The organism is Streptomyces sedi, assembly GCF_006335015.1.
Taxonomy (GTDB): Bacteria; Actinomycetota; Actinomycetes; order Streptomycetales; family Streptomycetaceae; genus Streptomyces; species Streptomyces sedi.
On record NZ_VDGT01000002.1, the window covers coordinates 454,859 to 507,347 of the forward strand.

17 protein-coding genes, 2 pseudogenes and 1 riboswitch (1 of these 20 only partly in view) are annotated in these 52,489 nt (G+C 74.5%); of the genes and pseudogenes, 9 read left to right on the forward strand and 10 right to left on the reverse strand.

Going from position 1 to position 52,489, the window contains the following annotated elements:
- The 6 genes and pseudogenes from FH715_RS04720 to FH715_RS04740 form a co-directional block, all read left to right on the forward strand.
- Positions 1-1,024 carry the final stretch of a type I polyketide synthase gene (locus FH715_RS04720; RefSeq protein WP_139640947.1) on the forward strand. The gene continues 28,307 nt to the left of window position 1, outside the view, so 1,024 of the gene's 29,331 nt are visible here — the last part of the coding sequence; its start codon lies beyond the left edge, outside the window; its stop codon occupies positions 1,022-1,024.
- A 60-nt stretch (positions 1,025-1,084) separates the two neighbouring features.
- Positions 1,085-8,899, forward strand: a complete 7,815-nt coding sequence (locus FH715_RS04725) for a type I polyketide synthase (protein ID WP_139640949.1) — start codon at positions 1,085-1,087, stop codon at positions 8,897-8,899.
- A gap of 76 nt (positions 8,900-8,975) precedes the next feature.
- Positions 8,976-28,796 carry an SDR family NAD(P)-dependent oxidoreductase gene (locus FH715_RS04730; RefSeq protein WP_425472671.1) on the forward strand — a complete coding sequence of 6,607 codons (19,821 nt, stop codon included), beginning with the start codon at positions 8,976-8,978 and terminating at the stop codon, positions 28,794-28,796.
- Positions 28,797-28,920: 124 nt separating this feature from the next.
- A pseudogene (locus tag FH715_RS04735) lies at positions 28,921-39,534 on the forward strand (type I polyketide synthase); the annotation flags it as partial.
- A 201-nt stretch (positions 39,535-39,735) separates the two neighbouring features.
- Positions 39,736-40,416 (forward strand): annotated as a pseudogene (locus tag FH715_RS29500) (alpha/beta fold hydrolase); the annotation flags it as partial.
- A 69-nt stretch (positions 40,417-40,485) separates the two neighbouring features.
- Positions 40,486-41,259, forward strand: a complete 774-nt coding sequence (locus FH715_RS04740; protein ID WP_139640955.1) for a thioesterase II family protein — start codon at positions 40,486-40,488, stop codon at positions 41,257-41,259.
- 82 nt (positions 41,260-41,341) lie between these two features.
- On the opposite strand, the gene FH715_RS04745 is transcribed toward FH715_RS04740, so the two are convergent.
- The 4 genes from FH715_RS04745 to gcvT form a co-directional block, all read right to left on the reverse strand.
- Positions 41,342-41,839, reverse strand: a complete 498-nt coding sequence (locus FH715_RS04745) for a DUF2690 domain-containing protein (RefSeq protein ID WP_139640957.1) — start codon at positions 41,837-41,839, stop codon at positions 41,342-41,344.
- A 131-nt stretch (positions 41,840-41,970) separates the two neighbouring features.
- Complete coding sequence (locus tag FH715_RS04750) at positions 41,971-43,353, reverse strand: L-serine ammonia-lyase (RefSeq protein WP_139640960.1); 1,383 nt, start codon at positions 43,351-43,353, stop codon at positions 41,971-41,973.
- Between the two features lie 7 nt (positions 43,354-43,360).
- Positions 43,361-43,744: a glycine cleavage system protein GcvH gene (gene gcvH, locus FH715_RS04755; protein ID WP_139640962.1), complete on the reverse strand. Its 384-nt coding sequence runs from the start codon at positions 43,742-43,744 to the stop codon at positions 43,361-43,363.
- 121 nt (positions 43,745-43,865) lie between these two features.
- A complete protein-coding gene (gene gcvT, locus FH715_RS04760; protein ID WP_139640964.1) occupies positions 43,866-44,984 on the reverse strand; it encodes a glycine cleavage system aminomethyltransferase GcvT in 1,119 nt (372 codons plus the stop codon).
- A 160-nt stretch (positions 44,985-45,144) separates the two neighbouring features.
- Positions 45,145-45,237: riboswitch (glycine riboswitch) on the reverse strand.
- A gap of 190 nt (positions 45,238-45,427) precedes the next feature.
- On the opposite strand from gcvT, the gene FH715_RS04765 reads away from it, so the two are divergent.
- From FH715_RS04765 to FH715_RS04775, 3 genes are all read left to right on the forward strand, one after another.
- On the forward strand, positions 45,428-46,195 hold the full coding sequence (locus tag FH715_RS04765) for an enhanced serine sensitivity protein SseB (protein ID WP_139640966.1): 768 nt from the start codon (positions 45,428-45,430) through the stop codon (positions 46,193-46,195).
- A 107-nt stretch (positions 46,196-46,302) separates the two neighbouring features.
- The gene (locus FH715_RS04770; protein WP_139640969.1) at positions 46,303-47,073 is read left to right on the forward strand and encodes an enhanced serine sensitivity protein SseB C-terminal domain-containing protein; all 771 of its coding nucleotides are present in this window, start codon (positions 46,303-46,305) and stop codon (positions 47,071-47,073) included.
- 156 nt (positions 47,074-47,229) lie between these two features.
- Positions 47,230-47,703, forward strand: a complete 474-nt coding sequence (locus tag FH715_RS04775) for a Dps family protein (RefSeq protein WP_139640970.1) — start codon at positions 47,230-47,232, stop codon at positions 47,701-47,703.
- Between the two features lie 171 nt (positions 47,704-47,874).
- On the opposite strand, the gene FH715_RS04780 is transcribed toward FH715_RS04775, so the two are convergent.
- From FH715_RS04780 to FH715_RS04805, 6 genes are all read right to left on the reverse strand, one after another.
- Positions 47,875-48,057 (reverse strand): exonuclease/endonuclease/phosphatase family protein, encoded by a 183-nt coding sequence (locus tag FH715_RS04780; RefSeq protein WP_139640973.1) that lies wholly within the window; start codon positions 48,055-48,057, stop codon positions 47,875-47,877.
- Positions 48,058-48,121: 64 nt separating this feature from the next.
- Positions 48,122-48,925 carry a recombinase family protein gene (locus FH715_RS04785; protein WP_342782160.1) on the reverse strand — a complete coding sequence of 268 codons (804 nt, stop codon included), beginning with the start codon at positions 48,923-48,925 and terminating at the stop codon, positions 48,122-48,124.
- A gap of 182 nt (positions 48,926-49,107) precedes the next feature.
- Entirely contained in the window at positions 49,108-50,301 is a 1,194-nt protein-coding gene (locus tag FH715_RS04790) for an alcohol dehydrogenase catalytic domain-containing protein (protein ID WP_139640975.1), read from the reverse strand.
- Positions 50,302-50,380: 79 nt separating this feature from the next.
- Positions 50,381-50,938 carry a type 1 glutamine amidotransferase domain-containing protein gene (locus FH715_RS04795; protein WP_139640976.1) on the reverse strand — a complete coding sequence of 186 codons (558 nt, stop codon included), beginning with the start codon at positions 50,936-50,938 and terminating at the stop codon, positions 50,381-50,383.
- Positions 50,939-51,093: 155 nt separating this feature from the next.
- Positions 51,094-51,507, reverse strand: coding sequence for a GlcG/HbpS family heme-binding protein (locus FH715_RS04800; protein ID WP_139640978.1), 414 nt, complete (start codon positions 51,505-51,507; stop codon positions 51,094-51,096).
- Positions 51,508-51,712: 205 nt separating this feature from the next.
- Positions 51,713-52,018, reverse strand: a complete 306-nt coding sequence (locus FH715_RS04805; protein WP_139640980.1) for a putative quinol monooxygenase — start codon at positions 52,016-52,018, stop codon at positions 51,713-51,715.
- Between the last annotated feature and the right edge of the window lie 471 nt (positions 52,019-52,489).

A 52,489-nucleotide genomic window follows, 5' to 3' on the forward strand; every position in this document is an offset into this window, starting at 1 on the left:
CCTGACGCCTGAGCAGGTCGACGCGGTGTTCCGCCCCAAGGCCGAAGCGGCGCGGCACCTGCACGAGCTGACCGCCGCGTCGGGGCTGACGGCGTTCGTGCTGTTCTCGGCGGCGGCCGGCACCTTCGGCGGCCCGGGGCAGGGCAACTACGCGGCTGCCAACGCGTATCTCGACGCGCTGGCCCAGCACCGCCGCGCCGCCGGGCTGCCCGCCACCTCGCTGGCCTGGGGCCTGTGGGCGGAGGCCAGCGGCCTCACCGAGCATCTCGCCGACGCCGACCTGCGGCGGCTGGCGCGCGGCGGGGTGCTGCCGCTGGCGTCCGAGGACGGCATGGCGCTCTTCGACGCGGCGCGCGCCACCGGCGCCGCGACGGCCGTGCCGGCCGCGCTGGACCTGGCGGCGCTGCGCGCCCACCCGGACCGGGTGCCGCCGCTGCTGCGCGGCCTGGTGCCGGCGCCGGCCCGCCGCTCCGCGCGGTCCGGCGGGGACGCCGGGGCGGTGCCGCTGGCCCAGCGGCTCGCCGACCTGACGGAGGCCGAGCAGCACCGGGCGCTGGTCCGGCTGGTCCGCGGCCACACGGCGGCGGTGCTGGGCTTCGCCGGGCCGGAGGCCGTCGACCCCGACCGGGCGTTCAAGGAGCTGGGGTTCGACTCGCTGACCGCCGTCGAGCTGCGCAACCGGCTGGACGCGGAGGCCGGTTCGCGGCTGCCGGCGACGCTGGTCTTCGACCACCCCAGCCCGGCGGCGCTCGCCGCGCACCTGCGGGCCACCGTGCTGGCCGACCCGGTCACGCCGGCCGCCGAGGTGCTGGGCGAGCTGAACCGGCTGACCGTCTCCATCGCCAAGCTCGACCCGGACGACGCGCTGGCCGGCGACATCCGGCTGCGCCTGCGGTCGCTGCTGACCGCCTGGGACGGCGGGGCGCCCGACGGCAGGACGCCGGACGGCGCGGCGGACGACCTGAGCGGCGCCGCCACGCTCGACGACGTCTTCCAGATCATCGACGGCGAACTCGACTCCTGACCCGCGGCGCGGACGCCGACCCGGACGACCACGTACTCCACCAAGAGGGGTAGCACGCACATGTCGCACGACGACAAGGTCCTCGACTACCTGAAGCGCCTGACCGCCGACCTGCGGCAGACCAGGCAACGGCTGCGCGACGTCGAGGAGCGGGCCAGCGAGCCGATCGCCGTCGTCGGCATGGCCTGCCGCTTCCCCGGCGGCGTCGCCTCGCCCGAGGACCTGTGGCGACTGGTCGCCTCGGGAACGGACGCCGTGGCGGAGTTCCCCACCGACCGCGGGTGGGACGTCGATTCGCTCTACGACCCGGACCCGGCGCACCCCGGCACCACCTACAGCCGGCACGGCGCGTTCCTCACCGACGTGGGCGGCTTCGACGCCGACCTCTTCGGGATCTCGCCGCGCGAGGCCCTGGCGATGGACCCGCAGCAGCGGCTGCTGCTGGAAGCCTCCTGGGAGGTGTTCGAACGCGCCGGCATCGCCCCGGACAGCCTGCGCGGCAGCAGGGCGGGGGTCTTCGTCGGCACCAACGGGCAGGACTACGCGCCGCTGCTGACGGCGTCCCGGGAGAACGTCGACGGCTATGTCGGCACGGGCAGCGCCGCCAGCGTCATCTCGGGGCGGATCTCCTACACCTTCGGCCTTGAGGGCCCGGCGGTCACCGTCGACACGGCCTGCTCCTCCTCGCTGGTGGCGCTCCACCAGGCGGTCGCCGCGCTGCGTTCCGGCGAGTGCGAGCTGGCGCTGGCCGGCGGGGTGACGGTCATGTCGACGCCCGGCGTCTTCGTCGAGTTCAGCAGGCAGCGCGGGCTCGCCGTCGACGGCCGCTGCAAGGCGTTCGCCGACGGCGCGGACGGCACCGGCTGGGGCGAGGGCGTCGGGCTGCTGCTGGTGGAGCGGCTCTCCGACGCCCAACGCAACGGGCACCCGATCCTCGCGGTGGTGCGCGGCTCGGCCGTCAACCAGGACGGCGCGTCCAACGGCCTGACCGCCCCCAACGGCCCCTCCCAACAGCGGGTGATCCGGCAGGCGTTGGAGAGCGCGGGCCTGACCACGTCCGAGGTGGACGCGGTCGAGGCGCACGGCACCGGCACCACGTTGGGCGACCCGATCGAGGCGCAGGCGCTGCTCGCCACCTACGGCCAGGGCCGCACCGGTGAGCCGCTGTGGCTGGGTTCGGTCAAGTCCAACATCGGGCACACCCAGGCGGCGGCCGGCGTGGTCGGCGTCATCAAGATGGTGCAGGCCATGCGCCACGGGCAGCTGCCGCCGACGCTGCACGTCGACGCGCCGTCGACACACGTCGACTGGTCGTCGGGCGCCGTGGAGCTGCTGGCCGAGGCCCGCCCCTGGCCGGTGACCGAACGGCCGCGCAGGGCCGGGATCTCCTCGTTCGGGGTGAGCGGCACCAACGCGCACCTCATCGTCGAACAGGCCCCCGACGCGCCCCCGTCGGTCGCGGAGAACGCCCCGTTCCCGGCCGGCGCCGTGCTGCCCTGGCCGCTGTCCGCCCACGACCCGGCGGCGCTGCGCGCCCAGGCCGCGCTGCTGCGCCCCGCGCTCGCCGCACCCGACCCGGTGGACGCGGCGCGGGCGCTCACCACCGGCAGGGCGGCCCTGGCCCGCCGCGCGGTGATACTCGCCGACAGCCAGGACGCCCGGCTGGCCGCCCTCGACGCGCTGGCCGAGGGCCGGCCGACGCCGGACGCCGTGACCGGAACGGCCGACACCGGCTCGCTCGCGTTCCTCTTCTCCGGGCAGGGCGCCCAACGGCTCGGCATGGGCCGTGAACTCGCCGCCCGTTTCCCGGTGTTCGCCGAGGCGCTGAACGAGACGCTGTCCCACTTCGATCCGGCCGTGCGGGCCGCGCTCGACGGCGCGGACGAGGCGGCGCTGAACGAGACGGGCCTCACCCAGCCGGTGCTCTTCGCCGTCGAGGTCGCCCTCCACCGGCTGCTGACGGCGCTCGGACTGCGCCCCGAGGTGCTCGCCGGCCACTCCGTGGGCGAGCTGGCCGCCGCCCATGTCGCCGGCCTCTGGTCGCTGCCCGACGCGGCGAAGGTGGTCGCCGCCCGCGCCACCCTGATGCAGGCGCTGCCGCCCGGCGGCGCGATGGCCGCGATCCGGGCGAGCGAGGCGGAGATCACGCCCACCCTGACCGGGAACGTCGGCATCGCCGCCGTCAACGGCCCCACCTCCGTGGTGGTCTCGGGCGCCGAGGGCGACGTGGAGGCGGTCGCCGAACACTGGCGCGGCCAGGACCGCAAGGTCACCCGGCTGCGGGTCAGCCACGCCTTCCACTCCCCGCTGATGGACCCGATGCTGGACGACTACCGCCGGGTCCTGGAGGGCGTCGGCTACGACATCCCGACCCCGCCCCTCGTCTCCACCCTCACCGGCCGCCTCGCCACCGCCGAGGAGCTGGCCGACCCCGAGTACTGGGTGCGGCAGGCCCGCCAGCCGGTGCGGTTCGCCGACGCCGTGACCGCGTTGACCGCCGAGGGCGTCACCACCTTCGTCGAGGTCGGGCCCGGCGGCACGCTCGCCGCGCTCGGCCAGGAGACCGCGCCCGACGCCGCGTTCGTCCCCACGCTCCGCGGCGACAGAGGCGAGGAGACGGCGCTGCTGACCGCGTTGGCCAGGGCCCACGTGCGGGGCGTGCCCGTCGACTGGACGGCGCTGCTGGGCCCCGGCCGCGGGCGCGTCGAGCTGCCCACCTACGCCTTCCAGCGGGAACGGTTCTGGCCCGAAGGCCCGGCCCTCGTCGGCGGCGCCACACCGGTCGGCGCGGCACCCGACAGCGCGCGGCCGTCCCGCCGGGACGCCGCCGCCGACTCCCTCGCCGCCGCCGGCTCCGCGCTGGCCCGCTCGCTGGCCGGCCTGACCGCGACCGACCGCGCGCGGGCGCTGCGGGAACTGGTCCGCACCCACGCCGCCCTCGTCCTCGGCCACGGCACCGCCAGTTCCGTCGCCGCCGAACGGCCCTTCAAGGAACTCGGGTTCGACTCGCTGACCGCCGTCGAGCTGCGCAACCAGCTCACCGAGGCCACCGAGCTGACCCTGCCGGCCACCCTCGTCTTCGACTACCCGACGCCGGCCGCGCTCGCCGCGTTCCTCGACGCCGAGCTGACCGGCGCGCCCGACACCGGCCGGAACGCGGCGGGCCGGGTCGCCGCCGTCGACGAGCCGATCGCCATCGTCGGCATGAGCTGCCGCTACCCCGGCGGCGTCAACTCGCCCGAGGACCTGTGGCGGCTGGTGCGCGACGAGGTCGACGCCGTCACCGAGTTCCCCACCAACCGAGGCTGGGACACGGCCTCGCTCTACCACCCGGACCCCGACCACCAGGGCACCACCTACACCCGCTCAGGCGGCTTCCTCCACGAGGCCGACCGCTTCGACCCGGAGTTCTTCGGGATCTCCCCGCGCGAGGCCCTCACCATGGACCCGCAGCAGCGGCTGCTGCTGGAGACCTCCTGGGAGGCGTTCGAACGCGCCGGCATCGACCCGGAGGCGGCCCGCGGGCGCGACGTCGGCGTCTTCACCGGCACCAACATGCAGGACTACGGCACCCTGCTGGCCGCCAGCGGCGAAAGCGTCGAGGGCTACATCGGCACCGGCAACGCCGCCAGCGTCGTCTCCGGCCGCGTCTCCTACACCTTCGGCCTTGAGGGCCCGGCCGTCACCGTCGACACCGCCTGCTCGTCCTCGCTGGTCGCCCTGCACTGGGCCGCGCAGGCGCTCCGCCAGGGCGAGTGCTCGCTGGCGCTGGTCGGGGGCGTCGCGGTCATGTCGACGCCGGACTCCTTCATCGACTTCAGCAGGCAGCGCGGACTCGCCGCCGACGGCCGCTGCAAGTCGTTCTCCGACAGCGCTGACGGCACCGGCTGGGGCGAGGGCGTCGGCGTGCTGGTGCTCCAGCGGCTGGCCGACGCACGCCGCGAGGGCCACCGGGTGCTGGCCGTGGTGCGCGGCTCCGCCGTCAACCAGGACGGCGCGTCCAACGGCCTCACCGCGCCCAACGGCCCCTCCCAACAGCGCGTCATCCGCCAGGCGTTGGCCAACGCCGGACTGACCGGGGCCGACGTGGACGCCGTCGAGGCGCACGGCACGGGCACCACGCTGGGCGACCCCATCGAGGCGCAGGCGCTGCTCGCCACCTACGGCCGCGACCGGGACAACGAAACCCCCCTGTGGCTCGGCTCGTTGAAGTCCAACCTCGGCCACACCCAGGCCGCCGCGGGCGTCGCCGGCGTCATCAAGATGGTGATGGCGATGCGCCACGGCGTGCTGCCCCGCACCCTCCACGTCACCGAACCGACCCCCCAGGTCGACTGGTCGGCCGGCGCCGTCGAGCTGCTGACCGAGGCCCGCCCCTGGCCGGAGGCCGACCGGCCGCGCCGGTTCGGCGTCTCCTCCTTCGGCTTCAGCGGCACCAACGCGCACGCCGTCATCGAACAGGCGCCGGACACCGAGGAACCCCCGCACGCCGCCCCCGAACCGCCCGTGCTCGCGCTGCCGCTCGCCGCCCGCGGCGCCGACGTGCTGCCCGCCCAGGCCGCCCGACTCCACGCCCACCTGGGCGACCACCCCGAGCTGCCCCCGCTCGACGTCGCCCACACCCTGGCCGTCGGCCGCCCCGCCCTCGACCACCGCGCGGTCGTCCTCGGCCCGGACCGCGCCACCCTGCTCGACGGGCTCGCCGCCCTCGCCGAGGGCCGCCCCGCCGGCGCGCTCGTCACCACCGGCACCGCCAACGGGCAGCGCCTCGCGTTCCTCTTCTCCGGGCAGGGCAGCCAGCGCCTCGGCATGGGCCGCGAACTCGCCGCCCGTTTCCCGGTGTTCACCGAGTCGCTGAACGAGACGCTGGCCCTCTTCGACCCGGCCGTGCGGGCCGCGCTCGACGGCGCGGACGAGGCGGCGCTGAACGAGACGGGCCTCACCCAGCCGGCGCTCTTCGCCGTCCAGGTCGCCCTCCACCGGCTCTTCGAGTCCTGGGGCGTGCACCCCGACGTGCTGGCCGGCCACTCCATCGGCGAACTGGCCGCCGCCCACGTCGCCGGCCTCTGGTCGCTGCCCGACGCCGCGAAGGTGGTCGCCGCCCGCGCCGCCCTGATGCAGGCACTGCCACCCGGCGGCGCCATGGCCGCCCTCCGCGCCACCGAGGCCGAGACCCTCCCGACGCTCACCGACAACGTCGGCATCGCCGCCGTCAACGGCCCCACCTCCCTGGTCATCTCGGGGCCCGCACCCGACGTGGCCAAACTCGCCGACCACTGGCGGGCCGAAGGCCGCAAGGTGACACCCCTGCGCGTCAGCCACGCCTTCCACTCCCCGCTGATGGACCCCATGCTGGACGACTTCCGACGGGTACTCGAAGGCGTCACCTACGCCACCCCCACCCTCCCGATCGTCTCCACCCTCACCGGCGCACGCGCCACCCCCGAGGAACTCGCCTCCCCCGACTACTGGGTGCGGCACGCCCGCCAGCCCGTCCGGTTCGCCGACGCCGTCGACACCCTCGTCCACGAGGAGACCGACCTCTTCCTGGAAATCGGACCCGGCAGCACCCTCACCGCCCTCGGCCGCGAATCCGCGCCCGACGCCACCTTCCTGCCGACGCTCCCCACCACCGACCAGCCCGAGCCGCTCGCCGTCGCCACCGCCGCCGCCGGGCTGCACGTCCGCGGCGCCACCGTCCACTGGCCCGCACTCACCCCCGGTGGCCGCCACGTCGACCTGCCCACCTACGCGTTCCGCCGCGACCGGTTCTGGCCCAAGCCGCCCACCCGCCACACCACCGGCGGCGGCTCGGCCATCGACGAACGGTTTTGGGCCGCCGTCGCCGAAGGCGACCTCGGCGGCCTCGCCGACACCCTGGCCATCGCCCCCGACGCGCCCCTCTCCACCGTGCTGCCCCGGCTCTCCACCTGGCGACACGAACAGGCCGCCCACACCGCCGCCGACAGCTGGCGCTACCGCGCCACCTGGCGCGCCGTCGACGACGCCCCCGCCACCCTCACCGGCACCTGGCTGGTCATCAGCGACGACGGCACCGGCACCGAACCCGTGACCGCCGCACTCACCCGGCACGGCGCCCACGTCCACCCCCTGCACACCGGCGACACCCCCGACCGCGCCACGCTCGCCGCCCTGCTCCCCACCGACCAGCCGATCGCCGGCGTGCTGTCGCTCCTCGCCCTCGACCCGACCCCGCCGGCCGGCACCCTCGCCGCCACCCTCGCCCTCGTCCAGGCACTCGACGACCGCGACCTCGCCGCCCCCCTGTGGTGCGCCACCCGAGGCGCCGTCACCGTCGGCGCAGCCGACCCGCCCGCCCGCCCCGACCAGGCGACCCTCTGGGGCCTCGGCCGCGTCGCCGCCCTCGAACGCCCCGAAGGCTGGGGCGGGTTGATCGACCTGCCGGAAACACTCGACGCCCCGGCCGCCGCCCGCCTCGCCGGCATCCTCGGCCGCGCCCAGGGCGAGGACCAACTCGCGCTCCGCCCCGCCGGCGTCCACGCCCGCCGGCTGCTGCCCGCACCCCCCGGCCCCACCACCGACTGGCACCCCACCGGCACCGCCCTCGTCACCGGCGGCACCGGCTCCCTCGGCCGGCACCTCGCCCACTGGCTGGTCGACCGCGGCGCCCCCCACCTGCTGCTCACCAGCCGACGCGGCCCCGAAGCCCCCGGCGCCCAGGAACTGGCCGACGAGCTGACCGCACGCGGCGCCCGCGTCACCGTCGCCGCCTGCGACGCCGCCGACCGCGAAGCCCTCGCCGCCCTGCTCGCCACCATCCCCGACGACCAGCCGCTCAGCACCGTCGTGCACGCCGCCGGCGTCCTCGACGACGGCGTCCTCACCTCCCTCACCCCCGACCGGTTCGCCACCGTGCTCCGCCCCAAGACCGACGCCGCCGTCAACCTCCACGAACTCACCCGCGACCTGGACCTCACCGCGTTCGTCCTGTTCTCCTCCGTCGCCGCCACCTTCGGCGCCCCCGGCCAGGCCAACTACGCCGCCGCCAACGCCTACCTCGACGCGCTCGCCGAACACCGCGCCGCCGAAGGACTGCCCGCCACCGCCGTCGCCTGGGGCCCCTGGGGCGGCGGCGGCATGGCCGAGGGGCCACTCGGCGAAGCACTCCGCCGCCGCGGCCTGCCCCCGCTCGACCCCGAACGCGCCGTCGCCGCCCTCGACCGCGCCATCCGGCACGGCGCCCCCACCGAACTCGTCGCCGACGTCGACTGGGACGTGTTCACCCCCACCTTCACCGCCGTCCGCCCCAGCCCCCTGCTGAGCGAACTCCCCGGCGGCCGACCCGCCACCACCGGCCCCGCCGCCGACACCGGCCAACCCGCCGACCTGGCGAGCACCCTCGCCACCCTCCCCCCTGAGGAACGCGCCCGCGCCGTACTCGACCTCGTCCGCGAACAGGCCGCCGCCGTACTCGGCCACCAGGGCGGCCGAACCATAGAAGCCGAACGCGCCTTCCAGGACCTCGGCTTCGACTCCCTCACCGCCGTCGAGTACCGCAACATCCTCAACGCCACCACCGGGCTCAACCTGCCCGCCACCCTCGTCTTCGACCACCCCACGCCGGCCGCCCTCGCCGACCACGTCCTCACCGAACTCCCCGGCGGCCAGGGCCCGTCACTCGACACCGACCTGGACCGCCTGGAATCCGCGCTGTCCCTCCTCACCCCGGACGACACCCAGCACGCCGACATCGGCGCCCGCCTCCGCGCCCTGCTCGCCCGCTGGGAAGAGACACACCCCCACACCGAAGCCGCCGACACCGGGACGGACGCGCGCACCGCCTCCGCCGACGAACTGCTCGCGCTGCTCGACGACGAACTCGGTAGGTCCTGAAGCCATGCACACGCCTGAAGGGTCGCAACACATGTCGAACGAGCAGAAGTACCTCGACTACCTCCGGCGGGCCACCGTGGACCTCCAGGAGATGCGCGGCAAGCTGCGCGACGCCGAGGAACGCGAGGTCGAGCCCATCGCCGTCGTCGGCATGGCCTGCCGCTTCCCCGGCGGTGTCGAGTCCCCCGAGGACCTGTGGCGGCTGCTCGCCGAAGGCCGGGACGCCGTCACCGAGTTCCCCACCGACCGCGGCTGGGACCTGGCGGCGCTCTACGACCCGGACCCCACCCGCTCCGGCACCTCCTACAGCCGGCACGGCGCCTTCGTCCACGACGCGCCCGACTTCGACCCCGCCTTCTTCGGGATCTCCCCCCGCGAGGCAGCCGCGATGGACCCGCAGCAGCGGATGCTGCTGGAAACCTCCTGGGAGGCGCTCGAACGCGCCGGCATCGCGCCCGACACCCTGCGCGGCAGCCGGGCCGGGGTCTTCGTCGGCACCAACGGCCAGGACTACGCGGTGCGGCTCGCCACCGGCATCCCCGAGGGCTACGAGGGCTACCTCGGCACCGGCAACGCCGCCAGCATCCTCTCCGGCCGGCTCTCCTACACCCTCGGCTTCGAGGGCCCCGCCCTCACCATCGACACCGCCTGCTCCTCCTCGCTCGTCGCCCTCCACCTCGCGGTGCACGCGCTGCGGCACGGCGAATGCCCCGTCGCCCTCGCCGGCGGCGTCACCGTGATGTCCACACCCGGCGTCTTCGTCGACTTCAGCCGACAGCGCGGGCTGGCCCAGGACGGCCGCTGCAAGGCGTTCGCCGACGGCGCCGACGGCACCGCCTGGGGCGAGGGCGCCGGCATGCTGCTGCTGGAACGCCTCTCCGACGCCCAGCGCAACGGCCACCGGGTGCTGGCCGTCATCCGCGGCTCGGCCGTCAACCAGGACGGCGCCTCCAACGGCCTCACCGCGCCCAACGGCCCCTCCCAACGCCGCGTCATCCGGCAGGCGTTGGCCGCGTCGGGGCTCACCGCCGCGCAGGTCGACGCCGTCGAGGCGCACGGCACCGGCACCCGGCTCGGCGACCCCATCGAGGCGCAGGCGCTGCTCGCCACCTACGGCCAGGGCCGGCCGGCCGACCGGCCGCTGTGGCTGGGCTCCGTGAAGTCCAACATCGGCCACACCCAGGCCGCCGCCGGCGTGGTCGGCGTGATGAAGATGATCCTCGCCATGCGACACGGCGAACTGCCGCGCACCCTCCACGTCGACGAGCCGTCCAGCCACGTCGACTGGTCGACCGGCGCGGTCTCCCTGCTCACCGAGCACCGCCCCTGGCCCGAGACCGGACAACGCCGCCGCGCCGGCGTCTCCTCCTTCGGCGTCAGCGGCACCAACGCCCACATCATCCTCGAACAGGCCCCGGAGCCTGCGGAGGCCATCGAGTCGGCCGCGTCCGTTGAGCGGTTGCCGGCGGGGACGGTGTTGCCGTGGGTGTTGTCGGCGCGTGATGCGGGTGCCCTGCGGGCGCAGGCGGCGCGGCTGGTGGAGGCGCTCGGGGACGAGGAACTGGTCGATGTGGGGCGGGCGTTGGTGACGTCGCGGGCGTTGTGGGAGCACCGTGCGGTGGTGGTGGCCGGTGAACGTGCGGAGTTCGTGGCCGCGTTGACCGCGCTGGCCGAGGGCCGTCCCAGCGGCGCCGTGGTCACCGGGGTCGCGGACGAACCGGGTCGGGTCGGGTTCCTGTTCTCGGGGCAGGGTGCGCAGCGGTTGGGGATGGGGCGTGAACTGGCCGCCCGTTTCCCGGTGTTCGGGGCGGCGCTGGATGAGGCGTTGGCGGAGTTCGATCCCTCGGTGGCCGAGGTGTTGTTCGGTGAGGACGAGGAGGCGTTGAACGAGACGGGGTTCACTCAGCCGGCGTTGTTCGCGGTGGAGGTGGCGCTGTTTCGGTTGTTGGAGTCGTGGGGTGTGCGGGCGGATGTTCTTGCGGGTCATTCGATTGGTGAGTTGGCGGCGGCGCATGTGGCGGGGGTGTGGTCGCTGTCGGATGCGGCGCGGGTGGTGGCGGCGCGTGCGGGGTTGATGCAGGCGTTGCCGTCCGGTGGGGCGATGGTGGCGGTGCGGGCGAGTGAGGCGGAGGTGTTGCCGACGCTGAGCGGGAACGTGGGTGTCGCTGCCGTCAACGGGCCGTCCTCCGTGGTGGTTTCGGGTGCCGAGGGCGATGTGGAGGCGGTCGCCGAGCACTGGCGTGGGCAGGACCGCAAGGTGACGCGGCTGCGGGTGAGTCATGCGTTCCACTCGCCGTTGATGGATCCGATGCTGGAGGACTTCCGTCGGGTCCTGACCGAGGTCACCTATGGCACACCGGCTTTGCCGGTGGTGTCGACGTTGACGGGTGGGTTGGTGTCGGCGGAGGAGTGGGCGGAGCCGGAGTACTGGGTGCGGCATGTGCGGGAGGCGGTGCGGTTCGCCGATGCTGTCGGCAGCCTGGTGGGTGAGGGGGTGTCGACGTTTGTCGAGGTGGGTCCTGGTGGGTCGTTGGCGGCGTTGGGGCAGGAGTCCGCGCCGGACGCGGTGTTCGTTCCGGTGTTGCGTGGTGGTCGTCCCGAGCCGGTGGCGGTGTTGCAGGGAGTCGGTCAACTTCACACGCGTGGTGTCGCGTTGGACTGGTCGGTGTTTCTGGCCGGTGGTGAGGCCGGGCGTGTGGAGTTGCCGACGTACGCGTTCCAGCGGGAGCGCTACTGGCTGGACGCACCGGCCGCCTACAGGACCGCCGACCCTGCATCGGTGGCAGACGGGTGGCGGTATCGGGTGGAGTGGCGGCCGGTGGCGGTCGGGGATGCGGTGTTGGCGGGGGAGTGGTTGGTGGTGGCGCCTGAGGGGGATGCGCGTGCGGGTTGGGTGGGTGAGGTGTTGGCGGCGCGGGGTGCGCGGGTGCGTGTGGTTTCGGTGGAGTCGGGTGTGGGGGGCTGGTCGGAGCGGCTCTCGGGTGGGTCCGATCTGGCGGGTGTGGTGTCGTTGTTGGGGTTGGTTGACACGGTGGCGTTGCTTGGTGTGGGGCTTTCGGTTCGGGTGTGGGCGGTGACGTCGGGTGCGGTGGCGGCGGTGGCGGGGGATGTGGTGGGTGGTTTTGAGCAGTCGATGGTGTGGGGTTTGGGTCGGGTTGCGGGGTTGGAGCAGGCGGAGCGTTGGGGTGGTCTGGTTGATTTGCCGGAGGGGGAGTGGGACGAGCGGTCGGGTGAGTTGCTGGCCGCTGTTATGGCCGGTGGTGGTGGTGAGGATCAGGTGGCGGTGCGTGAGGGTGGGCTGTGGGGGCGTCGTCTGGTGCCGGCGCCGCGTGGTTCGTCTGTGGCGGCGGGGGGTGGTTGGTCGCCGGGTGGCACGGTGTTGGTGACGGGTGGGCTGGGTGCTTTGGGCGGGCGTGTGGCGCGTTGGTTGGCGGCGAATGGTGCGGAGCGGTTGGTGTTGGCTGGCCGTCGGGGTGGTGCGACGGCGGGTGCTGAGGAACTGCGTGCCGAGCTGGTGGGGTTGGGGGCGGAGGTGACGTTCGCGGCCTGTGATCTGACCGATCGGGATGCCGTCGCCGAACTCCTCGACGGGATACCGTCGTTGACCGCCGTCGTCCACGCCGCCGGCATCGAGCGTTCGGCCGCCGTCGCCGAGCTTGACGCGACCGAGCTGACCGAGGTGCTGGCCGCGAAGGTGGATGGTGCGCGTCATCTGCACGAGCTGCTGGCCGACCGGCCGTTGGACGCCTTTGTCCTCTTCTCCTCCATCGCCGGCATCTGGGGCAGCGGTGGTCAGGGCGCCTACGCCGCTGCCAACGCCTATCTCGACGCATTGGCGGAACACCGTCGGGCCACTGGCCTTCCCGGCACGGCCGTGGCCTGGGGCCCGTGGGACGGCGGCGGCATGGTCGCCAACGCCGGCCAGGGCGCCGCCGACCACCTTCGCCGCCGCGGCCTGCCGGCGATGGCGCCGGCGGTGGCGATCGCGGGCCTGGCTGCCGCCCTGGAGCACGGTGACGGCAACGTGGTGATCGCGGACGTCGACTGGGAACGTTTCGCCGGTACGTTCATGGCGCAGCGCCCCAGCCCGCTGCTGGGTGAACTACCGGCCGTCCGCGCGGCGTTCGAGAGCGAGACGGCCGAGCCCGCCACCTCGGCGTTGGCCCGGCGGCTGGCGGGGCTCGACGAGGCGGAGCAGGAGCGGCAGCTGACGGAGCTGGTCAGGGCCGAGGCCGCCGCGGTCCTCGGGCATGTCTCGGGGGAGGCGTTCTCCGCCACCCGTGCCTTCCGCGACCTGGGTTTCGACTCGCTCAGCGCGATGGAGCTGCGGAGCCGGCTCAACGAGGCGACGGGCGTGGCGCTGCCGGCGACCCTGGTCTTCGACTACCCGACCGCCGCCGCCCTCGCCACCTATCTGCACACCGAGCTGACCGGCGCGAGCGCCGCCGTTCCGGACGCGCCGGCCACGGTCGTCGGCGTCACGGACGAGCCGATCGCCATCGTCGGCATGGCCTGCCGCTTCCCCGGCGGCGTCGAGTCGCCCGAGGACCTGTGGCGTGCGCTGCTCTCCGACGAGGACGCGGTGGGGGAGTTCCCCACCGACCGGGGCTGGGACATCGAGGCGCTGTACGACCCGGACCCCGGCAACCCCGGCACCACCTACAGCCGCAGGGGCGCCTTCCTCGACGGGGTCGCCGAGTTCGACCCCGCGTTCTTCGGGATCTCGCCCCGCGAAGCGCTCGCCATGGACCCGCAGCAGCGGCTGCTGCTGGAGACCTCCTGGGAGGTCCTAGAGCGCGCCGGCGTCGACCCGGAGGCGCTGCGCGGTGAACGGGTCGGCGTCTTCGTCGGCTCCAACATGCAGGACTACGGCTGGGTGTTGGGCGGTGCGGCCGAGGACTTCGGTGGCTATGCCGCGACCGGCAACGCCGCCAGCGTCGCCTCGGGTCGCCTCTCCTACACGTTCGGTTTCGAGGGCCCGGCCGTCACGGTCGACACCGCCTGCTCCTCCTCGCTGGTCGCCCTCCACCTCGCCGTGCAGGCGCTGCGTTCCGGCGAGTGCGAGCTGGCGCTGGCCGGCGGCGTCACGGTGATGTCCACGGCGACCTCCTTCGTCGAGTTCAGCCGGCAGCGCGGGCTTGCCGTCGACGGCCGTTGCAAGGCGTTCGCGGAGAGCGCGGACGGCACCGGGTGGGGCGAGGGCATCGGGATGCTCTTCGTGGAGCGGCTTTCGGACGCCCAGCGGAACGGGCACCAGGTGCTGGCCGTGGTGCGCGGCTCGGCCGTGAACCAGGACGGCGCGTCCAACGGTCTGACGGCGCCGAACGGGCCTTCCCAACAGCGGGTGATCCGGCAGGCGTTGGCGTCGGCCGGGCTGACGGCCGCCGAGGTGGACGTGGTCGAGGCACACGGCACCGGCACCACGCTGGGCGACCCGATCGAGGCGCACGCCCTGTTGGCCACCTACGGCCAGGAACGCCCGGGCGACCCCCTCTGGTTGGGGTCCATCAAGTCGAACATCGGTCACACCCAGGCGGCGGCGGGTGTTGCGGGGATCATCAAGATGGTGCTCGCGATGCGGTATGGGGTGTTGCCGCGCACGTTGCATGTGGATGAGCCGTCGAGTCATGTGGACTGGGCGGCAGGTGCGGTGGAGTTGTTGCGGGAGGAACGGGCTTGGCCGGTGGTGGATCGGCCATGGCGGGCCGGGGTGTCGTCGTTCGGGTTCAGCGGGACGAACGCGCACACCATCATCGAGCAGGCGCCGGTCGCCGAGTCGGCAGAGCTTGAGCCTGAGTCGGTGGGTGGGGCGGGGTTGGTGCCCTGGGTGCTGTCGGCGCGTGACGGGGAGGCGTTGCGGGGACAGGCGGCGCGGCTCCTTGGTCTGGTGGAAGAACACGCACCCGTGGACGTGGGGCTGTCGTTGGCGACTTCGCGTGCGGCGTTGGAACATCGGGCGGCGATCGTCGCGGAGGATCGGGCGGGCTTCCGTGAGGCTCTGGAGGCGTTGGCCGAGGGGCGCCCGAGCGCTGCCGTGACGGTGGGTGTCGTGGACGCACCCGGTCGGGTGGCGTTTCTGTTCTCGGGGCAGGGCGCGCAGCGGCTCGGGATGGGCCGTGAACTGGCGGCCCGCTACCCGGTGTTCGCCGACGCGTTGCACGAGGCGCTGGGGCACTTCGATCCCTCGGTCACCGAGGCGCTGTTCGGCGAGGACGAAGCCGTCCTGAACGAGACGGGGTTCACCCAGCCGGCGCTGTTCGCGGTGGAGGTCGCGCTGTTCCGGCTCCTCGCATCGTGGGGTGTGCGGGCGGATGTCCTCGCGGGGCACTCGATCGGTGAGTTGGCCGCCGCGCATGTGGCCGGTCTCTGGTCGCTGTCGGATGCGGCGAAGGTGGTGGCGGCGCGTGCCGGGTTGATGCAGGCGTTGCCGGCCGGTGGGGCGATGGTCGCGATCCGGGCGACCGAGGACGAGGTGTCGCCGACGCTGCCGGTCTCTGTCGGCATCGCCGCCGTCAACGGGCCGTCGTCGGTGGTGGTTTCGGGCGCCGAGGCGGAGGTCGAGGCGGTCGCCGAGCACTGGCGCGGCCAGGGCCGCAAGGTGACGCGGCTGCGGGTGAGTCACGCGTTCCACTCGCCGCTGATGGACCCGATGCTGGAGGACTTCCGCCGGGTCCTCGAAGGGGTCACCTACGGCACGCTCACCCTGCCGATCGTGTCCACGCTCACCGGGCGGTCCGTATCGGCCGAGGAGCTGGCCGATCCCGCCTACTGGGTGCGGCACGTCCGCGAGGCGGTGCGTTTCGCCGACGCCGTCACCACGCTCGCCGACCAGGGCATAGCCACCTTCCTTGAGATAGGTCCGGGCGGGACGCTCTCCGCCCTCGGCCAGGAGTCGGCGCCCGAGGCCGCGTTCATCCCGGCGCTGCGCACCGACCGGGACGAGCCGGTGGCCGTCGTCACCGCCGTCGGGCAACTGCACGTGGCCGGAGTGCCGTTGAAGTGGTCGGCGTTCTTCGCGGACAGCGGTGCCCGACGAGTCGAGTTGCCGACCTACGCGTTCCAGCGGGAACGGTTCTGGCCCGATGTCCTGCCGCTGATCGGCAATGTCGCGGCGGCCGGGCTGGGTTCGGCCGAGCATCCGCTGTTGGGCGCGACCATCGCGCTCGGCGGCACGGACGGAACGCTGCTGACCGGTCGGTTGTCCGTTCAGACCCACCCCTGGCTGGCCGATCACGCGATCCAGGGCATGGTGCTGCTCCCCGGAACCGCCTTCGTCGAGCTGGCGGTGCGGGCCGGTGACCAGGTCGGGTGCGATCTGGTGGAGGAGTTGACGCTGGAGGCTCCGCTGATCCTGCCGGCGAGCGGCTCGGTGCGGGTGCAGGTGTCGGTGGGCGCGGAGGACGGTTCGGGCCGTCGCGAACTGACCCTCTACTCCGGTGACGGAGAGGTGGCCGACGACGGTCGGGCGTGGACGCGGCACGCGACGGGTGTGGTGCGTGCCGGGGGCCGGGCCGAGGAGCCGGGGCTGGCCGAGTGGCCTCCGGCCGGGGCCGAGGCCGTCGATCTCGACGGCTTCTACGAGCGGATGGCGAGCGGCGGCTTTGGCTATGGGCCGGTGTTCCGTGGGCTGCGGGCGGCGTGGCGCGTGGGTGGTGACGTGTTCGCCGAGGTGGCGCTGCCGGAGGGCGTCAAGGCGGAGGGCTTCGGGCTGCACCCGGCGTTGCTGGACGCCGCGCTGCACGCCGTCGGTCTGCTGCCCGACGCCGATGGCACCGGCAGGTTGCCGTTCTCCTGGTCCGGGGTGCGGCTGCACGCGGCCGGGGCCCGGGCGCTGCGGGTGCGGATGACGCCGGTGGGTGCCGAGGGCGTGTCGCTGGCGGTCGCGGACGGAACCGGGGCGCCGGTCGCCTCCGTTGAGACGCTGGTGCTGCGCCCTGCCGCGCTCGAACAGCCAGGCGTGGAGGGGCTTTTCGGTATCGACTGGGTGCCGCTGCCGGCCGGCGATGCGGACCAGCCCGTGGTCGAGTGGACCGACCTCGACGCGTTGGCCTCGGCGGCCGAGCTGCCGGACGTGGCGGTCCTCTCCTGCCCGGTCGGCTCGGGCGTCGACCCGGCCGCCGACGCGCACGCCGTGGCGCACTGGGCGTTGAGCACGGTCCAGAGCTGGCTGACCGAGGCACGGTTCGACTCCACCCGGCTCGCCCTGGTGACGCGCGGTGCGATCCCCGCCGACGCCGAGGAGGCGGTGGGGGATGTGGCGCAGGCGGCGGTGTGGGGGTTGGTGCGCTCCGCGCAGTCGGAGAACCCGGACCGGATCGTGCTGCTCGACCTGGACGACGCCGAAGCCTCCGTCGAGGCGCTGCCCGGTGCGTTGGCCACCGGGGAGCCTCAACTGGCCCTACGTGGGGGTGAGATACGGGTGCCGCGACTTGCCAGGGTGGAACGGCAGGTCGTTGAGGACCCGGGTTTTGGTGCGGGTGAGGTGTTGGTGACGGGGGCGACGGGGACCCTGGGTGGTCTCGTGGCGCGGCATCTGGTGGCGGAACGAGGTGTCTCGCGCCTGTTGTTGGTGAGTCGGCGCGGTGCGTCGGCCGAGGGTGCGGAGGAGCTGCGGGAGGAACTGCGGGCGGCGGGTGCGGAGGTGTCCTTCGCGGCCTGTGATGTCTCCGAACGGGCGGCTGTGGAAGCGTTGTTGGCTGAGCGTGAGGTGACGGCCGTGGTGCACACGGCTGGCGTGTTGGACGACGGGACGATCGGTTCGCTCACCCCGGAGCGGATCGACGCGGTCTTCCGGCCGAAGGTGGACGCGGCGTGGCATCTGCATGAACTGACGCGGGACCGCGGCCTGTCGGCGTTTGTGCTGTTCTCCTCGGTGGCCGGTGTGTTGGGTGGTCCGGGGCAGGGGAACTATGCGGCGGCCAACGCGTTCCTCGACGCGCTGGCGCAGCGGCGGCGGGCCGCTGGGTTGCCCGCCACCTCGCTCGCCTGGGGGCTGTGGGCGAGCGAGGGCGGTATGGCGGGGAGTCTGGGCGCGGAGGACACGCGTCGGATCACGGGTGGTGGGCTGGTTCCCATCGAGCCCGACGAGGGTCTGGCGCTCTTCGACGCGGCGGCCACCACCGGGCGGGCACTGCTGGCGCCCGTTCCGCTGGACCTGCCGACCTTGCACCGTCAGGCGCGGACCCAGCCGGTGCCGCCGTTGCTGCGTGGTCTGGTGCGGGCGCCGGCGCGCCGCACGGCCGCCGCTGGTGCCGCCGCCGACGGGTCGGCGTTGGCGCGGTCGTTGGCGGGGTTGACGGAGGTGGAGCGGGAGAAGGCGCTGCTGGAGCTGGTGCGCACCCACGCGGCGACGGTGCTGGGGCACAACTCCGCGCACGCCGTCGCTCCGGATCGGGCCTTCCGCGAGTTGGGCTTCGACTCGCTCAGCTCGGTGGAGTTGCGTAATCGTCTCAATGGCGCGACGGAGCTGCGGTTGCCGGCGACGTTGGTCTTCGACTATCCGACGCCCGCCGCGTTGGCGGCGTTCATCGGTTCGGAGTTTGTCGGTGCCTCGGTCGTCGTTGAGCCGAGGCGTGCCACGGCGACGGTGGTGGCGACGGATGAGCCGATCGCCATCGTTGGGATGGCCTGCCGTTATCCGGGCGGGGTGGACTCGCCGGAGGCTCTGTGGCGGTTGGTGCTGGAGGGAACGGATGCCGTCAGCGAGTTCCCCACCAACCGTGGTTGGGACCTCGATGCGCTCTACCACCCCGATCCGGAGCACGCCGGCAGCTCCTACGCCCGTGAGGGTGGCTTCCTCTACGACGCGGACCAGTTCGATCCGGCGTTCTTCGGGATCTCGCCGCGTGAGGCCCTGGCGATGGACCCGCAGCAGCGGTTGCTGCTGGAGACGTCCTGGGAGGCGTTCGAGCGTGCCGGGATCGATCCGCACGCGGTGCGCGGCAGCGCGGTCGGGGTGTTCGCGGGTGTGATGTACCACGACTATGTCGCCCGGCTGCGTTCCGTCTCCGAGGAGGTCGAGGGCTACCTCGGGACCGGGGGGTCCGGCAGCGTGGCGTCCGGTCGTGTCGCCTACGCCCTGGGCCTGGAGGGGCCGGCGGTCACGGTCGACACCGCCTGCTCCTCGTCGCTGGTCGCGCTGCACTGGGCCGCCCAGGCGATCCGCCAGGGCGAGTGCCGGATGGCGCTGGCCGGCGGCGTCACCGTGATGGCCACGCCGAGTACCTTTGTCGACTTCAGTCGACAGCGCGGGTTGGCGTCGGACGGGCGCTGCAAGTCGTTCTCCGACGACGCGGACGGCACCGGCTGGGGTGAGGGCGTCGGGATGCTGCTGGTGGAGCGGCTCTCCGACGCCCGCCGCAACGGCCACCCGGTCCTCGCCGTGCTTCGCGGCTCCGCGGTCAACCAGGACGGTGCGTCCAACGGTCTGACGGCGCCGAACGGTCCTTCCCAACAGCGGGTGATCCGGCAGGCGTTGGGTTCCGCGGGACTCAGCGCGTCCGAGGTGGACGCGGTGGAGGCGCACGGCACGGGCACCACGTTGGGTGACCCGATCGAGGCGCAGGCGCTGCTCGCGACCTACGGCCAGGACCGTTCCGGCGAGGAGCCGCTGTGGCTGGGCTCCATCAAGTCGAACATCGGGCACACCCAGGCCGCCGCCGGCGTCGCCGGAATCATCAAGATGGTGATGGCCATGCGGTACGGCCAGCTGCCGCCCACGCTGCACGTCGGCGAACCGTCCAGCAACGTGGACTGGTCGGCCGGTGACGTGCGGCTGCTGTCGGAGGCCAGGCCCTGGCCGGAGACCGACCGCCCCCGTCGTGCCGCGGTGTCCTCGTTCGGCATCAGCGGGACGAACGCGCACACGATCATCGAGCAGGTTCCGGAGCCGGAGTACGCCCCGACGGCGGGCGGGGGGCTGTTGCCCTGGGTGGTGTCGGCGCGTGGTGAGGCGGGGCTGCGCGACCAGGCCGCGCGGCTGCGCCAACACCTGGACGGGCGGCCCGAGTTGGCGGCCACGGATGTGGCGTTCTCGCTGGCGACGTCTCGGGCGCCGTTCGAGCACCGGGCGGTGGTTCTGGGTGCGGATCGAGCGGCGTTGTGGGACGGGTTGGCGGCGTTGGCGGAGGGGCGTCCGTCGACGGGCGTCTTCAGCGGCACCGTCGCCGCCGGTGGTCTCGGGTTCCTCTTCTCTGGTCAGGGCTCGCAGCGGCTCGGCATGGGCCGCGAACTCGCCGCCCGCTACCCGGTGTTCGCCGACGCGTTGCACGAGGCGCTGGGGCACTTCGATCCGGCGGTCGCCGAGGTGCTGTTCGGCGAGGACGAAGTCGTCCTGAACGAGACGGGGTTCACCCAGCCGGCGCTGTTCGCCGTCGAGGTCGCGCTCTTCCGGCTCCTCGCATCATGGGGAGTGCGCGCGGATGTCCTCGCGGGCCACTCGATCGGTGAACTGGCCGCCGCGCATGTCGCGGGCCTGTGGTCCCTGTCCGACGCGGCGAAGGTGGTGGCCGCGAGGGCCGGGCTGATGCAGGCGTTGCCGGCCGGTGGGGCGATGGTCGCGATCCGGGCGACCGAGGACGAGGTGTCGCCGACGCTGAACAGAAACGTCGGCATCGCCGCCGTCAACGGGCCCTCGTCGGTGGTGGTTTCGGGTGACGCGGAAGAGGTTGAGGCGGTCGCCGAGCACTGGCGCGGGGAGGGCCGCAAGGTCACCCGGCTGCGGGTCAGCCACGCGTTCCACTCGCCGTTGATGGATCCGATGCTGGAGGACTTCCGCCGGGTCCTCGAAGGGGTCACCTACGGCACGCCCACCCTGCCGATCGTCTCCACCCTGACCGGCCGCCCGGCCACCCCCGAGGAGCTGAGCGATCCCGCGTACTGGGTGCGGCACGTGCGGGAGGCGGTGCGTTTCGCCGACGCCGTCAGCCTGTTGGCAGAGGAGGGCGTGGTCACGTTCGTCGAGATAGGCCCGGGTGGGACGCTTTCCGCCCTCGGCCAGGAGTCGGCGCCCGAGGCCGCGTTCATCCCGGCGCTGCGCGCCGACCGGGACGAGGAGTCGGCGCTGCTCGCCGCCCTCGCCCAGGCCCACATCCGTGGCGTCGCCCTCGACTGGCCCGCGTTCTTCCCCGACACCCCCACCCGCGTCGACCTGCCCACCTACGCCTTCCAACACCGTCGCTACTGGCTGGAGACCGGTGTCGGCGCGGGCGATCTGGACGCGGCGGGGCTCGGCGCGGCCGGGCATCCGCTGCTGGGCGCGCTGGTGGAGCCGGCCGACGGGGACGGTCTGTTCCTCACCGGCAGGCTGTCGGTGGAGTCCCATCCGTGGCTGGCGGACCACGTGGTGCAGGGGGCGGTGCTGCTGCCCGGAACGGCGCTGCTGGACCTGGCGGTCCGCGCCGGTGACCAGGTCGGCTGCGAGCTGGTGGAGGAGTTGACGCTGGAGACGCCCCTGGTGGTCCCCGAACGGGGCGGCGTGCGGGTGCAGTTGCGGGTCGGCGAGCCGGACGCGTCCGGGCGGCGGCAGGTGGCGGTGCACGCCCGCGAGGACGAGGCGGAGCCGTGGGCGCGGCACGCCAGCGGGGTGCTGGCGCCCGCCGGGCCCGCGCCTTCGGGCGTCGCCGAGTTGGCGGCCTGGCCGCCGGCCGGCGCGGAACCTGTCGAACTGGCAGGGCTGTACGACCGGTTGGAGGACGGTGGCTTCGCCTACGGGCCGGTGTTCCAGGGGCTGCGGGCGGCCTGGCGGCGCGGCGACGAGGTGTTCGCCGAGGTGGCGCTGGCGCCGGAGGTGGCGACGGACGGCTTCGGGCTGCACCCGGCGCTGCTGGACGCGGCGCTGCACGCGGTGGCGCTGACCGGCGGCGAGGGCGGGCTGCCGTTCTCCTGGGCCGGGGCGCGGCTGCACGCGTCCGGCGCGACGGTGCTGCGGGTGCGGGTGACGCCGGCGGGGCCGGACAGGTTGGCGCTGGCGGTGGCGGACGGGGCGGGTGCCCCGGTGGCCGACATCGAGTCGCTGGTGCTGCGGCCGGTGTCGGCGGCGGTGGCGCGGCAGGGCTGGGAGTCGCTGTTCCGGCTGGACTGGGTGCCGGCACCGGTGGCGGCCGGTGGCACGGTGCGTGTGGCGGAGTTCGCCGACCTGGCGGCGATCCGCGCGGCGCTGGACGCCGGGCAGGAGCTGCCGGAGAGCGTGGTGGTGCGGCTCGCGGGGCCGGACGGTGGGACATCGGTGCGGCAACGGGCCCTGGAAACGGTGGAGTTGCTGCGTGGCTGGCTGGACGAGGAGCGGTGTGCCGCGTCCCGGCTGGTGCTGGTGACCGGCGGCGCGGTCGCGGTCGGCGCCGACGACGGCGCGCCGGACCCGGCGTTGGCGGCGGTGTGGGGTCTGGTGCGCACCGCGCAGGTGGAGAACCCCGAACGGTTCGTGCTGGTCGACCACGACGGTGTCGGCGACGACGGCGGGTGGCGCTCCGCGTTGGCGTCGGGCGAGCCGCAGCTGGCGGTGCGGGACGGGCGGACGTTTGTCGCCCGGCTCGCGCGGGTGCGGCCCGAGGCCGCGCGGGAGCCGGTGTTCGGCGAGGACAGCGTGGTGCTGGTGACGGGCGCCTCGGGCGCGTTGGGTGGCCTCGTCGCCCGCCATCTGGTCGCCGAACACGGTGTGCGTGGGCTGGTGTTGGCCAGCCGGCGCGGCCGGGTCGGCGGGTTGCACGAGGAGTTGACGGAGGCGGGCGCCGAAGTCGCCTCCGTCGCCTGTGACGTGTCGGACCGTGAGGCGTTGGCCGCGCTGCTGGAGGCGCATCCGGTGACGGCGGTCGTGCACACCGCCGGGGTGCTGGCGGACGCCACCATCGGCACGCTGACGGCCGAACAGATCGACGAGGTGTTCCGGCCGAAGGTGGACGCGGCCCGGCATCTGGACGAGCTGACGCGCGAGTGGGACCTGTCGGCGTTCGTCCTGTTCTCCTCGGTGGCGGGCACGCTGGGCGCGCCGGGGCAGGGCAACTACGCCGCGGCCAACGCGTTCCTCGACGCCCTGGCCGCCGACCGGCGGGCCGCGGGGCTGCCGGCGACCTCGCTGGCCTGGGGGCTGTGGGCGGACGGCATGGGGGCCGCGGTGGCGAACGCCGCCGAGCACGGCCTTTCCGCGGAGGAGGGCGTGGCCCTCTTCGACCTGGCCACCGCCGCCGACGATCCGGTGCTGCTGCCGATGCGGCTCGACCTGCGGGCGGTGCGGCAACTGCCCGTGGTGCCGCCGGTCTTCGGCGGGCTGGTGCGGACCACGGGCCGCCGCGTCGCGGGCGGCGGGGCCGACCCGGCCGGCGCCCTCCGGGAGCGGCTGGCGCCGCTGACCGAGGCGGAGCGGGAGCGGGCGGTGCTGGAGCTGGTGCGCACCCAGGTCGCGTCGGTGCTCGGGCACGCCGGGCCGGAGGCGGTGCCCGCCGGCCGGGCGTTCACCGAGCTGGGCTTCGACTCGCTGACCGCCGTCGACCTGCGGAACCGGCTCAACACGGCGACCGGGCTGCGCCTTCCGGCGACCCTGGTCTTCGACTACCCGACGCCCGCCGCGCTGGCCGGCTTCGTCGGCGGCGAGTTCGCCGGTGCCGCGCCCGCCGCCGCCGGGGCGGCGCCCGTCGCGCCCGTCGCGGTGGACGAGCCGATCGCCATCGTCGGGATGGCCTGCCGCTACCCGGGCGGGGTGCGTTCCCCCGAGGACCTGTGGCGGCTGGTCGCGGACGGCGCGGAGGGCGTCACGCCCTTCCCGACGGAACGCGGCTGGGACCTCGACGCGCTCTACGACCCGTCGGGTGAACGCGTCGGCAGTTCCTACACCCGCGAGGGCGGCTTCCTGCACGACGCGGACCAGTTCGACCCCGCGTTCTTCGGGATCTCCCCGCGCGAGGCCCTCGCCATGGACCCGCAGCACCGGCTGCTGCTGGAGACCTCCTGGGAGGCGTTCGAACGCGCCGGGATCGACCCGCACGCGGTGCGCGGCAGCGCGACCGGGGTCTTCGCCGGCGTGATGTACCACGACTACGCGTCGCAGCTGCACGGCGTGCCGAAGAGCGTCGAGGGCTATCTGGGCACGGGCAACGCGGGCAGCGTCGCCTCGGGCCGGGTCTCCTACACCTTCGGCCTGGAGGGGCCGGCCATGACGGTCGACACGGCCTGCTCCTCGTCGCTGGTGGCGCTGCACCTGGCGGCGCGGGCGCTGCGCTCCGGCGAGTGCGAGCTGGCGCTGGCCGGCGGCGTCACGGTGATGTCGACGCCGGGCGCGTTCGTCGACTTCAGCCGCCAGCAGGGACTGTCGCCCGACGGCCGCTGCCGCTCGTTCTCCGCCGACGCCAACGGCACCGGCTGGGGCGAGGGCGTGGGGATGCTGGTACTGGAGCGGCTCTCCGACGCGCGGCGCAACGGCCACCGGGTGCTGGCGGTGGTGCGGGGCTCGGCGATCAACCAGGACGGTGCGTCCAACGGCCTGACGGCGCCCAACGGCCCCTCGCAACAGCGGGTGATCCGGCAGGCGTTGGCGTCGGCCGGGCTGACCGCGTCCGAGGTGGACGCGGTGGAGGCGCACGGCACGGGCACCACGTTGGGTGACCCGATCGAGGCGCAGGCGCTGCTCGCGACCTACGGCCCCGACCGGGCGGGCGGCGAGCCGCTGTGGCTGGGCTCGTTGAAGTCCAACATCGGCCACACCCAGGCCGCCGCCGGTGTCGGTGGCGTCATCAAGATGGTGATGGCGCTGCGGCACGGGATGCTGCCGAAGACGCTGCACGTCGACGAGCCCTCGCCGCACGTCGACTGGTCGGCGGGCGCGGTGGAGCTGCTGACGGAGGCCAGGCCCTGGCCGGCGGCCGGCCGGCCCCGGCGGGCGGGCGTCTCCTCGTTCGGGTTCAGCGGCACCAACGCGCACGTGATCATCGAGGCGCCCGCCGAGCCCGACCCGGCGCCGGCCGCGCCCGCGCCGCTCGGCCCGTGGCTGGTCTCCGGCCGCACCGAGGGCGCGCTGCGCGACCAGGCGCTGCGGCTGCGGGACCATCTGGCGGACCGGCCCGACGCCGAACCGGCGGCGGTGGCCCGGGCGTTGGCGACCTCGCGGGCCGGGTTCGAACACCGGCTCGCCGTCGTCGGCCGGGATGTGACCGATCTGCTCACCGGGCTCACCGACGCCGCCGAGGGGCGGCTGGGCGGCGGCGTGGTGCTGCGCGGCGTCGCCGAGGAGCACCGCGTCGGGTTCCTCTTCTCGGGCCAGGGCTCGCAGCGGCTCGGGATGGGCCGCGAACTGGCCGCCGTCTTCCCGGTGTTCGCGACCGCGTTGGACGCGGCGTTGGCGGAGTTCGATCCGGCGGTCGCCGAGGCGCTGTTCGGTGAGGACGAGGAGGCGCTGAACGAGACGGGGTTCACCCAGCCGGCGCTGTTCGCCGTCGAGGTCGCACTCTTCCGGCTCCTCGCATCGTGGGGGGTGCGCGCGGACGTGCTGGCCGGGCACTCGATCGGCGAGTTGGCCGCCGCGCATGTCGCGGGCCTGTGGTCCCTGTCGGACGCGGCGAAGGTGGTGGCGGCGCGCGCCGGGCTGATGCAGGCCCTGCCGGCCGGCGGGGCGATGGTCGCGATCCGCGCCACGGAGGCGGAGATCGCGCCCACCCTGGCCGGGAACGTGGACATCGCCGCCGTCAACGGACCCTCGTCCGTGGTGGTTTCGGGTGCCGAGGGCGATGTGGAGGCGGTCGCCGGGCACTGGCGCGGCGAGGGTCGGAAGGTCACCCGGCTGCGGGTCAGTCACGCGTTCCACTCGCCGCTGATGGACCCGATGCTGGAGGACTTCCGCCGGGTCCTCACCGAGGTCACCTACCGCACGCCCACCCTGCCGATCGTCTCCACCCTCACCGGGCGGTCCGTATCGGCCGAGGAACTGGCCGACCCCGGGTACTGGGTGCGGCACGTCCGCGAGGCGGTGCGCTTCGGCGACGCCGTCGCCCGGCTGGACGCGGACGTGCTGGTCGAGATCGGCCCCGGCGGCACGCTCGCCGCGCTCGGCCAGGAGACCGCGCCGGACGCCGCGTTCGTTCCCGCGCTGCGCGCCGACCGGCCGGAGGACGCCGCGCTGCGGACCGCGCTCGCCGAGCTGCATGTGCGGGGGGTGCCCGTCGACTGGGCGGCGTACCACGCGCCGGGCGGCTCGGACGTGGAGCTGCCGACCTACGCGTTCCAGTACCAGCGGTTCTGGCCGGACACGGCGGCCCGGCCGGCGTCCGACGCGACCGGGCTGGGGCTGGGCTCGGCCGACCACGCGCTGCTGGGCGCGGCGGTCACGCCGGCGGACGAGGACACCGTGCTGTTCACCGGCCGGCTGTCGCTGCGGACACACCCGTGGCTGGCCGGGCACGAGATCATGGGCGCGACGCTGCTGCCCGGCACGGCGTTCGTCGAGCTGGCGGTGCGGGCGGGCGACCAGGTGGGGCTCGACCTGGTGGAGGAGCTGACGCTGGAGGCACCGCTGGTGCTCCCCGAACGGGGCGCCGTGCAGGTGCAGTTGCGGGTGGGTGCGCCGGACGGGGCGGGGCGTCGCCCGCTCGCCGTGCACGCCCGCGACGAGGAAGGCGACCCGGCCTGGGCCCGGCACGCCAGCGGCCTGCTGGCCGCCGGCGCCGCCGAACCCGCGCCCGCCGCACCCGGCGCCTGGCCGCCGGCCGGCGCGGAACCGGTCGAACTGGCCGGGTTCTACGAGGCGATGGCCGACGGCGGCTTCCGCTACGGGCCGCCCTTCCGCGGTCTGCGGGCGGCCTGGCGGCGCGGCGACGAGGTGTTCGCCGAGGTGGCGCTGGACGACGACGTGGAGGTCGGCGGCTTCGGGCTGCACCCGGCGCTGCTGGACGCCGCGCTGCACGCGGTCGGCCTGACCGCCGACGCCGCCCAGGGCCTGCCGTTCTCCTGGGCCGGCGTCCGGCTTCACGCGGCGGGCGCCACGGCGCTGCGGGTGCGGCTGGCCCCGGCGGGCGCGGGGGTGTCGCTGTCCGTCGCGGACGGCGCGGGCGCCCCGGTGGCCGACGTGGAGGCGCTGGTGCTGCGCCCCGTGGCGCCGGAGGCCCTCGGCGCGGCGCCCCGCTCGGACGCGCTGTTCCGGGTGGACTGGGTGCCGGCCCCGACGCCGGCTCCCGCGGCGCGGCCGGCAGGCGGCCCGGGCTCGGTGGCGGAGTTCGCCGACTGGGCGGCGATCCGCGCGGCGCTGGACGCGGGGGAGTCCCTGCCGGAACGCGTGGTGGTGCGCCGCTTCGGCGCGCCCGACGCCTCGGCGGCTCGCCAACGCACAGTGGACACACTGGAGTTGCTGCGCGGCTGGCTGGCCGACGAGCGGTGTGCGGCGTCCCGGCTGGTGCTGGTGACCCGTGGCGCGGTCGCGGTCGGCACGGACGACGACGTGCCCGACCTGGCGGGCGCCGCCGTGTGGGGCCTGGCGCGGTCGGCCCGCTCGGAGAACCCGGACCGGCTGGTGCTGCTGGACGTGGACGGCGAGGACGGCTGGAAACCGGCCGTGGCCAGCACCGAACCCGAGCTGGCGGTGCGCGGCGGCGAGGTGTGGGTGCCCCGGCTGGCGCGGGTGCGGCCCGAGCCGGTGGAGGGCGCCGGATTCGGAGCGGGCCCCGTGCTGGTGACGGGCGCCTCCGGGGTGCTGGGCGGACGGGTCGCACGTCGCCTGGTGGCCGAACACGGCGTGCGGCGGCTGGTGTTGGCGAGTCGGGGCGGCCGGTTCGACGGGCTGCGCGAGGAGTTGGAGGCGGCCGGTGCCGAGGTGACGGCCGTGGCGTGTGATGTCGGGGACCGGGAGGCGGTGTCCGGACTGCTGGCCGCGCACCCGGTGACGGCGGTCGTCCATGTGGCCGGTGTGCTGGACGACGCCACCATTCCGTCGCTGACGGCCGAGCGGATCGACACGGTCTTCCGGCCGAAGGTGGACGCCGCCTGGCATCTGCACGAGCTGACCCGAGAGTCGGAGCTGTCGGCGTTCGTGGTGTTCTCCTCGGCGGCCGGAACGTTCGGCAACGCCGGCCAGGGCAACTACGCGGCGGCCAACGCGTTCCTGGACGCCCTGGCCCTGCACCGCAGGGCCGCCGGGCTGCCCGCCACCTCGCTGGCGTGGGGCCTGTGGGCGGGCGAGGACGGGATGGGCGCCCGGCTCGCGGAGACCGGCGCCCTCGGGCTGACGCCCGACGAGGGGCTGGCGCTCTTCGACGCGGTCGCCCTCGGCGCCGACCCCGTCGTCCTGCCGACGCGCCTCGACCTGCGGGCGGTGCGCCAACTCCCCTCCGTGCCACCGCTCTTCAGCGGCCTGGTGCGGACCGCGACCCGCCGGGCCGCGGAGACCGGGATCGACCCGGCCGCCGCGCTGCGCGAGCGGCTGTCCGCCCTGCCGCCGGCCGAGCGGAACTCCGCCCTGGTGGACCTGGTGTGCACGCAGGTCGCCTCGGTGCTGGCGCTGCCGGGGCCGGAGGCGGTGGACGAACGCCGGGCCTTCACCGAGCTGGGCTTCGACTCGCTGACCGCCATCGACCTGCGGAACCGGCTCAACACGGCCACCGGGCTGCGGCTGCCCGCCACCCTGGTCTTCGACCACCCGACGCCGCTCGACCTGGTCGCGCGGCTCGCCGAGGGGCTCGTCGTGGACGAGCCGGCCGACGGGGTGGCGCCGCTCCTCGCCGAGCTGGGCCGGATCGAGGCCGGCCTGGCCTCGATCCGGCCGGGCGACGACTCGGACGACCGGGTCGGTGCGCGGCTGGCGGCGCTGCTGACCGCCTGGCGGGAGAGCCGGGCCGGCGCCGCCGCGGGCGCCTCGGACGACCTCGACGACGCCTCGGACGACGAGATGTTCGACCTGCTCGGCAAGGAGTTCGGCATCTCCTGACCGTTCTCGCCCACCCCGGTGCCCGGCCCGACGGCGCGCCACGCCCCCCACCTGCTCGATGTTTCCCTGGAGTTGAGACGGCATGGACAACGAGGAAAAGCTCCGGTACTTCCTGAAGCGGGTCACCGCCGACCTGCGGGAGACGCGCACGCGACTGCGTCAGGTCGAGGAGGGGGAGCAGGAGCCGGTCGCCATCATCGGGATGGCCTGCCGCTACCCGGGCGGCGTCGCCTCGCCCGACGAGCTGTGGGAGCTGGTCGCCGACGGCCGGGACGGGGTGACGGCGTTCCCCACCGACCGGGGCTGGGGCGACGTCGCGCTCGCCGACCCCGAGGACCCCGACCGGGTCTTCCGCACCGAGGGCGGATTCCTGCACGACGCCGCCGAGTTCGACCCCGGGCTCTTCGGCGTCTCGCCCCGCGAGGCCCTCGCCATGGACCCGCAGCAGCGGCTGCTGCTGGAGACCTCCTGGGAGGCGTTCGAACGCGCCGGGCTCGATGTCTCGACGCTGCGCGGCAGCAGGACCGGGGTGTTCGCGGGGGTGATGTACCACGACTACACCGCGCGGCTGCGGTCGGTGCCCGAGGAGGTGGCGGGCTTCCTCGGCACCGGCAGCTTCGGCAGCGTCGCCTCCGGCCGGGTCTCCTACACCTTCGGCCTGGAAGGCCCGGCCGTCACCGTCGACACGGCCTGCTCGTCCTCGCTGGTGACGCTCCACCTCGCGGCGCAGGCGCTGCGCTCGGGGGAGTGCGAGCTGGCGCTGGCCGGCGGGGTCACCGTGATGTCCACGCCCGACACCTTCGTCGGCTTCAGCAAACAGCGGGGGCTGGCCGCCGACGGCCGCTGCAAGTCGTTCGCGGACGAGGCGGACGGCACCGGCTGGGGCGAGGGCGTCGGGATGCTGCTGGTGGAGCGGCTCTCCGACGCGCGGCGCAACGGGCACCCGATCCTCGCCGTGGTGCGCGGCTCCGCCGTCAACCAGGACGGCGCCTCCAACGGACTGACCGCCCCCAACGGCCCCTCCCAACAGCGGGTGATCCAGCAGGCGTTGGCGTCCGCCGGGCTGACCACGGCCGACGTGGACGCCGTCGAGGCGCACGGCACCGGCACCACGCTCGGCGACCCCATCGAGGCGCAGGCGCTGCTCGCCACCTACGGCCAGGGCAGGGGCGACGGCGAGCCGCTGTGGCTGGGTTCGGTGAAGTCCAACATCGGCCACACCCAGGCCGCCGCCGGCGTCGCCGGCGTCATCAAGATGGTCCTCGCCATGCGGCACGGGCAGCTGCCCCGCAGCCTCCACCTGGACCGGCCGTCCACCCACGTCGACTGGTCGGCCGGCGCGGTGGAGCCGCTGGTCGAGGCCAGGCCGTGGCCGGCGACCGGCCAGCCGCGCCGGGCAGCGGTCTCGTCGTTCGGCATCAGCGGCACCAACGCGCACGTGGTCCTCGAACAGGCCCCCGTGCCACGGCCCGACGAGGAGTGGGGCGAGCCGGCCGAGCCCGTGGAACCGGTGGCGGCCGACGCCGTGCCGTGGGTGCTCACCGGCAACGACCCGGCCGCGCTGCGCGCCCGCGCCGCCGACCTGCTGGCCCACCTGGACGGGCGGGACGCCCCGCCCGCCGTGGACGTCGGCTACACCCTCGCCACCAGCCGGGCCGCGCTGCCGCACCGGGCCGCCGTCGTCGGCGCCGACCACGACGCGCTGCGCGACGGGCTCGCCGCGCTGGCCACGGACGGCGAGGCGGCGCACGTGCTGCGCGGCACCGCCGGCGGCCGGGGCAAGCTGGCCTTCCTCTTCAGCGGACAGGGCAGCCAGCGGCTCGGCATGGGCCGCGAACTGTACGGGGAGTTCCCGGTGTTCGCCCGGGCACTGGACGAGGTGTGCGCCGCGCTCGACCCGCACATGGAACGGCCGCTGCGCGCGCTCCTGCTCGCCGAGGCCGGCACGGAGGAGGGCGACGAGGCCGCCGCGCTGCTCGACCACACCACCTACACCCAGCCCGCGCTCTTCGCCGTCGAGGTGGCGCTGTTCCGCCTGGTCACGGCCTGGGGCATCACGCCGCGCCTCCTCGCCGGCCACTCCGTCGGCGAACTGGCGGCGGCCCACGTCGCCGGCGTCTTCTCGCTCGCCGACGCCGCCCTGCTGGTCGCCGCCCGGGGCCGGCTGATGGGGGCGCTGCCCGAGGGTGGCGCGATGCTGTCGCTGCGCGCCGACGAGGCGACCGCCCGTGCCCTGATCGAGGAGCACGGCGCCGGCGCGGTCGACCTGGCGGCGGTCAACGGCCCCGAGTCCACGGTGGTCGCCGGCGACGCCGAGGCGGTGGCCGCCGTCGACGCGGCCTGGCGGGACCGGGGCGGGCGCACCCGCTATCTGCGGGTCAGCCACGCCTTCCACTCCCCGCACGTGGACGCCGTGTTGGCCGAGTTCCGCGCCGTCGCCCGCACCCTCGACTACGCCGCCCCCGCCATCCCGCTGGTCTCCACCCTCACCGGCGCCCCGCTCACCGCGGAGCAGGCCGGCGACCCGGAGCACTGGGTGCGCCACGCCCGTGAGACGGTGCGTTTCCTGGACGGCGTGCGCTGCCTGCGGGAGCGCGGCGTCAGCCACTTCCTGGAGCTGGGCCCGGACGCGGTGCTGACCGCGATGGGACGGGACTGCCTCGACGAGGACGCGCTGCTGGTGCCTGCCTCCCGCGCCGGCCGTCCCGAGGGCGCCACCCTCACCGCCGCCGTGGCCGCCCTGCACACCAGGGGCGTCGACGTCGACTGGTCGGCGTTCTTCGCCGGCCGCGACGCCCAACGGATCGACCTGCCCACCTACCCGTTCCAGCACGCCCGCTACTGGCTGGACGCGGGCACCGCCGCGGGCGACATGGCCTCGGCCGGGCTGTGGCCGGCCGACCACCCGCTGCTGGGCGCCGCCGTCACCCTCGCCGACGAGGAGGGCGCGCTGCTCACCGGCCGGCTCTCGCTCGCCACCCACCCGTGGCTGGCCGACCACACGGTGGGCGGCGTGGTGCTGGTGCCGGGCGCCGCGCTGCTGGAGCTGGCGGTGCGGGCCGGCGACCACGTCGGCCTCGACCGGGTCGAGGAGTTGACGCTGGCGGCGCCGCTGGTGCTGCCGACGGACGGCGCGGTGCGGCTCCAGGTCGCGGTCGGCGCGCCGGACGACGACGGCCGCCGACCCGTCACCGTGCACGCCGGACCCGACGACCCCTCGGCCGGCACCCCGTGGACCCGGCACGCCTTCGGCACGCTCACCGCCGCCCCGGAGCCGGCCGCCCCGGAGCCGGCCGACGCCGCCTGGCCGCCCCCCGGCGCCGAACCCCTCGATCTGGCGGGCCGCTACGACGCGCTGGCCGCCGCCGGCCTCGGCTACGGCCCGGCCTTCCGCGGCCTGCGCGCCGCCTGGCGGCTCGGCGAGGACATCCACGCCGAGGTCGAGTTGCCCGACCCGGACACCGCCGGCTCGTTCGGGCTGCACCCCGCGCTGCTCGACGCGGCGCTGCACGCCGTCGGCCTGGGCGACTTCGTCGCCGACACCGAACGGCTGCACCTGCCCTACTCCTGGCGGGGGGTGCGGCTGCACCGGGCCGGCGCGAGAGCGCTGCGCGCCCGGCTGTCGCCGGCCGGCCAGGCCGGCGTCGCGCTCGCCCTCACCGACACGGACGGCGCGCCCGTCGCCACCGTCGAGACCCTCGCCCTGCGGCCGTTGACCACCGAGGGGCTCGCGGGTGACCGCGCGGACGCGCTCTTCCGCGTGGACTGGACCCGGCTGCGGCCCGGCGCCCCCGCCGACGGGCAGCGCCTCGCGGTGCTGGGGGAGGGGCTCGGCGGCGAGCCGGAGGCCCGCTACCCCGACCTGCCGGCGCTGATCGCCGGACTCGCCGAACGGCCGGCACCCGACGTGGTGTTCGCGCCCGCCCCGCCGGCCGCCGAACCGGGCGAGGCCAGCCGCTGGGCGCTGGCGCTGCTCCAGCGCTGGCTGGCCGAGGACGGGCTGACCGACGCGCGACTGGTGCTGGTGACCAGGGGCGCGGTCGCGGCCACACCCGGCGACAACGTGCCGGACCTGGCCAACTCCCCGCTGTGGGGCCTGGTCCGCGCCGCGCTGACCGAACACCCGGGCCGCTTCGCCCTGATCGACCTCGACCCCGAGGCGGACCCCGACTCCGCCCCCGAAGCGCACCTCGGCGCCGTCGCCACGGGCGAGCCCCAACTGGCCCTGCGCGGCGGCGAAATATGGGCGCCCCGGCTGGTGCGGGCGCGGCCCGAGCCGGTGGAGGGCGCCGGATTCGGAGCGGGCCCCGTGCTGGTGACCGGCGCCTCCGGGGTGCTGGGCGGACTGGTGGCCCGCCGCCTGGTGGCCGAACACGGCGTGCGGCGACTGGTGTTGGCGAGTCGGCGCGGCCGGTTCGACGGGCTGCGCGAGGAGTTGGAGGCGGCCGGCGCCCAAGTGACCTCCGTGGCCTGCGATCTGGGGGACCGGGAGGCGGTGGCCGGACTGCTGGCCGCCCACCCGGTGACGGCCGTGGTGCACGCGGCCGGCGTGCTGGACGACGCCACCCTCACCTCCCTGTCGGCCGACCAGGTGGAGGCGGTCTACCGCCCCAAGGTGCGGGCGGCCCGGCATCTGCACGAGCTGACCCGTGAGCTGGACCTGTCGGCGTTCGTGGTGTTCTCCTCGGCGGCCGGAACGTTCGGCAACGCCGGGCAGGCCAACTACGCGGCGGCCAACGCCTATCTGGACGCCCTGGCACACCACCGCCGCGCCGCCGGGCTGCCCGCCACCTCCCTGGCGTGGGGCCTGTGGGCCGGCGGGGAGGGAATGGGCGCCCGGCTGGCCGGGACCGGCGCGGCCGGCCTCGCGCCGGAGGAGGGGCTGGCGCTGTTCGACGCGGTGGCCCTCGGCGCCGAACCCGTCGTCCTGCCGATGCGCCTCGACCTGGCGCCGCTGCGCGCCCAGCCCGGCCCCGTTCCCCCGCTGCTGCGCGCCCTGGTCCGCCCGACCCGGCCGAACGCCGCAGCCCCCGCCGCCTCCGACGGCTCCGGCGACGGGAACGGCGGCCTCGCCGCCCGGCTGGCCGCGCTGCCGGCGGAGAAGCGGCTGCCCACCCTGCTGGACCTGGTGCGGACCGCCGTCGCCGCCGTGCTCGGCCACGACTCGGCCGCCGCCGTCGAACCCGAACGGTCCTTCACCGAGCTGGGCTTCGACTCGCTGACCGCCGTCGAGCTGCGCAACCGGCTGGACGCCGCCAGCGGGCTGCGGCTGCCCGCCACCCTGGTCTTCGACCACCCCTCGCCACTCGTCCTCGCCACCCACCTCCGCACCGCCCTCCTCGGCGACGCGGACGCCGACCGCGAGGCCGACCCCGCGACCCGGGCGACCACGGCCACACGCACCGCCGCCGACGACGAGCCGATCGCCATCGTCGGCATGGCCTGCCGCTACCCCGGCGGCGTCGACTCGCCCGACGAGCTGTGGCGACTGGTCGCCCAGGGGCGCGACGCCATCTCCGACTTCCCCGGCAACCGCGGCTGGGACGTGGCCTCCCTCTACGACCCGGACCCCGCGCACACCGGCACCAGCACCGTCCGGCACGGCGGCTTCCTGCACGACGCCGCCGACTTCGACCCCGCGTTCTTCGGCATGTCCCCGCGCGAGGCGCTCACCGTCGACCCGCAGCAGCGGCTGCTGCTGGAGACCTCCTGGGAGGCACTGGAACGCGCCGGCATCGACCCCAGGACGCTGCGCGGCAGCCGCACCGGCGTGTTCGCCGGCGTGATGTACAACGACTACGCCTCCCGGCTCGGCCGCGCCCCGGACGGCTTCGAGGGCCAGATCGGGGTGGGAAGTTCGGGCAGCGTCGCCTCCGGCCGGGTCTCCTACACCCTCGGCCTGGAGGGGCCCGCGGTCAGCGTGGACACCGCCTGCTCCTCCTCGCTGGTCGCCCTGCACTGGGCGGCGCGGGCACTGCGGGCGGGCGAGTGCGAGCTGGCGCTGGCCGGCGGCGTCACGGTGATGTCCAGCCCGGCGACGTTCGTCGAGTTCAGCCGGCAGCGCGGCCTGGCCCCCGACGGCCGCTGCAAGGCGTTCGCCGCCGGCGCCGACGGCACCGGCTGGGGCGAGGGCGCCGGGATGCTGCTCGTCGAGCGGCTCTCCGACGCCCGCCGCAACGGCCACCCGGTGCTCGCTGTCATCCGCGGCTCGGCGATCAACCAGGACGGCGCCTCCAACGGCCTGACCGCGCCCAACGGCCCCTCCCAACAGCGCGTCATCCGCCAGGCGTTGGCGTCCGCCGGGCTGACCACGGCCGACGTGGACGCGGTCGAGGCGCACGGCACCGGCACCACGCTCGGCGACCCGATCGAGGCGCAGGCGCTGCTCGCCACCTACGGCCAGGGCCGCGAGGAGGAACGCCCGCTGTGGCTGGGCTCGTTGAAGTCGAACGTCGGCCACACCCAGGCGGCGGCCGGCGTCGGCGGCGTCATCAAGATGGTGCAGGCCATGCGCCACGGCCAACTGCCCCGCACGCTCCACGTCGACGAGCCCTCGCCCCACGTGGACTGGTCGGCCGGCGCGGTGGAGCTGGTCACCGAGGCCACGCCGTGGCCGGAGACCGGCCGCCCCCGCAGGGCCGGCATCTCCTCGTTCGGTGTCAGCGGCACCAACGCCCACCTGATCATCGAGGCCCCCGACGAGGCCCCCGCCCCCGAAGCCGGGGCCGCGCCCCCCGCCTCCCTCGCCTGGCCGCTCTCCGGCCGGACGCCCGCGGCCGTCCGCGACCAGGCGGAACGGCTCCACCGCCACCTCCTGGCCGACCCGGCCGGCCACCGCCCCGCCGACATCGCGCACGCCCTGGTCACCACCAGGACCCTCTTCGAGCACCGGGCGGCGGTCGTCGCCGACGACCTGCCGGGCTTCCTCGAAGGACTGGCCCAACTCGCCGCCACCGACCCCGAGCACGGCGAGGCCACCGGGCACGGCGAGGCCACCGGGCACGGCATCGCCACCACCGTCGGCGAACGGGCCACCGTCGTCGCCGGCCCGCCCGGCACGGCCGGCGGCACCGTCTTCGTCTTCGGCGGCCAGGGCTCCCAGTGGCCCGCCATGGCCGCCGCGCTGCTCGACGAGTCACCGGTCTTCGCCCGAAGCGTCGAGGCGTGCGACGCGGCCCTCGCGCCGTTCACCGACTGGTCGCTCCTGGACGTGCTGCGGCAGCGGCCCGACGCGGCGTCGTTGGAGCGGGTGGATGTGGTGCAGCCGGCGTTGTTCGCGGTGATGGTGTCGTTGGCGGCGGTGTGGCGCGGGTTCGGGGTGGAGCCGGAGGCGGTGGTGGGGCATTCGCAGGGGGAGATCGCGGCGGCGCATGTGGCGGGTGTGCTGTCCCTGGAGGACGCGGCCCGGGTGGTGGCGTTGCGGAGCCGGGCGATCCTGGCGCTGTCCGGCCAGGGGGGCATGGTGTCGCTGGCGCTGCCGGTGGAGCGGGCGCGTGAGTTGCTGGCGGAGTGGGGCGGCCGGGTCTCGGTCGCGGCGGTGAACGGTCCCGGTTCGGTGGTGGTGGCCGGTGACGCGGACGCGCTGGACGAGCTGATGGAGCGCTGCGCGGCCGAGGAGATCAGGGCCCGCCGCGTTCCGGTGGACTACGCCTCCCACTCGCCCCACGTCGAGCGCGTCCGGGACGAGCTGGCGCGCCTGCTCGCCGAAGTCGCCCCCGCACCGGCGACCGTGCCGCTCTACTCGACGGTGACCGGCGAGCCCGTCGACGGCACCGAGCTGGACGCCGACTACTGGTACCGCAACCTGCGCTCCACCGTCGAGTTCGAACGCGCCACCCGCGCCCTGCTGCGGGACGGACACACCGTCTTCGTCGAGTGCGGGCCGCACCCGGTGATGGTGCCCGGCATCGGCCAGACCGCCGACGACGCCGGCGTCGACGTGCTGGCCATCGGCTCGCTCCAGCGGGACCAGGGCACGCTGCGCCGGGTGCTGGCGGCCGTCGCCGCCGTCCACGCGCACGGCACGCCCGTCACGTGGACGGCCACCACCGAGCCGCACCGTCCGCGCCCGGTCGAGCTGCCCACCTACCCGTTCCAGCGCCGCCGCTACTGGCTGGACGCGCCGCGCGGCCTCAGCGTCGAGGAGGCCGCCGGCGGGCTCGGCCTGGCCGGCGCCGACCACCCGCTGCTCGGCGCCGCCGTCGAACTCGCCGACGAACAGGGCCTGGTGTGCGTCGGCCGGATCGGCCTGGACACCCACCCGTGGCTCGCCGACCACGCCGTCTCCGGGGTGACGCTGCTGCCCGGCACGGCCTTCGCCGAACTGGCGCTGGCCGCCGGCGACCGGCTGGGCCCGGCCGAGGTGGCGGAGCTGACCCTGGCCGCGCCCCTGGTGCTGCCGGAACGCGGCGGGGTGCGGCTGCGGGTGTCGCTCGGCCCCGAAGACGACACGGGGCACCGCCCGTTGACCGTCGACTCCCGCCCCGACGCCCCGGAAGCCGACGAGCTGGCGGAAGCCGCCTGGACCCGGCACGCCACCGGCGCCCTCACCACCGCCGGGCCCGAGGAGCCGGCGAAGACCACCGACTGGCCGCCGGCCGGCGCCGAACCCGTCGACCTGGCCGGCCTCTACGAGGGCCTGGCCGTCGCCGGCTTCGAGTACGGCCCGGCCTTCCAGGGCCTGAAGGCGGCCTGGCGCGGCGAAGGGGAGATCCTCGCCGAGCTGGAACTCGACGAGGACCAGCGTTCCGAGGCCGCCGCGTTCGGCGTCCACCCGGCGCTGCTGGACGCCGCGCTGCACGCCTGCGCCCTCGGCGGGCTGGTCGAGGACGCCGGCCGCCCCCTGCTGCCGTTCTCCTGGAGCGGCGTCCGCTGGCACGCGACCGGCGCCACCACGGCGCGCGTGCGCCTCGCGCCGGCCGGCCAGGACGCCGTCTCCCTCGAACTCACCGACGCCCAGGGGCACCCCCTCGCGTCGGTGGCATCCCTCACGCTGCGGCCGATCGCCGCGGACCAGGGGGGTGCGCGCCACCGCGATTCACTGTTCCGGCTGGAGTGGGTGGCCGTGCCGACCGGCACGGCCACTCCCGCGCCCGCCGGCGGCTGCGCGGTGGTGGGCCCCGACGACCTCAAGGTCGGCGCGGGGCTCGCCGCGGCAGGCGTGCCCGTCGTGGACCACCACGACCTGGGCACGCTCGCCGCGGCCGACATACCGGAGCTGGTCCTCGTGCCCTGCGCCGCCGACCCCGACCCGGAAGCCCCGGCCGCCGCCAGGGCCGTCGCGCTGCGCGCGCTGACGCTGGCCCAGGAGTGGCTGGCCGACGACCGCTTCCGGGACGCCCGACTCGTCCTCGTCACCCAGCGGGCGGTCGCCACCGCCCCCGAGGAGGACGTGCCGGAACCGGCCGCCGCCACCGTGTGGGGTCTGCTTCGCGCCGCACAGTCGGAGAACCCCGACCGGTTCACGCTCATCGACGTCGACGGGCACGACGCGTCCTGGGCGGCGCTGCCCGCGCTCCTCGCCGCCGGCGAGCCGCAGGCCGCGCTGCGCGCCGGCGAACCGCTGCTGCCCCGACTGGCCCGCGTCCGCCCCGCCGCGGCGGCGGCCCCGTCCGACGAGCCGGCGCCGGACTTCACCCCCGGCGGAACGGTCCTGGTGACCGGCGCCACCGGCATGATCGGCCGGCTCGTCGCCCGCCACCTGGTCACCCGGCACGGCGTGCGGCGGCTGCTGCTGGTCAGCCGCGGCGGCCCGGCCGCGCCCGGCGCCGAGGCGTTCCGCGCCGAACTCGCCGAACTCGCCGGCCCCGAAGGCGAGATCACCGTCGCCGCCTGCGACGTCACCGACCCCGCCGCGCTCGCCGAACTGCTCGCCGCCGTGCCCGCCGACCACCCGCTGACCGGCGTCGTGCACTCGGCCGGCGTGCTGGACGACGCCACCCTCACCTCCCTCACCCCGGAGCGGATCGACACCGTCTTCCGCCCCAAGGTGGACGCCGCCTGGCACCTGCACGAACTCACCCGCGACCTGGACCTCTCCGCGTTCGTGCTCTTCTCCTCGGCCGCCGGCATCCTCGGCGGCCCCGGCCAGGGCAACTACGCGGCGGCCAACGCGTTCCTCGACGCCCTGGCCCACCACCGCCGCGCCGCGGGGCTGCCCGCCACCTCCCTCGCCTGGGGCCTGTGGCGGACGGCCGGCGCCATGACCGGCGAGATGACGGAGAGCGACGTGGCCCGGCTCTCCCGTTCCGGCGTCGGCGGCCTCACCGAGGACGAGGGCCTGGCCCTGTTCGACCTCGGCCGCGAGGCCGGCGACCCGGTCACCGTCCCGATGCGGCTGGACGTCGCGGCGTTCCGAGGCGGGCCCGACACGGTTCCGCCGCTGCTGCGCGGCCTGGTGCGGCGGCGCGCCACCCGGGCCGCCGCCGACGCGGAGGGGCTGACCCGCGGGCTCGCCGGGCTCGACCCCGAGGAGCAGCAACGGGAGTTGCTGCGGCTGGTCCGCGACCAGACGGCAGCCGTCCTCGGCTACGCGCCCGACGAACTGGACGTCACCGGGCCGCTGACCCAGCTCGGCCTGGACTCCCTGACCGCGGTGGAGCTGCGCAACCGGCTCGGCGGCGCCACCGGCCTGCGGCTGCCCACCACCGTCGTTTTCGACGAGCCGACGGGCCCCGCGCTCGCCGGCTTCCTGCGCCGCGAACTCGCCGCCAGGACCGGCGGGTCGACCGGGGACCCGGCCGGCTCGGGCGCCCCGCCCGAGGCGGAGGACTCCGTCGCCGGCCTCTACCGGGCGGCCTGCCGGGCCGGGCTGTGGGACGAGGGCTGGCAGCTGATGAAGGCCGCCTCGCTGACCCGGCCGCTCTTCGACACGGTCGAGGCCGGCGTCGCCGCGCCCCCCGTCACCCTCGCCACCGGGCCCGGCATCCCGCTGCTGTGCTTCCCGCCGCCGATGGCGCCCTCCGGCTGGAGCTACTACGCCCGCTTCGCGCCCGTCTTCGCCGGCGTGCGGGAGGTGACGGTGCTGCCGCACCCCGGCTTCGCGACCGGTGAACCGCTGCCCGCCACCCGGGAGTTGGCGATCGCCTTCCAGGCCGAGGCGGCCCGGCGGCAGGCGGCCGGCCGGCCCTTCGTGCTCGCCGGCTACTCGTCCGGCGGCTGGCTGACCAACGCGGTCGCCGCCGAACTGGAACGGCGGGGCTGCCCGCCGGCCGGCGTGGTCCTGCTCGACCCCTACACGGCGACCACCTCGTTCGAGTCCCGCCTGGAGACGGCGATGCGCGAACGCACCCGCACCACCAACGCGCTCGACCTGATCACCGGCGTCACACTCACCGCGCAGGGCGGCTATCTGCGCGCCTTCGACGACTGGGAGCCGGAGCCGGTCGACGCGCGGACGCTCTACGTGCACGCCGCGTTCCCGCCCGGCGAGACGGCCGAGGTCGAGGTCGCCGACGACTGGCAGCCCACCTGGCCCTTCCCGCACGAGGACGCCTTCGTCCCCGGCGACCACTTCACGATCATGGAGGACCACTCCGAGACCACCGCGCACGCCGTCCAGTCCTGGCTCGCCGAAGCCGACCTCGACGCCGCGCCCGCCCCCTCCGCCGGGACCGACTGAGTGACCGACCCAGACCACCGACCGCACGCGACAGCGCCGCCCGACGGCGGAGAACGGATCAACGACGACATGACGACGGTTTCCGAGGACAGCGCCCTCTGGCTCCGCAGGTACCACCCGACGCCCGACGCCCCCGTCCGGCTGGTGTGCTTCCCGCACGCCGGGGGCTCGGCCAGCTTCTACCACCCCGTGTCGGCCGCGCTCACCGGCGACTGCGACGTGGCCGCCCTCCAGTACCCGGGCCGGCAGGACCGGCGCAACGAGCCCAACCTGACCGACCTCGGCGCACTCGCCGACCGGATCACGCCCCGCCTGGCGCCGCTCTTCGACCGGCCCGTGGTCTTCTTCGGCCACAGCATGGGCGCGATCCTCGCCTTCGAAGTCGCCCGCAGGCTCGCGGAGTCGGCGGGCCACACCCCCGCCACGCTCTTCGCCTCCGGCCGCCGCGCCCCCTCCACCCACCGCGCGGAGAACGTCCACCGGCGGGACGACGACGGCATCGTCGCCGAGATGAAGAAGATGAGCGGCACCGACGCCAAGCTCCTCGGCGACGAGGAACTGCTGCGGATGGTGCTGCCGGCGCTGCGCGCCGACTACACCGCCATCGAGACCTACACCCCGGTGCGGACCACCGTGGACTGCCCGATCACCGCGCTGGTCGGCGACGCCGACCCCAAGACGACGACGGAGGAGGCGGACGCCTGGCGCGCCCACACCACCGGAACGTTCCGCCTCCGGATCTTCCAGGGCGGCCACTTCTACCTCAGCCCCCGCGGCGCCGAGGTCATCGCCGAGGTCCGCGAGGCCCTCCGGGCCGCCGCCCGCGAACCCTCCCGCGGCTGACCCGGTCACGACGAGCGTGGGCGGCTCCGCTCGGGAGCCACCCACGCCTGCGTGTCAGACCGTCAACCGGCGCCTACCAGCGTCAGCCGCAGATCTCCCTGCCGGGCACGCCCGACGGGTAGGCGTGCCGGGTCCCGAGGTCGACGGCCGCGGTGCCGCACGCACGGGTGTTGGGCGTGTACACCATCCGGCCGAAGGCCGTCGGACCCCTGCGGTAGTCGGTGAACGACGCCGCGCCGCCGTCCGCGCCCGACGGCCTGCGGACGGAGATCTCCTGGAGACAGTCGTTCTGCGATCCGTCGCAGTTCGAGATGGTCGACTTCACGCGAATCCACTGCGTCTGGCACGACGGGCTGTACCGCATCTCGATGTAGCCGTAGTCCTGGCCGTCCGTGGCCAGCAGCCGTGCCGAGGAGAGCGTCCTGGCGCCTATGTTGCAGCCGGATGCCAACGGGTCCTTTCCGTGGTGCGAGGGCGCCGCCTGCGCGCTGCCCCCCGTGGCCACCAGCAGTGACGCCAGACAGCCGAGCATGGCGACGGCGGTGGCCGAGCGCTTTCGGGTGAGTGCGATACGTCCCATGGGATCCCCTCCCTCGTGCGGCGCCCCGTGGCGGGGGGCGCCTCGTCAGTTGGCTGACGAGGCAGAACGCTAGGGGAGGTGGATTGACGTGCCGTTGTCGTCCGATCAACGCCGGGCCGGGCCGGCGCCCGTCAGCACTCGATGATGTTCACCGCCAGCCCGCCCCTGGCGGTCTCCTTGTACTTGACCGACATGTCCTTGCCGGTCTGCCGCATCGTCGCGATGGCCTTGTCGAGGGAGACATGGTGGCGGCCGTCGCCGCGCAGGGCCATCCGGGCCGCCGTGATGGCCTTGACGGCGGCCATCCCGTTGCGCTCGATGCACGGAATCTGGACCAGACCGCCGATCGGGTCGCAGGTGAGGCCCAGATTGTGTTCGATGCCGATCTCCGCCGCGTTCTCCACCTGTTCCGGGGTGCCTCCCAGCACCTCGGCCAGGCCGCCGGCGGCCATCGAGCAGGCCGAGCCGACCTCGCCCTGGCAGCCGACCTCGGCGCCGGAGATGGAGGCGTTCTCCTTGAAGAGCATCCCCACCGCGCTCGCCGCCAGCAGGAAGCGGACGACGCCCTCCTCGTCGGCGCCCGGCACGAACTCCAGGTAGTAGTGGAGGACGGCGGGGATGATCCCGGCGGCGCCGTTGGTGGGGGCGGTCACCACCCGGCCGCCGGCCGCGTTCTCCTCGTTGACCGCCATCGCGTAGAGCGTGACCCACTCCAGCTCGTGCGCCGCGTGGCCCACTTCGGAACGGAGGCGGCGCGCCGAGCCCGCCGCGCGGCGGCGGACCTTCAGCCCGCCGGGGAGGATGCCCTCCTCGGTGAGCCCGCGCCGCACGCAGGCACGCATCACGGCCCAGATGTCCAGCAGCCCGGCACGCACCTCCGCCTCGGGACGCCAGGAGGTCTCGTTGCGCAGCATCAGCGCCGAGACCGAAAGCCCGGTGGAGCGGGTCAGCTCCAGCAGCTCGGCCCCGGTGCGGAACGGGTGCGGCAGCCGGCGTTCGTCCGGCACCACCCGCTCCGCGCCCTCGGCCGAGTCGTCGACCACGAAGCCGCCGCCCACCGAGTAGTACGTCCGCTCCAGCAGCACACCGCCCGCCGCGTCCAGGGCACGGAAGATCATGCCGTTGGCGTGGCCCGGCAGCGAACGGCGCCGGTAGAGCACCAGGTCGCCCTCGGGGTCGAACGGGATCTCGTGCGCGGCGCCTATCTCCGCGCCCAGCAGCCGCAGCCGCCGGGTGGCGCGCACCCGCGCCACGTCCTCGTCCGCGCGGGTCACGTCCACCGTGTCCGGAGCCTGGCCCTCAAGGCCCAGGATCACGGCCTTCGGTGAACCGTGACCGTGCCCGGTGGCGCCCAGCGAGCCGTACAGCTCGGCCCGCACCGACGCGGTGTCGGCCAGCGCGCCCGCGTCCTTGAGGCCGCGGGCGAACATCAGCGCCGCCCGCATCGGCCCCACGGTGTGCGAGCTGGAGGGGCCGATGCCGACGCTGAACAGGTCGAATGCCGAGAGCGCCACCGTCCGCTCACTGCTCCGTGAAGGCGTCGTACTCCTCGGCGCTGAGCAGCTCGCCGGGCTCGGCGCCCGGGTCGATGCGCACCTTGAAGAGCCAACCGTTCTCGAACGGCGAGGAGTTGACCAGCTCGGGGTCGTCGGCGACGGCCTGGTTGATCTCGGTGACCTCGCCGCTGACGGGGGCGTAGATGTCGCTGATGGCCTTGGTCGACTCCAGCTCGCCGCAGGGCGAGCCGGCCGACACGGTCGCGCCGACCTCGGGAAGCTGCGCGTAGACCACGTCGCCGAGGGCGGACGAGGCGTGCGCGGTGATGCCGACGGTCGCCACGCCGTCGGTCGTCTCGGTCAGCCACTCGTGGTCGCGGGTGTAACGCAGGTGCTTGGGGTTGCTCATGGTGCGATTCTCCAGGTTCGTGCGGTGCTTCGGAACGGAAGGCGACGGAAGTGGCGGAGGACGACGGACGGCGACGGACGGCTACGGGGCGGGCGGGTTCGCCGGAGGAGGAAGGGGCGGCTCAGCCGCGCCGGTAGAACGGCAGCGCGACGACCTCGTGCGGCACCGCCGTGCCCCTGACCTCGACGGCGACCCCGTCGGTGCCGGGCGCGGAGTGCGAGGCGTCCACGTAGGCCATCGCGATCGGCTTGCCCAGCGTGGGGGAGGGGGCGCCCGAGGTGACCTCGCCGATCACCGTGCCGTCGGCGGCCACCACCGGATAGCCGGCGCGCGGCACCCGGCGTTCGCCGGTCACGAGCCCCACCAGCACCCGCGGCGGGTCGCTCACGGCGCGCTCGGCGGCGCGTTCCAACGCCGCGCGCCCCACGAAGTCGCCCTCCTTCTCGAACTTGACGACCCGCCCGAGACCGGCGTCGAACGGCGTGGTGGCCTCCGAGAGTTCGTGCCCGTAGAGCGGCATCCCCGCCTCCAGGCGCAGGGTGTCCCGGCAGGACAGCCCGCAGGGCACCAGCCCGTCGCCGGCGCCCGCCTCGGTCAGCGCCGCCCACAGCGGCTCGGCGTCGCCCGGGGCGCAGAACAGCTCGAAGCCGTCCTCGCCGGTGTACCCGGTGCGCGCGACCAGCACCTTCCGCCCGGCGACCTCGGCCGGCAGGCTCGCGTAGTACCGCAGCCCCGACAGGTCGGTCCCGGTCAGCCGCGCCAGCACCCCGGCGGCGGCCGGCCCCTGGAGGGCGATCAGCGCGTAGGCGTCCCTGTCGTCCCGCACCTCGGCATCGAACCCGGCGCCGCGCTCGCGCAGCTCCGCCAGCACCCGCTCGGCGTTGGCGGCGTTCGCCACCACCAGGAACTCCTCGTCGGCCAGCCGGTAGACGATCAGGTCGTCCAGGATGCCGCCGCCGGCCTCGCAGATCATGGTGTAGCGGGCCCGGCCGGGCTTCACCGCCGACAGCCGCCCGACCAGGGCGTGGTCGAGCAGCGCCGCGGCCTCGGGGCCGGTGACGGCGATCTCGCCCATGTGGGAGAGGTCGAAGAGGCCGACGGCCGTGCGCACGGCCTGGTGCTCGGCGCGCTCGCTGCCGTAGCGCAGCGGCATGGACCAGCCGGCGAAGTCGGTCATGGTGGCGCCGAGCGCGCGGTGCACGGCGTCCAGCGCGGTCACGCGTGAGGGGTCGGACATCAACGGGCTCCAGTCAGACGGCGGGCGGCTGGCGACGCGCGGTCGCGCGTCGGGCCCTCCCCCTCTGTCATCGGCACCTGAGAGGTTCGCCGCGACCCGAGGGGGTCGACGGCTTGCACCGTGGGTGGGGTGCGCCGACTGGCGACCCGCTTTTCAGACTTGCCTCCCGCGCGCGGTGACGGGGCCTGAGAGATTCAAGGGAGGACTTGCTCCTTCGGCGCCCCGGGGCTACCGGGGACTCTCCCGCGCGAGGTCGAACGGCCGGTATGTGGTTGTGACGCGGCCATCATCGCACGGATGCCCGGCGGGGAGGGAGGCGATCACCGTTAGGGTTCGACCGGGCCGTTCGCGCGGGCCGTCATCCGCGCCGCGCGTCGGCCCCCGGCATGGCCGGGCACGGTTCGGGGAGCGGCTCCGCTCCAGGTGAGGCAGGGAGGCAGGGCGCGATGAGCGTGGGCAGGGTGGGGCCGGGCTACGGCGGCGGTTGGCCGGGCAACGAGTTGGAGGAGGCGCTGGCGGCCTCGGTCGGCGTGCCGGACGCGGCGCCGCGGCTGCTGAAGATGCTCTCCCGCAGCGCGCTGTGGGTTCCGCTGCCCGAGGGAGGCGGCCCGGAGTCCAAGACGTTGAACCTCCCCACCATCGACCTGGCCGGCGGCGTCTACGTCCCGGTCTTCAGCTCGGCCGAGCAGCTGCACGTCGGCGGCGCCTCCCACATGCCGTTCACGGTCTCCCCGGCCTGGGAGTTCGCGCGCGGACTGCCGCCCGGCGTCGGCATCGCCGTCAACCCGGGGGGAACGATCGGCATCCCGGTGCCGCCGGCCGGCGTCGCCGAGCTGTGCCGCGCCACCCCTGGCGAACGCCCGCCCGGAATGCCGTCGGGGGCACGGATGCGCCTCTTCCAGCCCGACTGGCAGGAGGAGCCGGTCGACTTCCTGCGGGCGGCCGGCGTCGAGCTGGAGGGCCTGGGATATGTGCGCACCGCGCGGCGCGGGCTGGCGAGCGCGGAGGGCGCCGAGCCCTCGCTCTTCGTCGGCGTGGAGCTGGACCGGGTCGACGACAGGACCAGGGAGGACGTCAACGCGGCGCTCGGCCGCGCGCTGGCCGGTCAGGCGGTCAAGTGGCCGGTTCAGCTGGTGCTGTTGGACGCCGCGCAGGACCCGGTGGTGGACTGGCTGCGGGAGTGTGTGGCGCCGTTCTACTCACGTGCCGCCTGAGCACGGGTCACCTTGTCAGCGCGGGCCCCGGCTCGCAAGCTGCTGTGCGGGGCGGGCGCCCGTGGGTGCCGACCGTGTGTGCCCATACGCGAGGAGGACGGGCCCAGGTGAGTGCGGGAGAGGCGGTCGAGGAGCTGCTCGCCCGGGTGACGCCGGACCGGTTGGACACCTACGAGGCGCTGCTGCGGGCCCTGGCCGACAGTGAGCTGTGGATGCTGCTGTGGCAGGGCGACCCGGGCGAACCGGACGCCCACTACGGCGGCATAGAGGTGGCGGGCCACGGCTACGCGCCGTGCGTCACCTCGGGCCCCGAACTGACCGCCAGCGGCTGGAACCGCGCCTACGAGGTGGTGCCGGGCCGGGACATCGCCGCCGCCCTCTACCCCGACCACTGGGGCCTGTGGCTCAACCCGCACGCCCCGGGCGGCGGCCTCGGCGTGCCTTGGCTCGACCTGCGGCGGATCGCCGGCGGCCTGGACCGGCTGCCGGCCGGACCGCTGCGGATCAGCGAGCCCAGCGTCGGCGTCGAGTCGTTCTACGCGCGCCTCGTCGCCCTCGGGCAGCGCACGCCCGTGCTCCGCGCGCTGTGGCGCGCCTGGGTGCGCCCCGCGCTGGGCGTCTCCTATCTGGCCATCGGCCTCGACGTGGACGGCCCGCCGGAGAACGGCGCCGAGGCGGTGCGCGCCATGATGCGCGAGGCGATCAGCGAGGTGCCCGAGGGGCTGACCGTGGGCACCGTGGCGATGGCGGACGGCTACGACCCGGTGGCGATGTGGCTGCGGGCCAACACCCGCCCGTTCTACGAGCGCGACGCCCCGGCCCTCGGCCGCGCCCCCGCCGGCGGCCAGCGCGGCTACGGCTACCCGCGCGCCTACTGAACCGCGCACGCCGCACGCGCGCCCCCGGCGTGCGGCGAACGTCACACGCCGGCACGGGTAGCCGCGCGCCTTCGGGGTACCCGGAAGGATCCACGCGCCTCCGGCGCGCGCCCCGGGCGGCCGGGGCGACGTGGCCGGGGAGAGGAGAGCCACAGCATGAGCACCGTGAGGAGCACGCTCCCCGACAGCACCCTGAAGATCGTGGGCGAGGCGCTACAGGGGGCGCTCGTGGACCTCGTCGACCTCTCGCTGGTCGCCAAGCAGACCCACTGGAACGTGATCGGCCCCCGCTTCCGTTCGATCCACCTCCAGCTCGACGAGGTGGTCACCACCGCGCGCGGCCACTCCGACACCGTGGCGGAGCGCTCGGCCGCGCTCGGCGTGCCGCCCGACGGTCGGGCCGCCACGGTGGCCGCGACCACCGGCATCGCCTCGGTCACCGAGGGCTGGCAGCGCGACACCGACGCCGTGCGCGCCCTGGTGGACGCGCTGGGCGCGGTGATCGTGCGGATGCGCGAGCGCCTGGAGGAGGTCGGCCCGGTCGACTCGGTGAGCGAGGACGTGCTGATCGAGATCACCAAGGACCTGGAGAAGCACCACTGGATGTTCCAGGCGGAGAACGCGAGCTGAGACCCCTTCCGAGGCCGCGCCCCACGACGGGTTCCCCGCGCTCCTTCGTCGCCGGTCGGCGGCCCGGGGGCGCGGGGAACCGCGCGAACGCTGTGTGGCGGCCGGCAGACGACCACCGGGCCGGACGCACCGCGGCGGGTAGGCGCGGCAACCGGCCGGCAGGCCGTCCGCTCAGGCCAGCCGGACCTCCGCCTGCGCCGGCGCGTGGTCGGAGGGGTAACGGCCGTTCTCCCGGTAGGTGTTGATCGCCACCCTGAGCACCTCGACGGGGCCGCCGGCCACCACCCAGTCGATGCGGTCGCCGCCGCGCACCGGGTCCTCGTAGCCGGGGAAGGTGCCCCAGTCCGGCGTCACGCGCCGGCCGGCGTCCCAGGCGTCGGCCCTGTCCTCCCGAAGCTGCCGCGAAGTGACAAGTAACTCAGCGTGTCGTTAGGGCCTTGGCTTCTGTGCGCGGTTCAGGAACCTCGCTGCCGGTGAGGGCGGCGAAGTCGGCGTGGGCCTGTTCGACGGCTTCGGGGTACGCCTCGTGCTGGGCGTGTTCGGCGAGCGCGCGGTAGATGCTGGCGACGGAGGGGTTCTGCCCCTTGCGCTTGCCGGTGGGGATGAACAGGTCGGGCTGGATCTGCTCGACGGACTCGCCGAGCGCCCGCCTGCGGAGCACGGTGTGCAGCATGTCGTCGGTGATGACGGGTGGCCGGCCGCCATGCTTGCCCTTGCGGGCCGCGGTGTCGAGCCCTTCCAGCGTCGAATCCCGGATGTTCTCCCGCTCGGTCTCCGCCATCGCGGCGAAGAACGCGAACAGCGGCTTGCCCGGGCCGGTGGGGTCGTAGATGCCGGGCAGTGGTCCGGCGAGCATCTCCAGGATGAGGCCGTGGGCGGTGAGGTGGTCGGCGAGCGCGGTGAGTTCGGCGGCGTCGCGGCCGAGCCGCTTCATCTCGTACACGGTGAAGATGACCCGGCAGTGCGGGGCGTGCGCCTTGACCTCCCGCGCGGTCTTCAGCGCCTCCTCGAACTGGGGGCGGACCCGGACGCGGGTCTGATCTTCTCGCTGAAGATCTTGTCCCTGGGGATGCCGTGCTGGCTGAGCGCGTCGAGCTGGGAGTCGAGTTCCTGCCCGAGGGTCGAGCAGCGGGCGTACCCGATGCGGATGTCCGCGCTCGGCAGGTCCGGGTCGTTTGTGAGAGTAACCTCGCGTACAGCTCTGGCCGTTGCTTGCCTTCAGTGAAGATCACCAGCGGTCGGCGGCCACGACCCCGGCTATCATCCGCGCCTGCGAACTCACGAGCGACGGCGTAGTGGGCAGGCCGTCGCCCGAGACGAGGCGACGGACTGCCCTCTCACGCCTGCTCGGTGCGGCAACGTGATTATGCTGGCGAGTTCGGCACTGTTTCTCGGATTGCGGGCTCAGGCGGGAATGAGGCCGTGGGGGTCGATGATGAACTTCTCGGACGCTCCCGTGTCGAAGGTCGCGTAGGCGTCGGGGGCGTCGTCGAGGCTGATCACCTTCGTGTTGAGCATGGCGCTCAAGTAGGGCATGCGGTCCCACAGGATCGCCATCATCAGCTCGCGGTTGTAGTGCATGATCGGTGCCTGCCCGCCGGTGATCCGCGGCGACTTGATCCAGGCCTTGCCGAAGTCGATCGGGTACGTTCCCTCTTGCTCGGCCTTCGACTTCGCGAGCGGGTCGGCGCCGTAGACGCCGATGACTCCGGTGGCTCCGCCCGCGCGGGTGGCGTCGATCACCTGGTTGATGGCGTAGGCCGGGTCCATGTCCTCGGCTTCGCGGCCGATGCCGTGTGCCTCGTTACCGACGTAGTCGACTGCGCAGTCGACCATGGGTTCGCCCAGGATGGCCTCGATCTGGTCGGTGAGCGCTGCGTCCTGGCTCAGGTCGATCGTCTCGCAGCCGTTGTTCTTCACCAGTTCCAGGCGGTCCCTGTGGTAGTCGCCGACGATGATGCAGGACGCCCCGAGGAGGCGCGCCGCTGCTGCGCCGCAGCGGCCGACCGGGCCGGCGCCGGCGATGTACACGGTCGAGCCGGTCTTGGCACCGGCCTCCATGAGACCGTGGAACGCGGTGGGCAGGATGTCCGAGAGCAGCGCCAGGTCACGGATCTTCGCCATGGCCTGGTCCCTGTCCGGGAAGCGCAGGAGCTGGAAGTCGGCGTACGGGACGAACAGGTACTCGGCCTGGCCGCCGGTCCAGTCGCCCAGGTTGAAGCCGTATGCTCCGCAGGCCACCTTGGGGTTCGTGGTCTCGCAGACCTCGGTCCGGCGCGCCCTGCAGTTGCGGCATCGGCCGCAGGCGACGTTGAACGGGACGGAGACGAGGTCGCCCTCACCGAGGAACTCGACGTCGGGACCGACCTCGATGACCTCCCCGGTCATCTCGTGCCCCACCACCATGCCCTGGGGCACAGGGAAGGACCCGCGGTAGATGTGCAGGTCGCTACCGCAGATGTTGGTGGCGACGATCCTGAGGATGACTCCGTGCGGGGCCTTCTTCCCGTTCGGCATCTGAAGCTTCGGGAAGTCCAGGGACTCCACGCGCATGTCCTTGGGGTTCTGGAAGGTGACGGCGCGGTTGCTGCTTGCCATGACGATCTCCTCTGCTGATCCGCGGGGACTCGGCCGTGGCGGTGCCGGATGTCATTCGGTGGCTTGCGACTTCTCCCGATCAGGCGGGTCGCAGTGCGGCGGCGAAGCGTTCGATGATCGCCTTGCAGAAGGCGGGGAGGTCCTGCGGGCCGCGGCTGGAGATCAGCTGGCGGTCGATCACGACCTCCTCGTCGACGACCTCGGCGCCGGCGTTGCGCAGGTCAGTACGAATGCTGGGCCAAGAGGTGAGGCGGCGACCGCGCAGCACGCCAGCCTCCGCCAGTATCCAAGGTCCGTGGCAGATGGTGGCAACGGGTTTCCCGGTCTCCACGAACTCCCTCACGAAGGCGACGGCGTCGGGGTCGGTGCGCAACTGGTCGGGGTTCATGGTGCCGCCGGGCAGCAGGAGCGCATCGTAGTCACCCACACGGGCGTCAGCGACCTTCTTGTCCACGGTAAAGGTTCCGGCCGGGTCGATGTCCATCTGGCGCGCGTTGATCTCGCCGGTGTGGAGGGAGAGGAGTTCGGCCTGCGCTCCAGCGCCCAGCAGTGCGCCGAGAGGCTCTTCGAGCTCGACGCGCTCAACGCCGTCCGTGGACAGGATTGCGACCTTCCTACCGTGCAGTTCGTTGGTCATGGTGCGTGGTTCCTTCCGGTTGTCGGCGGGGGACCGGTTCGGTCCCCGCTGCCGCCGCTCAGGATCCAGCTCGGCTTGTTCTTGGCGAACTGGAAAGTTTCCAACGAGCGGCCGCGCTGAGGGCTCCGCTGATCACGGCATGGCGGGGCCAGTCGTCAGAAGGCCGTCGCCGCAGCCTCGGCCACGGTCTGGTCCTGCTCACCGCTGCCGCCGCTGACGCCCACGGCGCCGACGATCCGGCCGCCGTGCCGCAGCGGGACACCGCCCGCGAAGATCATGACGCGTCCGTTGTTGGATGCGTTGATCCCGAAGAACTGCTCACCGGGACCCGCGTTGGCGGCCAGGTCGGCGGTAGTGATGTCGAAGGCCCGGGACGTGAAGGCCTTGTTGATGGAGATGTCGACGCTCCCGATCCAAGCTCCGTCCATCCGGATGTGCGCTACGAGGTTGCCGCCGACGTCGACGACGGCGATGTTGCTCGGCGAGCCGATCTCGTCGGCCTTGGCCTCCCCCGCAGCGACGGCTCGCCGGGCGTCCTCCAGGGACACGGACTCCGCCTTGATGGTCATGGCAAGGTCCTTTCTGCTGTGGATACGCGGTTGTCGCCTGGTGCATTCCGACCCCGCGCGCCTCCGCCTACCGGGCCGAACCTCGCGTGCTCCGATGCGCACGGCAGGCCCACCCCATGACGGCCCAATCGATCGCCGGTGCGGTGATTCGGGCGCCGACCGGGACCAGTCCGACGCGCCGGGCGTGGACAAGGCAGTTTGGTCTTCAGGGGAGTTTGTGGGCGAGGACGTCGAGTTGCTCGACGGAAGGCGGTTGGGCGAACAGTTCACCGGCTCGTTCCGTCAGGGCGCTGCCCAGGCGGCCGGCGAGGTGGGCCTGGCGTGCGGCGTCGTGGGGGAAGGCATCGAAGATGGCGAAGGTGGACGGGCCCAGGCGCACGGCGAACCAGGCGACGGTGTCGGGCTCCTCCTGAACGATGGCAAGGCCGTCGCGGAGAAAGGCGGCGACCTCTTCCTCCTTGCCGGGCCGGGCCTCGACCTGTACGTGCAGCGCGACGTTGATGTCGGCCATGAGGGACTCCTTTCAGGTGCTCGCCCGCCCGGGAGTGGCCCGGTCACTGCCGTGACCGGTTGGCGTCGAACGGGTCTCCTGTACGGCCGCACCAATCTCATTTTACCTACTTTGTCGCCTTTTGCGATTTTTCGATCCAGCCGCCGGGGAGCGACGCCGGGCCCATGGGTCTTCAGGACGCCGACCCAGCCGCACCGTCCGTCGCCGATCGGGCGGTTTCCGCCTCGGGCGCGGTCCGGTGGCCGGGCACCGTGGCGGCAAGGGCAAGGGCAAGGGCAAGGGCAAGGGCAAGGGCGAGGGTGAGGTCGAGGTGGGAGTTCATGTCCAGCTCGAACCGGCCGTAGATCTCCTTATCTGGACACCTTTGAGTGACCTCTGAACCGGCGCCGTGGCGGTGGAGGTACGGGGCTCGTTGGGCCGTCCGAGTGCAGGCTCGGGGAGGCCGGTGTGCGGGTGGTCAAGGAACGCGAT

Coding starts and splice junctions, on each gene's coding strand:
- FH715_RS04765 (WP_139640966.1), top strand. CDS start 45,428: ATGAGCGTGGGCAGGGTGGGGCCGGGCTACGGCGGCGGTTGGCCGGGC.
- FH715_RS04790 (WP_139640975.1), bottom strand. CDS start 50,301: ATGGCAAGCAGCAACCGCGCCGTCACCTTCCAGAACCCCAAGGACATG.
- FH715_RS04795 (WP_139640976.1), bottom strand. CDS start 50,938: ATGACCAACGAACTGCACGGTAGGAAGGTCGCAATCCTGTCCACGGAC.
- FH715_RS04725 (WP_139640949.1), top strand. CDS start 1,085: ATGTCGCACGACGACAAGGTCCTCGACTACCTGAAGCGCCTGACCGCC.
- gcvH (WP_139640962.1), bottom strand. CDS start 43,744: ATGAGCAACCCCAAGCACCTGCGTTACACCCGCGACCACGAGTGGCTG.
- FH715_RS04805 (WP_139640980.1), bottom strand. CDS start 52,018: ATGGCCGACATCAACGTCGCGCTGCACGTACAGGTCGAGGCCCGGCCC.
- FH715_RS04745 (WP_139640957.1), bottom strand. CDS start 41,839: ATGGGACGTATCGCACTCACCCGAAAGCGCTCGGCCACCGCCGTCGCC.
- FH715_RS04775 (WP_139640970.1), top strand. CDS start 47,230: ATGAGCACCGTGAGGAGCACGCTCCCCGACAGCACCCTGAAGATCGTG.
- FH715_RS04800 (WP_139640978.1), bottom strand. CDS start 51,507: ATGACCATCAAGGCGGAGTCCGTGTCCCTGGAGGACGCCCGGCGAGCC.
- FH715_RS04740 (WP_139640955.1), top strand. CDS start 40,486: ATGACGACGGTTTCCGAGGACAGCGCCCTCTGGCTCCGCAGGTACCAC.